60 protein-coding genes and 1 tRNA gene (1 of these 61 running past the window's edge) are annotated in these 54,737 nt (G+C 63.5%); 34 read left to right on the forward strand and 27 right to left on the reverse strand.

The features are described from left to right. Nucleotides 1-200: 200 nt before the first annotated feature. Nucleotides 201-1,394 carry a hypothetical protein gene (locus tag GGR00_RS10770; RefSeq protein WP_055971730.1) on the reverse strand — a complete coding sequence of 398 codons (1,194 nt, stop codon included), beginning with the start codon at nt 1,392-1,394 and terminating at the stop codon, nt 201-203. Between the two features lie 270 nt (nt 1,395-1,664). Between GGR00_RS10770 and parC the strand changes: the two genes are divergently transcribed. Beyond that, the gene (gene parC / locus GGR00_RS10775; protein ID WP_055971518.1) at nt 1,665-3,971 is read left to right on the forward strand and encodes a DNA topoisomerase IV subunit A; all 2,307 of its coding nucleotides are present in this window, start codon (nt 1,665-1,667) and stop codon (nt 3,969-3,971) included. 196 nt (nt 3,972-4,167) lie between these two features. Beyond that, entirely contained in the window at nt 4,168-5,325 is a 1,158-nt protein-coding gene (locus tag GGR00_RS10780; protein ID WP_244487765.1) for an AI-2E family transporter, read from the forward strand. Nucleotides 5,326-5,332: 7 nt separating this feature from the next. On the opposite strand, the gene GGR00_RS10785 is transcribed toward GGR00_RS10780, so the two are convergent. From GGR00_RS10785 to hemB, 6 genes are all read right to left on the reverse strand, one after another. Next, a complete protein-coding gene (locus GGR00_RS10785; protein ID WP_377865043.1) occupies nt 5,333-6,232 on the reverse strand; it encodes a DMT family transporter in 900 nt (299 codons plus the stop codon). 52 nt (nt 6,233-6,284) lie between these two features. Next, nucleotides 6,285-7,040, reverse strand: a complete 756-nt coding sequence (locus tag GGR00_RS10790; RefSeq protein ID WP_055971512.1) for an arginyltransferase — start codon at nt 7,038-7,040, stop codon at nt 6,285-6,287. A gap of 140 nt (nt 7,041-7,180) precedes the next feature. Then, entirely contained in the window at nt 7,181-7,651 is a 471-nt protein-coding gene (locus GGR00_RS10795) for an RDD family protein (protein WP_055971510.1), read from the reverse strand. 65 nt (nt 7,652-7,716) lie between these two features. Continuing rightward, nucleotides 7,717-8,073, reverse strand: coding sequence for a HepT-like ribonuclease domain-containing protein (locus GGR00_RS10800; protein ID WP_055971507.1), 357 nt, complete (start codon nt 8,071-8,073; stop codon nt 7,717-7,719). Beyond that, a complete protein-coding gene (locus tag GGR00_RS10805; RefSeq protein WP_055971504.1) occupies nt 8,073-8,369 on the reverse strand; it encodes a nucleotidyltransferase family protein in 297 nt (98 codons plus the stop codon). Before GGR00_RS10805 ends, GGR00_RS10800 begins: the two co-directional genes overlap by 1 nt. A 50-nt stretch (nt 8,370-8,419) precedes the next feature. After that, on the reverse strand, nt 8,420-9,451 hold the full coding sequence (gene hemB / locus GGR00_RS10810) for a porphobilinogen synthase (protein WP_055971501.1): 1,032 nt from the start codon (nt 9,449-9,451) through the stop codon (nt 8,420-8,422). Between the two features lie 142 nt (nt 9,452-9,593). Here hemB and GGR00_RS10815 point away from each other — a divergent pair, with 142 nt between their 5' ends. The 15 genes from GGR00_RS10815 to GGR00_RS10885 all read left to right on the forward strand — a co-directional run bounded on the left by GGR00_RS10815 (nt 9,594) and on the right by GGR00_RS10885 (nt 23,490). Then, nucleotides 9,594-10,631 carry an enoyl-CoA hydratase/isomerase family protein gene (locus GGR00_RS10815; protein WP_055971718.1) on the forward strand — a complete coding sequence of 346 codons (1,038 nt, stop codon included), beginning with the start codon at nt 9,594-9,596 and terminating at the stop codon, nt 10,629-10,631. 26 nt (nt 10,632-10,657) lie between these two features. After that, on the forward strand, nt 10,658-11,050 hold the full coding sequence (locus tag GGR00_RS10820; RefSeq protein WP_156381126.1) for a DUF6163 family protein: 393 nt from the start codon (nt 10,658-10,660) through the stop codon (nt 11,048-11,050). A gap of 215 nt (nt 11,051-11,265) precedes the next feature. Beyond that, on the forward strand, nt 11,266-11,781 hold the full coding sequence (ldtR, locus tag GGR00_RS10825) for a transcriptional regulator LdtR (protein WP_055971496.1): 516 nt from the start codon (nt 11,266-11,268) through the stop codon (nt 11,779-11,781). Between the two features lie 330 nt (nt 11,782-12,111). Then, complete coding sequence (locus GGR00_RS10830) at nt 12,112-13,365, forward strand: L,D-transpeptidase family protein (protein WP_055971717.1); 1,254 nt, start codon at nt 12,112-12,114, stop codon at nt 13,363-13,365. 177 nt (nt 13,366-13,542) lie between these two features. Continuing rightward, a complete protein-coding gene (glyA, locus tag GGR00_RS10835) occupies nt 13,543-14,844 on the forward strand; it encodes a serine hydroxymethyltransferase (RefSeq protein WP_055971493.1) in 1,302 nt (433 codons plus the stop codon). A 176-nt stretch (nt 14,845-15,020) separates the two neighbouring features. Further along, nucleotides 15,021-15,485, forward strand: a complete 465-nt coding sequence (gene nrdR, locus GGR00_RS10840; protein WP_184699452.1) for a transcriptional regulator NrdR — start codon at nt 15,021-15,023, stop codon at nt 15,483-15,485. Between the two features lie 15 nt (nt 15,486-15,500). Then, entirely contained in the window at nt 15,501-16,616 is a 1,116-nt protein-coding gene (gene ribD, locus GGR00_RS10845; protein ID WP_246441345.1) for a bifunctional diaminohydroxyphosphoribosylaminopyrimidine deaminase/5-amino-6-(5-phosphoribosylamino)uracil reductase RibD, read from the forward strand. Further along, entirely contained in the window at nt 16,616-17,233 is a 618-nt protein-coding gene (locus GGR00_RS10850; RefSeq protein WP_055971483.1) for a riboflavin synthase, read from the forward strand. The genes ribD and GGR00_RS10850 overlap by 1 nt, the downstream gene beginning before the upstream one ends. A 116-nt stretch (nt 17,234-17,349) precedes the next feature. Beyond that, a complete protein-coding gene (locus tag GGR00_RS10855; RefSeq protein ID WP_055971479.1) occupies nt 17,350-17,814 on the forward strand; it encodes a 6,7-dimethyl-8-ribityllumazine synthase in 465 nt (154 codons plus the stop codon). Continuing rightward, nucleotides 17,811-18,311, forward strand: coding sequence for a transcription antitermination factor NusB (nusB, locus tag GGR00_RS10860; protein ID WP_055971476.1), 501 nt, complete (start codon nt 17,811-17,813; stop codon nt 18,309-18,311). Before GGR00_RS10855 ends, nusB begins: the two co-directional genes overlap by 4 nt. After that, entirely contained in the window at nt 18,308-19,510 is a 1,203-nt protein-coding gene (locus tag GGR00_RS10865) for an MFS transporter (protein ID WP_184699454.1), read from the forward strand. Before nusB ends, GGR00_RS10865 begins: the two co-directional genes overlap by 4 nt. A 156-nt stretch (nt 19,511-19,666) precedes the next feature. Next, entirely contained in the window at nt 19,667-20,578 is a 912-nt protein-coding gene (gene osmF / locus GGR00_RS10870; RefSeq protein WP_184699455.1) for a glycine betaine ABC transporter substrate-binding protein OsmF, read from the forward strand. Nucleotides 20,579-20,636: 58 nt separating this feature from the next. Continuing rightward, nucleotides 20,637-21,803 (forward strand): ABC transporter permease subunit, encoded by a 1,167-nt coding sequence (locus GGR00_RS10875; RefSeq protein WP_184699456.1) that lies wholly within the window; start codon nt 20,637-20,639, stop codon nt 21,801-21,803. After that, nucleotides 21,800-22,738: an ABC transporter ATP-binding protein gene (locus GGR00_RS10880; protein ID WP_184699457.1), complete on the forward strand. Its 939-nt coding sequence runs from the start codon at nt 21,800-21,802 to the stop codon at nt 22,736-22,738. Before GGR00_RS10875 ends, GGR00_RS10880 begins: the two co-directional genes overlap by 4 nt. Continuing rightward, complete coding sequence (locus GGR00_RS10885; RefSeq protein ID WP_055971461.1) at nt 22,735-23,490, forward strand: ABC transporter permease; 756 nt, start codon at nt 22,735-22,737, stop codon at nt 23,488-23,490. Before GGR00_RS10880 ends, GGR00_RS10885 begins: the two co-directional genes overlap by 4 nt. Before the next feature lie 2 nt (nt 23,491-23,492). Here GGR00_RS10885 and GGR00_RS28260 read toward each other — a convergent pair whose 3' ends face one another. Next, nucleotides 23,493-23,705, reverse strand: coding sequence for a hypothetical protein (locus GGR00_RS28260; protein ID WP_055971458.1), 213 nt, complete (start codon nt 23,703-23,705; stop codon nt 23,493-23,495). A gap of 85 nt (nt 23,706-23,790) precedes the next feature. Between GGR00_RS28260 and GGR00_RS10895 the strand changes: the two genes are divergently transcribed. Together GGR00_RS10895 and GGR00_RS10900 are read left to right on the forward strand one after the other, a co-directional pair. Continuing rightward, nucleotides 23,791-24,285, forward strand: a complete 495-nt coding sequence (locus GGR00_RS10895) for a DUF2165 family protein (protein ID WP_055971456.1) — start codon at nt 23,791-23,793, stop codon at nt 24,283-24,285. Nucleotides 24,286-24,470: 185 nt separating this feature from the next. After that, complete coding sequence (locus GGR00_RS10900) at nt 24,471-26,612, forward strand: sodium-translocating pyrophosphatase (protein WP_184699458.1); 2,142 nt, start codon at nt 24,471-24,473, stop codon at nt 26,610-26,612. Between the two features lie 169 nt (nt 26,613-26,781). Here GGR00_RS10900 and GGR00_RS10905 read toward each other — a convergent pair whose 3' ends face one another. Continuing rightward, nucleotides 26,782-27,315: an outer membrane protein assembly factor BamE gene (locus tag GGR00_RS10905; RefSeq protein ID WP_055971450.1), complete on the reverse strand. Its 534-nt coding sequence runs from the start codon at nt 27,313-27,315 to the stop codon at nt 26,782-26,784. Between the two features lie 112 nt (nt 27,316-27,427). Here GGR00_RS10905 and GGR00_RS10910 point away from each other — a divergent pair, with 112 nt between their 5' ends. The 7 genes from GGR00_RS10910 to GGR00_RS10940 all read left to right on the forward strand — a co-directional run bounded on the left by GGR00_RS10910 (nt 27,428) and on the right by GGR00_RS10940 (nt 31,993). After that, a complete protein-coding gene (locus GGR00_RS10910; RefSeq protein ID WP_184699459.1) occupies nt 27,428-27,970 on the forward strand; it encodes a ubiquinol-cytochrome C chaperone family protein in 543 nt (180 codons plus the stop codon). 12 nt (nt 27,971-27,982) lie between these two features. Continuing rightward, entirely contained in the window at nt 27,983-28,537 is a 555-nt protein-coding gene (locus tag GGR00_RS10915) for a YceD family protein (protein WP_184699460.1), read from the forward strand. Nucleotides 28,538-28,642: 105 nt separating this feature from the next. Then, complete coding sequence (gene plsX / locus GGR00_RS10920) at nt 28,643-29,710, forward strand: phosphate acyltransferase PlsX (RefSeq protein ID WP_184699461.1); 1,068 nt, start codon at nt 28,643-28,645, stop codon at nt 29,708-29,710. A 12-nt stretch (nt 29,711-29,722) separates the two neighbouring features. After that, nucleotides 29,723-30,694: a beta-ketoacyl-ACP synthase 3 gene (locus GGR00_RS10925; RefSeq protein ID WP_184699462.1), complete on the forward strand. Its 972-nt coding sequence runs from the start codon at nt 29,723-29,725 to the stop codon at nt 30,692-30,694. 120 nt (nt 30,695-30,814) lie between these two features. Beyond that, nucleotides 30,815-31,138, forward strand: a complete 324-nt coding sequence (locus GGR00_RS10930; protein ID WP_055971437.1) for an integration host factor subunit alpha — start codon at nt 30,815-30,817, stop codon at nt 31,136-31,138. 114 nt (nt 31,139-31,252) lie between these two features. Next, on the forward strand, nt 31,253-31,792 hold the full coding sequence (locus GGR00_RS10935) for a MerR family transcriptional regulator (protein ID WP_184699463.1): 540 nt from the start codon (nt 31,253-31,255) through the stop codon (nt 31,790-31,792). Nucleotides 31,793-31,916: 124 nt separating this feature from the next. Further along, a tRNA-Pro gene (locus GGR00_RS10940) sits at nt 31,917-31,993 on the forward strand. A 127-nt stretch (nt 31,994-32,120) separates the two neighbouring features. Here GGR00_RS10940 and GGR00_RS10945 read toward each other — a convergent pair. The 9 genes from GGR00_RS10945 to GGR00_RS10985 all read right to left on the reverse strand — a co-directional run bounded on the left by GGR00_RS10945 (nt 32,121) and on the right by GGR00_RS10985 (nt 39,328). After that, complete coding sequence (locus tag GGR00_RS10945; protein WP_184699464.1) at nt 32,121-32,375, reverse strand: DUF1344 domain-containing protein; 255 nt, start codon at nt 32,373-32,375, stop codon at nt 32,121-32,123. 313 nt (nt 32,376-32,688) lie between these two features. Continuing rightward, nucleotides 32,689-32,925 carry a DUF1344 domain-containing protein gene (locus GGR00_RS10950; protein WP_055971429.1) on the reverse strand — a complete coding sequence of 79 codons (237 nt, stop codon included), beginning with the start codon at nt 32,923-32,925 and terminating at the stop codon, nt 32,689-32,691. A 75-nt stretch (nt 32,926-33,000) separates the two neighbouring features. Next, nucleotides 33,001-33,237: a DUF1344 domain-containing protein gene (locus tag GGR00_RS10955; protein WP_184699465.1), complete on the reverse strand. Its 237-nt coding sequence runs from the start codon at nt 33,235-33,237 to the stop codon at nt 33,001-33,003. 492 nt (nt 33,238-33,729) lie between these two features. Next, nucleotides 33,730-33,966 (reverse strand): DUF1344 domain-containing protein, encoded by a 237-nt coding sequence (locus GGR00_RS10960; RefSeq protein ID WP_055971423.1) that lies wholly within the window; start codon nt 33,964-33,966, stop codon nt 33,730-33,732. 326 nt (nt 33,967-34,292) lie between these two features. After that, entirely contained in the window at nt 34,293-34,529 is a 237-nt protein-coding gene (locus GGR00_RS10965) for a DUF1344 domain-containing protein (RefSeq protein ID WP_184699466.1), read from the reverse strand. A gap of 212 nt (nt 34,530-34,741) precedes the next feature. After that, nucleotides 34,742-35,980: an O-antigen ligase family protein gene (locus GGR00_RS10970; RefSeq protein WP_184699467.1), complete on the reverse strand. Its 1,239-nt coding sequence runs from the start codon at nt 35,978-35,980 to the stop codon at nt 34,742-34,744. Then, nucleotides 35,977-37,512 (reverse strand): undecaprenyl-phosphate glucose phosphotransferase, encoded by a 1,536-nt coding sequence (locus GGR00_RS10975; protein ID WP_055971414.1) that lies wholly within the window; start codon nt 37,510-37,512, stop codon nt 35,977-35,979. The genes GGR00_RS10970 and GGR00_RS10975 overlap by 4 nt, the downstream gene beginning before the upstream one ends. Nucleotides 37,513-37,609: 97 nt before the next feature. Continuing rightward, on the reverse strand, nt 37,610-38,746 hold the full coding sequence (locus GGR00_RS10980) for a glycosyltransferase (RefSeq protein WP_184699574.1): 1,137 nt from the start codon (nt 38,744-38,746) through the stop codon (nt 37,610-37,612). Nucleotides 38,747-38,761: 15 nt separating this feature from the next. Next, on the reverse strand, nt 38,762-39,328 hold the full coding sequence (locus tag GGR00_RS10985) for a polysaccharide biosynthesis/export family protein (protein ID WP_055971411.1): 567 nt from the start codon (nt 39,326-39,328) through the stop codon (nt 38,762-38,764). A 201-nt stretch (nt 39,329-39,529) separates the two neighbouring features. On the opposite strand from GGR00_RS10985, the gene GGR00_RS10990 reads away from it, so the two are divergent. Further along, a complete protein-coding gene (locus tag GGR00_RS10990) occupies nt 39,530-41,731 on the forward strand; it encodes a GumC family protein (RefSeq protein WP_184699468.1) in 2,202 nt (733 codons plus the stop codon). On the opposite strand, the gene GGR00_RS10995 is transcribed toward GGR00_RS10990, so the two are convergent. Beyond that, a complete protein-coding gene (locus GGR00_RS10995) occupies nt 41,728-42,924 on the reverse strand; it encodes a GNAT family N-acetyltransferase (RefSeq protein WP_184699469.1) in 1,197 nt (398 codons plus the stop codon). The two genes, GGR00_RS10990 and GGR00_RS10995, sit on opposite strands and share 4 nt — an antisense overlap. Before the next feature lie 89 nt (nt 42,925-43,013). Here GGR00_RS10995 and GGR00_RS11000 point away from each other — a divergent pair, with 89 nt between their 5' ends. Next, the gene (locus GGR00_RS11000; RefSeq protein WP_184699470.1) at nt 43,014-44,063 is read left to right on the forward strand and encodes a polysaccharide deacetylase family protein; all 1,050 of its coding nucleotides are present in this window, start codon (nt 43,014-43,016) and stop codon (nt 44,061-44,063) included. A 3-nt stretch (nt 44,064-44,066) separates the two neighbouring features. Here GGR00_RS11000 and GGR00_RS11005 read toward each other — a convergent pair whose 3' ends face one another. Continuing rightward, nucleotides 44,067-44,285, reverse strand: a complete 219-nt coding sequence (locus GGR00_RS11005; protein WP_055971400.1) for a DUF2842 domain-containing protein — start codon at nt 44,283-44,285, stop codon at nt 44,067-44,069. A gap of 159 nt (nt 44,286-44,444) precedes the next feature. On the opposite strand from GGR00_RS11005, the gene GGR00_RS11010 reads away from it, so the two are divergent. Beyond that, entirely contained in the window at nt 44,445-45,539 is a 1,095-nt protein-coding gene (locus tag GGR00_RS11010) for a COX15/CtaA family protein (RefSeq protein WP_184699471.1), read from the forward strand. On the opposite strand, the gene GGR00_RS11015 is transcribed toward GGR00_RS11010, so the two are convergent. The 3 genes from GGR00_RS11015 to speB all read right to left on the reverse strand — a co-directional run bounded on the left by GGR00_RS11015 (nt 45,529) and on the right by speB (nt 48,351). Next, nucleotides 45,529-46,368 (reverse strand): aminoglycoside phosphotransferase family protein, encoded by an 840-nt coding sequence (locus GGR00_RS11015; protein ID WP_184699472.1) that lies wholly within the window; start codon nt 46,366-46,368, stop codon nt 45,529-45,531. The genes GGR00_RS11010 and GGR00_RS11015 overlap by 11 nt on opposite strands. A 1-nt stretch (nt 46,369) precedes the next feature. Further along, a complete protein-coding gene (argC, locus tag GGR00_RS11020) occupies nt 46,370-47,308 on the reverse strand; it encodes an N-acetyl-gamma-glutamyl-phosphate reductase (protein ID WP_184699473.1) in 939 nt (312 codons plus the stop codon). Between the two features lie 86 nt (nt 47,309-47,394). Further along, nucleotides 47,395-48,351, reverse strand: a complete 957-nt coding sequence (speB, locus tag GGR00_RS11025; protein WP_055971388.1) for an agmatinase — start codon at nt 48,349-48,351, stop codon at nt 47,395-47,397. A gap of 228 nt (nt 48,352-48,579) precedes the next feature. Here speB and GGR00_RS11030 point away from each other — a divergent pair, with 228 nt between their 5' ends. Further along, nucleotides 48,580-49,644 (forward strand): glycerophosphodiester phosphodiesterase family protein, encoded by a 1,065-nt coding sequence (locus tag GGR00_RS11030; RefSeq protein WP_184699474.1) that lies wholly within the window; start codon nt 48,580-48,582, stop codon nt 49,642-49,644. Nucleotides 49,645-49,674: 30 nt separating this feature from the next. Here the strand turns inward: GGR00_RS11030 and GGR00_RS11035 are convergent, their stop codons facing one another. From GGR00_RS11035 to GGR00_RS11050, 4 genes are all read right to left on the reverse strand, one after another. Then, on the reverse strand, nt 49,675-49,956 hold the full coding sequence (locus GGR00_RS11035) for a hypothetical protein (protein WP_184699475.1): 282 nt from the start codon (nt 49,954-49,956) through the stop codon (nt 49,675-49,677). A 126-nt stretch (nt 49,957-50,082) separates the two neighbouring features. Then, nucleotides 50,083-50,559 carry a 30S ribosomal protein S9 gene (gene rpsI / locus GGR00_RS11040; RefSeq protein ID WP_055971379.1) on the reverse strand — a complete coding sequence of 159 codons (477 nt, stop codon included), beginning with the start codon at nt 50,557-50,559 and terminating at the stop codon, nt 50,083-50,085. 2 nt (nt 50,560-50,561) lie between these two features. Further along, complete coding sequence (gene rplM, locus GGR00_RS11045; RefSeq protein WP_055971376.1) at nt 50,562-51,026, reverse strand: 50S ribosomal protein L13; 465 nt, start codon at nt 51,024-51,026, stop codon at nt 50,562-50,564. Between the two features lie 213 nt (nt 51,027-51,239). Then, nucleotides 51,240-51,704 carry a PaaI family thioesterase gene (locus tag GGR00_RS11050; RefSeq protein ID WP_184699476.1) on the reverse strand — a complete coding sequence of 155 codons (465 nt, stop codon included), beginning with the start codon at nt 51,702-51,704 and terminating at the stop codon, nt 51,240-51,242. Between the two features lie 173 nt (nt 51,705-51,877). Between GGR00_RS11050 and GGR00_RS11055 the strand changes: the two genes are divergently transcribed. From GGR00_RS11055 to GGR00_RS11070, 4 genes are all read left to right on the forward strand, one after another. Beyond that, nucleotides 51,878-52,699 carry an enoyl-CoA hydratase gene (locus tag GGR00_RS11055; protein ID WP_055971371.1) on the forward strand — a complete coding sequence of 274 codons (822 nt, stop codon included), beginning with the start codon at nt 51,878-51,880 and terminating at the stop codon, nt 52,697-52,699. A gap of 2 nt (nt 52,700-52,701) precedes the next feature. Next, on the forward strand, nt 52,702-53,124 hold the full coding sequence (locus tag GGR00_RS11060; protein WP_055971368.1) for a VOC family protein: 423 nt from the start codon (nt 52,702-52,704) through the stop codon (nt 53,122-53,124). A gap of 70 nt (nt 53,125-53,194) precedes the next feature. Then, nucleotides 53,195-53,716, forward strand: coding sequence for a CoA-binding protein (locus GGR00_RS11065; RefSeq protein WP_055971365.1), 522 nt, complete (start codon nt 53,195-53,197; stop codon nt 53,714-53,716). A 145-nt stretch (nt 53,717-53,861) separates the two neighbouring features. Then, nucleotides 53,862-54,737: the 5' portion of an O-acetylhomoserine aminocarboxypropyltransferase gene (locus tag GGR00_RS11070; RefSeq protein ID WP_055971362.1), read on the forward strand. It continues 408 nt past the right edge of the window; only the first 876 of its 1,284 coding nucleotides appear in the window; the start codon lies at nt 53,862-53,864; the stop codon falls past the right edge of the window.

The following is a 54,737-nucleotide window of genomic DNA, read 5'->3' on the forward strand; positions in this document are numbered from 1 at the left end:
AGCGGCTTGCCCATAGCGGTTCTCCTTCGAACCACAATGAATCATCCCCAAACCAAAATGGGAATCCTGAATCACGTCAAACGCAACACGCTCTAGCAAATCCGCGCAAGCGACTCTTTTGACTCAAAAAAATCTGGCGACTCAACAAGAAAAGCCCGGCATCGCTGCCGGGCTTTTTTGTTTCAATATAGCAATCAGGATCAATCCTGATTGGCCGTGACCGTCAGGCCGAGCGTCTTGGGCAGGTCCTTGGGGTTGGACATGCCGCTGGCTGCCAGCAGAGCGAACGGAACCGGCGAGGCGGGCTTGGCTGCGATCTCGATCGACTTGGGGTCGTCGAGATAGGCGGTGACGGCTGCCGTCACCTGCGTTGCCAGTTCCGGATTGTTGAGCTCCATCAGCAGGAACGGCACGATTGCCTTGGCCTGGTTGGCGATGTCCTTGGCCGACATGCCCTGCTGCTTGCCGACATATTCGAGAACCTTGTTGGTCACCGAATCGTCGTCGAAGCGAACGGTCGCGCCGTTGAAAGTGAGTTGCTGCATCAGGCCGAGCATGGCGAGGCCCTGGGCCGAGTTGTCCGTGCCTTCTGGCTGGTCGGCCATCTTCTTCTGCAGGTCCTGGACCGACTTGAGGAAATCGACGGTGTAGCCGCCGAGGTCGAAGGTCATGCCCAGCGTGCCGGCGTCGTCGACGGTGATGTCGTAGCTCGACAGCGCCATGCGGCCGTCCGTCGGCTGCCAGGTGCCTTCCAGTTGGAAGTCGCCGCTGATGTTCTGGTAGCCGAGCGCGTCGATCGCAGCCTTCGACTGCGGATCTTCGACGAGGCTGAGGTCGGCGGTGAACTTCTCGGCCGAACCGGTGAATTCCATGGCGTTTCCATCGGCCGGAGGGGTCACTTCCGCCTGGAAATTGGTCATCTGGAAGGCCTGCTTGTCGCCGATCTTGACGCTGACGTTGTCGAGATTGGCGGTCTCGTACATCAGGAACGACGCCAGCGGATCGGTCGAGCCTTCGGCCGGCAGCGACACGTTGCCGATGGTCAGCGGGCTGACATCGACCTTGGTGGTGCCTTCGGTCAGGCTGTAGGCCTCGGTGCTGACGGTTTCGATCTTGTAGCCGCCATTTTCCTCGGTGATGCCGCCAAGCGTGACCTTGCCGACGGAAACCGGCTTGTCTTCGCCAGCCATCGCGATGCTAGCCCCTTCAAGTACGGTTTCGGAGGCGTCGCCCGAAACGCTGGTCCAGCTCAGCGCCAGGTTCTGGCCTGCGAGGACGGCCTTGAGCCGTTCGGCAACCGCGGTCGCGTCCTGGGCCAGTGCTGCATTGAGCGGAAGCGTGAAGAGAAAGGTCGATAGGGCGAGCTTGCTGAATGCAGAGCGGTATTGCGTCATCATGGTTCCCTGAGACTGTGAGGAATCGTTCACGCCATCTCCTGTCCGTCACGAACTGGACTGGATCAAGGCATTCGCGCCACATTGGCCGCAATTCGGCGCAAAAGGCAATCGCTGCAATGCAACACGCGCAAAAATGGTGAACGGCAGGCTGGTCGCGCGATTGCTACTTTAGCGAGCGCAAAAATTGATCGCATCCGGGCACCGGGTCGGCCTTGCATTTGCCGATAAGGCTTGTCGCGAATCACCCGTTCCGCTAGTCCAAACCCCATGGGAAAAGGGCTTTTGCCGCCTGGAAACGATGGCGGCGACAACATTGAACCGGTCGACCTGAAGAAGGCGCTCGAGGAGCGCTATCTGGCCTATGCGCTGTCGACCATCATGCACCGGGCCTTGCCGGACGTGCGCGACGGACTGAAGCCGGTCCATCGCCGCATCATGCACGCCATGCGGCTGCTGCGGCTCAACCCCGATCAGGGTTTCGCCAAATGCGCACGCATCGTCGGCGAGGTGATGGGCAAGTTCCACCCGCATGGCGACCAGTCGATCTACGACGCGCTGGTGCGTCTGGCGCAGGATTTCTCCGTCCGCTACCCGCTCGTCGACGGCCAGGGCAATTTCGGTAACATCGACGGCGATAGTGCCGCCGCCATGCGCTACACAGAAGCGCGCATGACCGAGGTCTCGGTCTCCTTGCTCGAGGGCATCACCGAAGACGCCGTCGATTATCGCCCGACCTACAACGAGGAAGACGAGGAACCTGTCGTCCTGCCGGGCGCGTTCCCCAATCTGCTCGCCAACGGCTCGTCCGGCATCGCCGTCGGCATGGCGACCTCGATCCCGCCGCACAATGCCGCGGAGCTGTGCAGCGCAGCCCTTCATCTCATCGACAATCCCGACGCTGCGGTCACCGACCTGATGACGTCGCCGGGCGAATGGGACCGCATCAAGGACGACCCCGAGTTGCGCCTCGGCTGCAAGGTGCGCGGCCCCGATTTCCCGACCGGCGGCAGCATCGACGATGACTGGGCTTCCATCGTCAATGCCTATGAAACCGGGCGCGGCGGCTTCCGCGTGCGTGCGATTTGGCAGCAGGAAGACCAGGGCCGTGGCACCTGGAACCTTGTCGTCACGCAGATTCCCTACGGCGTACAGAAGGCGCGCCTGATCGAAAAGATCGCCGAGCTGCTGATCGCCCGCAAGCTGCCGCTGCTCGAAGACATCCGCGACGAAAGCGCCGAAGACATTCGCGTCGTCCTGGTTCCCAAGAGCCGGACCGTCGACCCGGGCCTGTTGATGGAATCGCTGTTCAAGCTCACCGAGCTCGAGAGCCGCTTCCCGCTCAACATGAACGTGCTGTCGCGCGGCAAGGTGCCGAACGTGCTGTCGCTGCGGAGCGTGCTGCGCGAATGGCTGGATCATCGCCGCGAGGTGTTGGTGCGCCGCTCGAAATTCCGCCTGGGCGAAATCGAGAAGCGCCTCGAAATCCTTGGCGGCTACCTCATCGCCTACCTCAACATCGATGAGGTGATCCGCATCATCCGCGAGGAGGATGAGCCCAAGCGGGTGATGATGGCGCGTTGGGACCTGACCGACAATCAGGCCGAAGCCATCCTCAACATGCGCCTGCGGGCCCTGCGCAAGCTCGAGGAATTCGAGATCCGCAAGGAGTTCGACGCCCTCAGCACCGAGAAGAAGCAGATCGAAGCGCTGCTCGCCTCCGATGCCAAGCAGTGGGCGACGATCAAGTGGGAAGTCAGCGAGGTCCGCAAGCACTACGGCCCCGAAACCGAGCTAGGCCGTCGCCGCACAGTCTTTGCCGAAGCCCCTGACCACGACCTCACCGACATCGCCCACGCGATGATCGAGAAGGAGCCGGTCACGGTGGTCGTCTCCGAGAAGGGCTGGCTGCGGGCGATGAAGGGGCATCTCGCCGATTTCGGGCAGCTCACCTTCAAGGAAGGCGACAGCCTCAAGCTCGCTCTCCATGCCCAGACGACCGACAAGATCCTGGTCTTCACCACTGGCGGCAAGTTCTACACCATCGGCGCCGATCGCCTGCCGGGCGGCCGTGGCCACGGCGAGCCCATCCGCATCATCGTCGACATGGACAATGACCAGGACATCGTCACCGCCTTCGTCCACGACCCCAGGCGCAAGCTGCTGCTGGTCTCGCATGAGGGCAACGGCTTCACCGTTCCCGAGGAAGAGGTCGTCGCCAACACCCGCAAGGGCAAGCAGGTGATGAACGTCAAGGCGCCGGATGAAGCCAAGCGCTGCATCCCGCTCCAGGGCGATCACCTCGCCATTGTCGGCGACAACCGCAAGATGCTGGTGTTCCCGCTTGAGCAGATCCCCGAGATGACGCGCGGCAAGGGCGTCAGGCTGCAGAAATACAAGGACGGCGGCGTGCTCGACGTGAAGACCTTCACCATGGAGAGCGGCTTGAGCTGGCTGGATTCTGCGGACCGAACCTTCACCCGGTCACGGGAAGAACTGGTCGAATGGATCGGCACGCGCGCCACCGCCGGACGCATGGTGCCGAAAGGCTTCCCGCGCACCGGCCGCTTCGGCTAGCGTTGAAATGCGGCAGCGCGGCAAAGTTTTCGTGCGCCGCATCGCATTAGCCTCTATGATCTTCCCATCGGCGGCGTGAAGCGCCGCCGGGTGTCCAATCGGGTCCATGCCAGGGCCGAGGAGATCAAGGCCCTTGAACGTGACTGACCCCCGCAAACCGGAGCGAGAGCCGAGGCTGTTCGGCCCGTCCCAGCCGATGCGCGCGGCACTGGTGCCGCCCTTGTCGGCGGCGCGCTGGCTGCTGGTGCTGATCGTTGCCGCTGGCATCTACTTCTTCCACGGCTTCCTGGTTCCGGTCCTGGCCGCGCTTGTGATCGCCTTCGCCAGCTGGCCGCTCTACCGGCGCCTGCTGGTGGCGGTCGATGGCAACAGGACCGTCGGCGCAACTCTGGCGCTGCTGTTCATCGTCGCTTTCCTCGTCGTGCCGATCTCGTTTGCCGCGACCTATGCGGTCAACGAGATACGGGAATGGTTCGGCTGGGCGCTGGACACCAATCGCCATGGCGCGCCGACACCGGTATGGATCGCCAACCTGCCGATCGCCGGCGAATGGCTGAACGAGCAGTGGACGCGACATATCGGCCATCCCGGTTCGATCGGCGAATTGATCCAGCTGGTCAGCGGCGCCAACATCGGCAGCATCTACCGCGGCGTGCTTGCTGCCGGCGGCAGCGCCTTCGGCATCCTGCTGACGTTGCTGTTCATGCTGATCGCCCTGTTCTTCACCTATCGCGACGGCGAATCCTTCGTGGCGCAGCTCGACCGGCTCGGCGAGCGCATCCTGCCGATGCGCTGGGAACGCATCTCACGGGTGGTGCCCAAGACGATCAGCGCAACCGTCATGGGCATGACGTTGATCGCGATAGGCGAGGGCGTCGTTCTCGGCCTTGCCTATTGGGTCGCGGGCGTGCCGTCGCCGGTAACGCTTGGCGTCATCACCGGTTTCATGGCGCTCATTCCCGGCGGTGCGCCCCTGTCGTTCACGCTGGTCTCGATCTACCTGGTCGCCAGCGGCTCGCCGGTCGCCGGCGTCGCGCTGTTTTCCTGGGGATCGATCGAGCTCTTCATCGTCGACAAGACGCTGCGGCCAAGGCTGGTCGGAGGACCGATCAAGCTGCCCTTCCTGCCGACTTTTTTCGGCCTCATCGGCGGCGTCAAGACGATGGGCCTGCTCGGCCTGTTCATCGGCCCGGTGTTGATGGCCCTGCTGGTCGCGATCTGGCGCGAATGGATCCGCGAGATCGAGCTCACGGACGAGGCTGCAGCGATTGCGGCCACCCCGGAAGGGCCACCGCGCACCATCGAAGCTGTCGGGGAGACCTTGCCGCCGGCCAAGCGAAGCCAGGCAGGCTAGGCGTGGTCTAAGCGGCCTGTTGTACGGCCGCGCTTGCCTTGCGTTTGCGGCTTTCCGAGAGCTGCCAGGCCGAATGCGCAACGAGCGTGGCGATCAGGATCGCGCCCCCGATCAGGCTGTTGCGTGTCGGCACCTCGGCGAAGATTATCCAGACCCAGATCGGCGCAAGCACCGTCTCGAGCAGGTAGAACATCGCCACTTCCGGGCCGGACAGGTATTTCGGGCCGTTGGCGAGGCAGAAAAACGAGATCGGCATGATCACCGCGCCGTTGAAGATGATCCACCATGGCGCCTCGACCCGGAAACCCGTCTTGGAGACCATGTAGGCCGCCAGCACGCCCGGGATCAGGACGCCGACAAGCGCTGTGAAGCCCATGTCCTTGCCGCTGGAACGCGAAATGGTGATGGCTGAGGCGATGCAGAAGGCGGAAGACACCGCCATCAGGTCTCCGAACAGGTGGCCGGTGCCGATGGAGCTTCCGACGATGATGAGGACGCCGCCGACCATCGCCAGCATCGCAAGCATGGTCACCGGCCGCGGCCGCTCCCTGAGGAAAATCCACGACAGGACGGCCGCAAACACGGTGTTGAAGGCCAGGATGAATACCAGGTTGGCCGTCGAGGTGTTGTAGACGGCGGTGATGAAGGCGATGGATCCGAGGCCATAGAGGCCGGCGACCACAAGCCCGGCCCGGCCGGGGATGAGCTGCGGCGCGTTGCGGCTGAACGAGCGCCAGACCAGCCAGATGACGATCGCGGCCAGGAACGTCGTTCCGCTGCGCATCAGCAGGATCGACCAGTGATTGCCGTCGGCGAGCTTGATCAGCGGAATGTCGACGGTCAGCGCCATGCCGCCGATTGCGGTCAGCAGCAGGCCCTTGGAATGATTGGAATGAGTGCTTGCCACGATTTTCCCTGCCAGATGGTCGACGGCAGCGTGGAAAACGGGCCGGACGTGCTCAGATGTCGCCCTCGAAGCGTTCCCAGCCCTTCATGCCGAGATGCTCCTGGGGAGTGAAGCGCACCTTATAGTTCATCTTGCGCGAACCGTTGACCCAGTAGCCAAGATAGACGTGGGGCAGGCCCATGGCGCGCGCCCGGGCAATATGGTCGAGGATCATGAAGGTGCCAAGCGACCGTTCGTCCATTTCGGGATTGTAGTAGGAATAGACCATCGACAGGCCGTCGGCCATCTGGTCGGTCAGCGCCACTGCCATCAGTTCGCCCTGGCCCTGGCCGGTAATGAAGGTATCGGGGCCGCGGCGACGATATTCGATCACCTTGGTGTCGACATGGGTGTCCTCGACCATCATCGCATAGTCCAGAACGGTCATGTCGGACATGCCGCCCCTGCGGTGGCGTGCGTCGAGATAAGTGCGGAACAGCGAATATTGCTCGGTCGAGGGCTCTGCGTCATGCATGGCGCCGACGACGTCGGAATTGCGCTCGATCACGCGGCGCATGTTGCGCGTTGCCTTGAATTCCTGGGCCAGGATCCGGACGGAGACGCACGCCCTGCAGGTTTCGCAGGCGGGCCGATAGGCGATGTTCTGCGAACGCCGGAAGCCGCCCTGTGTCAGCAGGTCGTTCATTTCCGGGGCCTTGTCGCCGACCAGATGGGTGAAGACCTTCCGCTCGAATTGCCCTTCAAGATAGGGGCATGGGGAAGGCGCCGTCAGGAAGAATTGCGGGGAATGGGTAGGATGCTGCGTCATCGAGCGTCAGGAAGACTCCCAATCAATGTTCCCTAGCTTGGCGCTACGCGCGAAAAATTCAACATGAATGTGAAGGTAAGTGGACTCTTTGCCTTCACATTTTGGCGTAAATGTCCGTTTTGACTCGGCGAATGGCAATTTTAGCTGTCGCTGCGGCTCACCACGGTGCCAAGCAGCAGGTCGTGCAGCGTGCGCTTGCGGTCGGAAAACAGCGAGACCAGCAGGACGAGCGGCGTCAAAACCACATTGCCGGCCCAGAAAAGCACCGAATGGACGATGGCCAGGAGGCCGTCCACCGGCCTGCCGTCGAGGCGGTCGAGCCGGATGCCCATGATGCGCATGCCAGTGGTCGCCTGGTTGGGACCGCCGAGCGTCGACCAGACATAAGCGATCGCCACCAGCGGAAACAGGATTCCGAACAGCGCCCAGCCCAGGCCCAGCGTGAGGATGCCGAGGAAGAAGATGACGATGGCAAACGGGATCATCAAAAGGCCGACGATCAGATAGTCGATGCAGAAGGCCAGGATCCGCCGCGTCCGCACACCGTCATAGGCGCGCGAGTCCTCGAGCCTGCTGGTGATGATTTCGCCGTCCAGAACGCGTGCGGTCATGATATCCTCGAGAGGCGGGCAAGATTGCCCGCGCGCCTTTCCAAATGGGGAATCGCTAGGCGAATTCAAGATTCGTTGGTTCCGAGATCGGCCAGGAGCCGCTGGACGGCGCTGCGCAGGCCGGGCAGGTGATCGGTAACCACCGCCCAGACGATCGGGTCCGCAATCTTGTGATACTCATGTCTGAGGACGTTTCCGATCCCGCGAACCTGCTTCCACGGTACGTCGGGCGCGCGTTCGAGAAGTTCGTCGGGCAAATGCCGTGCGGCTTCCGAGATGATTTCGATGCCGCGTTGGACGCCGTGTTTCAGCAGCCAGTTGTCCTGGAAGTCCTGAAGCGTCTTGTCGGCGGTTGCCGCCTTGATACCATCCAGTGCATCGAGAATTTCAGCGAGGATGGGGCCGATCTTGCGCTGGCCCATCAGAACACGCGAATGGCGGAGCGTTCGATGTCGTCTTTCAGTTGCGGGTGCAGGCTGTCGCGCGTGGTCACGTCCACTTCGACGGCCATGGACTCCTCCAGCAACTGCTTGATCCCGACCAGATTGATCAGCGAGAAGCGATGACCCGGCGCGTAGTCGATGAAGAGGTCAAGGTCGCTGCCAGACGACTGCTCGTCCCGGGCGGTCGAACCAAACAGGTATAGCGACGTGGCGCCCATGCTGCGAAGTGCATCAGCGTTCTGTTGAAGTTTCCTGACCGCGTCGGACCTGTTCATGGAGGCAAGATATAGGAAATTCAGCGCCTGTTGTAGCCGAGACGTCCGCCTCAGCCCTTCAGCATCTCCGCCACCTCGGGAGCGAAATAGGTCAGGATGCCGTCGCAGCCGGCGCGCTTGAAGGCGAGCAGGCTTTCCAGCATCGCCTTTTCGCCATCGATCCAGCCATTGGCGCCCGCCGCCTTGATCATCGAATATTCGCCCGACACCTGGTAGGCGAAGGTCGGCATGCGGAATTCGTCCTTCAGCCGGCGGATGATGTCGAGATAGGGCAGGCCGGGCTTGACCATCAGCATGTCCGCACCCTCGGCCAGGTCCTGCTCGGCCTCGCGCACGGCTTCATCGGAATTCGCGTGATCGATGTAGTAGGTCTTCTTGTCGCCCTTGAGCAGGCCCTGCGTGCCGATCGCCTCGCGATAGGGGCCGTAGAAGGCGGAGGCGAACTTTGTCGCGTAGGACATGATCGCCACGTCCTGGAAGCCGTTGTCGTCGAGAGCGTCGCGGATGGCGCCGATGCGGCCGTCCATCATGTCGGAGGGTGCGATGATGTCGGAGCCCGCAGCCGCCTGCAGCACCGCAGCCGCAGCCACCTGGGCGACCGTCTCGTCGTTGACGATGACGCCCTCGCGCAGGATGCCGTCATGGCCGTGGCTGGTGAAGGGATCGAGCGCCACGTCGGTGATGATGCCGATTTCCGGCACCGCGGCCTTGATGGCACGGGTGGTGCGGTTGATCAGATTGTCGGGTTCGAGGATGTGCGCGCCAGTCTGGTCGCGCAGCCCGATGTCGACGTTGGGGAAGGTGGCAATGGCCGGGATGCCGAGCTTGGCCGCGCGCTCCGCTTCCTTGACCGCGAGATCGACCGACAGGCGGAACACGCCGGGCATCGCCGGAATGGTCTCGCGCCGGTTTTCGCCGTCGATGATGAAGATCGGCCAGATCAGGTCGTCCACCGTCAGCCTGTTTTCCTGCACCAGGCGGCGCGACCAGTCGGCCTTGCGCATGCGGCGCAGGCGTCGGCTGCCGGTGATCTCGTCGACGCTGCGTGCGCCGGCTGGCTTGGCTGGGGTGAACTTGTTCATCGCTCGTCTCCGGAATTGTGCAGTTTTTAGCATGCCGGTTTGCCCAAGACCAAGCCGCTCGATGAGGCCTGCGGCATTGACGCACCCCTGTACGGCACATTAGCTCTTCGAACCCGACCTTAACTGAGGGAATCTCTTGAACATCGATTTTGGCGGTGGCGATGAAATCCGTTTCGAGCGGACCGGCAGTGCCGGCATCGTTACCCTGACACGGCCGAAGGCCCTCAATGCGGTGACCCACAAGATGGTCGGCGCGCTGTCGCGCGCGCTCGATGCATGGCAGGTCGACCGTGACGTGGCACTTGTCGTCGTCAAGGCCGAGGGCAGGGCGTTCTCGGCAGGGGGCGATATCCTGCACATCTACGAGGCCGGCCGCGCCGGCAGCCCGCCTGTCGACTTCTTTGCCGACGAGTATCGGTTGAACGCCCAGATCGCGCGCTTTCCCAAGCCCTATGTGTCGCTGATCGACGGCATCGTCATGGGCGGCGGCGTCGGCATCTCGTTCCACGGCTCGCATCGGGTGCTCACCGAAAACGCCCAGTTCGCCATGCCCGAGGTCGGCATCGGCTTCTTTCCCGACGTCGGCGGCAGCCATCTGTTGCCCGATCTCGGTGGTTATTTCGGCATGTATCTGGCGCTGACCGGCAATCGAATTCGCTATGGCGATGCGCTTTGGTCGGGCCTTGCCACGCACACCATTGCCGCCGACGGGCAGGCCGGGCTGCTGGAGCGCCTGTGCGAGACGGGCGAGCCGGAGGCGGTTCTGCGCGGATTCTTCCACCCGGCCAAGCGTGAGACCGACCGGGAAACGCTTGAAGCCATAGCCGGGTATTTCTCCAGGCAGACGCTGGCCGAAATCATCGAGAGCCTTGTGGCGGACACCGGTGAGTTCGCGGCAAAGACGCTCGCCACCATTCAGTCTCGCTCTCCCACCAGCCTTGCCGTCACCTTCCGGCAGATACGGGCGGGGCTGACGATGTCGATGGACGACTGCATGCGCATGGAGTTCCGCATCCTGAACCGCATGCTGGCCGGTCGCGACTTCTATGAAGGCATCCGGGCCGTGATCGTCGACAAGGGATCGACACCCGTCTGGCAACCGGCGCGGTTGGCCGAGGTCGATCCGGCGGAAATCGACCGCTATTTCCAGACGCTCGGCGAAAGGGAGCTTGCCCTGTGACCGACAGTGCAGGGCGTCTTCACGAAATGCATCCTTCGGCCACGGAAAACGCCTTCGCCTGGTTCCTGCGCGTTGTTGCTGCCTACTGCCTGCTGTTCGGCATCCTCTATTGGGTTCGTCTGATCGGCGTTTATGACGGCCCGCTCTGGCGCTTCGACCTGATGCCGATCCATTGGCAGATCGCAGCCGTCACGCTTTCCGTCTTTTTTCCCTTCGCCGCCATCGGCCTGTGGATGCTTTCATCCTGGGGGCCGGTCATCTGGTTCATATGCGCGGCCACCGAGGTCGTCATGTATGCCGGCTTCCCCGATCTGTTCGGCTCGCGCCCGCTGATCGTGGCCTCCCACATCGCGGTGGCGCTGATTTACGCCGCTTTCCGCATTGTCTTGCATCTGAAGCGGCGCCGCGCGGCGCAGTAGCCAACGCTTTCAGCGCGTTGCCGGACGTTCCATAAAATACAAGGTTAATTATTCTTACTCGGAAGGGTTTTTGTTAACCCTCTTTCGAAACCAGTGGCTGGTAAGCCCTTGTTAAGCCTGACGTTTAAGTCGAATTTTATGGGTATTCGATAAGTTCGCGATCAAGGTGACATCAAACAAAAAAGTCACCAGGCGACAACAGAGAGGCAAAGACAATGATCAATTCGCGTCAGGTGGCCAAGCCCGCCATGGTTTCCGAGGACCGTAACGAAGCGATCCGTTCGCTTTACATGGAATCGCTGCAGCTTGTTGAAAGACTTCATCGTCGTCTTCTTGACGTCATCAAGGATGAGTTCGATCGCAACGGCCGCAGCGACATCAATGCGATCCAGGCTCTGCTGCTGTTCAACATCGGCAATGCGGAACTGACCGCCGGCGAATTGCGCTCCCGCGGCTACTATCTCGGTTCGAATGTCTCCTACAACCTCAAGAAGCTGGTCGAGCTCGGCTTCATCAACCATCAGCGCTCGCGCATCGACCGTCGCTCGGTCCGCGTCAGCCTGACGCCCAAGGGCCAGGACGTGGCCGAGGTCGTGGCCGGCCTCTATGACCGTCACGTTGGCTCGATCGAGCAGGTCGGCGGCATCAACACCGACGAGTTCAAGCAGATGAACCGCGCCCTGCAGCGCCTCGACCGCTTCTGGAACGACACCATCGCCTATCGCATGTAGGCCCAACGGCTCGCGCGGCGCCGCAAGTCCGCCCAAAAGGAAACGACCTCCAGTCGCAGGGCCGGTTGCAGAAATGCACCGGCTCTTCCTTTTTCGGGTCGCGGCGGCGCGATCAGGGGCGCCCCAGCCATGTTGCCGCCATATTCGGATGACTATCGAAAACCTGTGATGCGCCAGATCTGCCTGTCGGCCGTCAGCAACCCGTGCAATGAAGTCGCGTATTGCGCGCAGTGATGCCGGGTTATGGTTGGCTAATTGTTAAGTATGGTCGTCATATCGTCGCGGGAAATCTCCTGCCGGTTGAGTTGCGCGAATATGTCTGGGATGCCCATGAAAACTAGCCGCCGTTTCTTTCTCACCGGTGCCGGCGCGATCGCCATGGCAGCCATCTCGGGTGCAGCCAGCGCTCAGGACGTGATCGGCGAAGTGCTCGGTTCGTCGCGGCGCGGCAATTGGGACGATGAATTCGACGCGCGCGTCAGCCAGGGCGCCAAGGTCGCCAGCACGCTTCCCGTGTTCTCGCAGCAGACCGTGGCCTACACCCAGCAGGCCATCGGCCAGTACCAGAACATCGCAGCCCAAGGCGGTTGGCCGGTCGTTCCAGCCACCAAGAAGCTCAAGCTCGGCGTCGAGGATCCCGATGTCGAGATCCTGCGTAAGCGCCTGATGGTTTCCGGCGACCTGTCGTCGCGCGCCGGCCTTTCCAGCTCCTTCGACACCTATGTCGACGCCGCGCTGAAGCGCTTCCAGGCCCGCCATGGCCTGCCGGCCGACGGTGTCATGGGCCAGTACACCTACGCGGCGATGAACATCAGCGCCCAGGTTCGCCTTGGCCAGCTCGAGACCAATCTCGGCCGGCTGCAGGCGCAGGCCGGCACGCTGGGCCAGCGCTATGTCAACGTCAACATTCCGGCCGCTCAGGTCGAGGCTGTCGAGGACGACCGCGTCGTCCTGCGTCACACCGCCATCGTCGGCAAGGTCGATCGCCAGTCGCCGATCGTCAACTCGAAGATCAACGAGATCGTCGTCAACCCGTACTGGAATGCGCCGGTGTCGATCGTCCGCAAGGACATCATCCCGCTGATGCGCAAGAATCCCAATTACCTGACGGACAACAAGATCCGCCTCATTGCCCCCGATGGCAGCGAGGTCGATCCGATGACCGTCGACTGGTCGACCGAAGAGGCGGCCAAGTACCTGTTCCGCCAGGATCCGGGCGCCATCAACGCCATGGCGTCGGTGAAGATCAACTTCCCGAGCCCGGACGGCGTCTACATGCATGACACGCCGCAGCAGAGCCTGTTCAACAAGCTCATGCGTTTCGATTCCTCGGGCTGCGTCCGCGTCCAGAACGTCCGCGACCTCGTCACCTGGATCCTGCGCGACACGCCGGGCTGGAGCCGCCAGCATTTCGAGCAGACCATCAAGACGGGCGAAAATACCCCGGTTCCCGTCACCAACCCGGTGCCGGTCTACTTCACCTATGTCTCGGCCTGGTCGACCGGTGATGGCGTCGTTCAGTTCCGCGACGACATCTATGGCCGCGACGGGGTCGACGAGCTGCAGATCACCTCGGCGCTCTGATCCAGCCGCAACGACTTCGAAAAAGCCGTCCTTCGGGGCGGCTTTTTTCATGGTGCCGGCCCTGTGCTCCAATTGCGACAACGAAATTTCGCACGGCACATGGCGACGCTGGGTCAAGTGTGTTAATGGCCCGCCGAACCTCTCCGATGCCCCCTCCGGACCAAAGGATCTTCAGCCATGGCCGCCTCGAAAAACCTCGAATCCTTCTTTGGAACCCCGCTTTCGGAGGCCGATCCCGAAATCTTCGGCTCGATCCGCAGCGAGCTCGGGCGCCAGCGCCATGAGATCGAGCTGATCGCCTCGGAAAACATCGTTTCCCGCGCCGTCCTTGAGGCGCAGGGCTCGATCATGACCAACAAGTATGCCGAGGGTTATCCCGGCAAGCGCTACTATGGTGGCTGCCAGTTCGTCGACGTCGCCGAAGAGCTCGCCATCGAGCGCGCCAAGAAGCTGTTCGATTGCAAGTTCGCCAACGTCCAGCCGAACTCCGGCAGCCAGATGAACCAGGCCGTGTTCCTGGCGCTGCTGCAGCCGGGCGACACCTTCATGGGCCTCGACCTGAATTCGGGCGGCCACCTGACCCACGGTTCGCCGGTCAACATGTCGGGTAAGTGGTTCAAGGTCGTCTCCTATGGCGTGCGCAAGGACGACCACCTGCTCGACATGGACGAAGTCGCGCGGATTGCCCGCGAAACCAAGCCGAAGCTCATCCTGGCCGGCGGCACTGCCTATTCCAGGATCTGGGACTGGAAGCGTTTCCGCGAGATCGCCGACGAAGTCGGTGCCTACCTGATGGTCGACATGGCCCACATTGCTGGCCTGGTTGCCGGCGGCGTGCATCCGTCGCCGCTGCCGCACGCCCATGTCGTCACCACCACCACCCACAAGTCGCTGCGCGGCCCGCGCGGCGGCATGATCCTCACCAATGACGAGGATATCGCCAAGAAGATGAACTCGGCCGTGTTCCCCGGCCTGCAGGGCGGCCCGCTGATGCATGTCATCGCTGCCAAGGCGGTGGCCTTCGGCGAGGCGCTGAAGCCCGAGTTCAAGGCCTACGCGGCAAATGTCGCGGCCAATGCCAAGGCGCTCGCCGCGAGCCTCAAGGACACCGGCCTCGACATCGTTTCGGGCGGCACCGACAACCACCTTATGCTGGTCGACCTGCGTCCCAAGAACGCTACCGGCAAGCGTGCCGAAGCCGCTCTGGGTCGCGCCAACATCACCTGCAACAAGAACGGCATTCCCTTCGATCCGGAAAAGCCCTTCGTCACCTCGGGTGTCCGTCTCGGCACGCCGGCCGGCACGACCCGCGGCTTCGGCGAGGCCGAATTCCGCGAGATCGGCCAGCTCATCGCTGAAGTGCTGGACGGCCTCAAGGCGGCCAATTCCGACGAGGGCAACGCTGCCGTCGAGGCGGCGGTCAAGCGCAAGGTGGTCGACATGACCGAACGCTTCCCGCTCTATCCATATCTCGGCTAGATCGCCGCGCGGGGAGGGCTCTTGGCCCGCCTGTGAGATCTTGGAAGCCCCGTTCCGGCACGTCCGGGACGGGGCTTCTGCTTTTCGGCCGGGTTCGTCGCCAAAAGCGGTTTCCACTTTTCCGGATCATGCTTTAAGCCTTTCCTCGTCGGGGATTCGAATGACAAGGCCGAACCATGCGTTGCCCATATTGCCAGTCTGAAGACACGCAGGTGAAGGACTCCCGTCCGGCGGAGGACGGTGCTGCGATCCGCAGGCGGCGCATCTGCCCGGTCTGCGGCGGCCGCTTCACCACCTTCGAGCGCGTGCAGCTGCGCGACCTCGTGGTGCTCAAGAAGACCGGCCGCAAGGTGCCGTTCGACCGCGACAAGCTGGCCCGCTCGGTCGAGGTCGCGGTGCGCAAGCGCAATGTCGATCCCGAGCGCATCGAGCGCGCTGTGACCGGCATCGTCCGCCAGCTCGAAAGTTCCGGCGAAACGGAAGTTCCCTCGGGCGAGATTGGTCGTCTCGTGATGGAGGCGCTGAAGACGCTCGACGATGTCGCCTATGTGCGCTTCGCTTCGGTCTATCGCAATTTCCGCGAAGCCAAGGACTTCCACGAGGTGCTGGGCGAGTTGAAGGGCGAGGAAGAAGCCAGCTGAGCGATGGCCAGGGACATGAGTGCATCCGAGCAGGACAGGATCGATCAGCGCTACATCGCGGCTGCGCTCAGGCTGTCGCGCAAGCATCTTGGCCTGACCTCCACCAACCCGGCGGTCGGCACCCTCATCGTCCGCGACAGCGGCAGCGGACCGGTCATCGTCGGGCGCGGTGTCACTGCCATCGGCGGCCGTCCGCATGCCGAAGCCGAGGCGCTGGCCGAGGCCGGCGACCTCGCGCGCGGCGCCACTGCCTACGTCACGCTTGAGCCCTGCGCTCATCACGGCCGCACGCCGCCTTGCGCCAATGCGCTGGTCAATGCCGGCATAACCCGCGTCGTCGGCGCAGCCAGCGACCCGGATCCGCGCGTGTCGGGCAAGGGATATGCGATCCTTCGCGGTGCCGGCATCGAGGTCAAGGAAGCCGTGCTTGCCCGCGAGGCCGCCGACCAGCTTGCGGGGTACATGAATCGGTCCGTGAGGAAGCGCCCGGAAGTGATTCTGAAACTTGCGCTTTCCGCCGATGGCATGATCGGCAGGCGAGGCCAGGGCCAGATCGAGATCACCGGGCAGGTCGCCCGCCGCCAGGTTCACGTCATGCGCGCCGAGACCGATGCGATCTTGGTCGGCATCGGCACGGCACTTGCCGACGACCCCGAACTGACCGTGCGTTTGCCCGGGTTCCGCAACCGCTCGCCGGCGCGCATCGTGCTCGACAGGCTCACGCGGTTGCCGGCGACGTCGAAGCTGGCGCGGTCGGCGCATGACGTGCCGGTGCTTGTCGCTGCCTGCCCCGAAGGCGATCCGTCGAACCGGGCCGAGCTCGAGCGCGCCGGCGTCAAGTTTCTGGCGACCGAGACCTATGACGGTCGTGTGGCGCTCCCCGAACTGCTCGAGGACCTTGCCAATCAGGGCATGTCGCGGATCATCGTCGAAGGCGGAGCCGACACCGCAAGGGCCTTCCTCGACGAAGGTCTGGTCGACCGCATCGCGCTGTTTTCCGGTCCGGAAGCGATCGGCCCGGACGGTATTGCAGCTCCCATCGGCCGCGACCATATACCGGCAGGGTTCAGCCTGGTGCGCGAGGCGCGCTTTGGCGAAGACACCTTCGCGGAATGGATAAGGGAAATCTGATGTTCACCGGTATCGTCACCGACGTGGCCACGGTCGCGTCTGCAAAGCCGCTCGACCAGGGCGTCCGCTTGCGCTTCGACACCGTCTACGACCCCCAGACGATCGACATCGGTGCGTCGATTTCCTGCTCGGGCGTCTGTCTGACCGTCGTGGCGCTGCCTGACGCCACCTCCAACGCCCGCTGGTTCGAGGTCGAGGCCTGGGAAGAGGCGCTACGCCTGACCACGGCAAGCGACTGGGCCGCCGGCCGCAAGGTCAATCTCGAACGTGCTCTGAAGATCGGTGACGAGCTCGGCGGTCATATCGTCTCGGGTCATGTCGACGGCATGGCCGAGATCGTGGCGCGCGAGGACGAGGGCGAGGCGGTGCGCTTTCGCCTGGAGGCCCCGCGCGAGCTGGCCAAATTCATAGCTCCCAAGGGCTCCGTCGCCCTCGACGGCACGTCGCTGACGGTCAACAAGGTCGAGGGCACGCGCTTCGACGTGCTGTTGATCCATCATTCGCTGCAGGTGACCACATGGGGCGAGCGCAAGGTCGGCGACCGCGTCAACCTCGAGGTCGACACCATGGCGCGCTATGCGGCACGCCTTGCCGACGCTGCCAGGGAAGGGCTCTGAGCCATGCTGCCGGCCGCCGGTCTACTGGCCAGCGGTTTCCTGCCACAGTGCTTAACACTTCGCTTGCGAACTCATCCGGTTCGGCCTAAGTCAGCCGCTCCTGCCGGAGATTTGACATGGCCAACGACAAGAAACTGAAGCTCCTCATCATCGAGGCGCGCTTTTACGACGACCTCGCGGACGCGCTGCTGGATGGCGCCAAGTCTGCCCTGGCCGCTGCCGGTGCATCCTATGACGTGGTGACCGTTCCCGGCGCGCTTGAAATTCCGGCCGTGATCTCCTTTGCGCTCGACGCTGCCGACGACGAAGGCACGCAGTATGACGGCTATGTCGCGCTCGGCACCGTCATTCGCGGCGAGACCTATCACTTCGACATCGTCGCCAACGAATCCTGCCGCGCCCTGATGGATCTTGCGGTCTCGGAATCGATCTGCGTCGGCAACGGCATCCTGACGGTCGAAAACGACGATCAGGCCTGGGCCCGTGCCCGCCGCAACGAAGGCGACAAGGGCGGCTTTGCCGCGCGTGCCGCGCTGACCATGATCGCCCTTCGCGAAAAACTCGGAGCTGCACGGTCGTGACGTCTTCTGAAGAGAAGGGCCAGCCGCCGGTCCGCCAGGCCAACAAGCGCGGGGCTGCCCGCCTTGCTGCCGTCCAGGCGCTGTACCAGATGGACGTCGCAGGCAGCGGCCTGCTCGAGATCACCGCGGAATACGAGGCTTTCCGCCTCGGCAAGGAAGTCGATGGAGCGCTCTACCGCGAGGCCGATCCCCAGTGGTTCCGTGCCATTCTCGCGGGCGTCGTCGAAAACCAGAAGACAGTCGATCCCGTCATCCGCCAGTCGCTGACTGAGGATTGGCCGCTGTCGCGCCTCGATTCGACGCTGCGCGCCATCCTGCGTGCCGGTGTCTTCGAACTGATGAAGCGCCAGGACGTTCCGGTCGCTGTGATCGTGTCGGAATATGTCGACATCGCCAAGGCCTTCTATGTCGAGGACGAGCCCAAGCTCGTCAACGCCGTGCTCGACCGTGTCTCCCGCAAGCTGCGCGGCGAGGGTAAGGGCAAGGACGCATTATGACCGGTGGCGAACGCGAAGCGCGGCGAACTGCTTATATCCTCGCCGCATCGCAAGCCATCATCGGCTCCGCCGCGCCGATCGCCTTCTCGCTCGGCGGCCTGGCCGGCTTCTACCTCCTCGACAGCGACAAGTCGCTGGCGACCGCCCCGATTACCGGCTTCAGCGTCGGCATGGCACTCGGCGCGCTTCCCGCAGCCGCGATCATTCGCGGCCTGGGCCAGCGCGGCGGTTTCATGTTCGGCACTGCCGTCACTGCTGCCGGCGGCGCCATCGCCACGCTGGCGCTGTTCCGCTCCGAGTTCTGGCTGTTTGTCTTCGGCCTTCTGTTGCTTGGCGTCGGCAGCGCTTTCGTCCAGCAGTTCCGGTTTGCCGCTGCCGACAACGCGCCGCCCGAATTCAAGGCGAATGCGATTTCCTTCGTGCTGGCCGGCGGCATCGTCACCGCCATCCTCGGCCCGCAGATCGTCATCTTCACGCGCGAGATGTTCGCGCCCGTCATGTTCGCCGGCTCCTTTGCCGCGATCATCGGGCTTGCGGCGGTAGGCGCTGTCATCTTGTCGTTCCTGAAGGTCAGGGATGCGGCAGGCGCGCATCAGGACGTTTCCCAGGAAGATGCTCGGCCTCTGCTGGAGATCGTGACCCAGCCGCGCTTTGCCGCGGCGCTCACCTGTGCTGTCGGCACCTATGCCATCATGACCTTCGTCATGACCGGCGCGCCGCTTGCCATGGTCGGCTGCGGGTTTTCGGCGGACGAAGCTACGCTTGGCATTTCCTGGCATGTCATGGCGATGTTCGGCCCGAGCTTCTTCACCGGCCGCCTGATCCAGCGATTTGGAGTAGAGCGCATCGTTGCGCTCGGCGTGTTCCTGCTGATTGCCTGCGCGATCGTCGCACTATCGGGTATCGCGCTGTGGCAATTCTGGACATCGTTGATCCTGCTCGGCCTCGGCTGGAATTTCGGCTTCATCGGCGCGACGGCGATCGTCTCGACTGCCTATCGCCAGTCGGAAAAGGGCAAGGTCCAGGGTTTCCACGACTTTGTCCTGTTCAGCACCGTGGCTCTCGCGTCGCTGATGTCGGGCGCGGTGTACAATGCCTATGGCTGGGACATGCTTGCGTGGATCGTCTTCCCGGTTTGCGTCATATGCCTGGGCGCGCTGGCGACTCTGTCGTTCAACCGCCGGAGCCGGATCGCCTGACAGGAGCATGTCGGCAATCAAGGCCGGCTATACCGACAAAATACAGAATGACATTGCGCAGCCCTTGCGCATTGTGAAACCGTATGCCCCGACGGAAGCTGGATCGCCATGCTCATATGCGGTCACCGAATTCCGGGAACCAGAAGGGGCTTCACCATGCGTCAGACCAGAATCATCGCCGCGGCGGCCATTGCGCTCGGCCTTGCCACCAGCGCCGCCAGCGCGCAGGTGGTGGTGTCTTCCAAGATCGACACCGAGGGCGGCGTGCTCGGCAATATCATCAAGGCCGTGCTCGATGCCAACGACATCGCCACCACCGACCGCATCCAACTCGGTGCCACGCCGGTCGTCCGCAAGGCGATCACCGCCGGCGAGATCGACATCTATCCCGAATACACCGGCAATGCCGGCTTCTTCTTCGAAAAGGCCGACGATCCCGTCTGGAAGGATGCCGCCAAGGGTTTCGAGACCGCCAAGCAGCTCGACTACGACGCCAACAAGATCGTCTGGCTGTCGCCGTCGCCCGCCAACAACACCTGGGCCATCGCACTGCGCAAGGACGTTGCCGACGCCAACAAGCTCGCTACCCTCAGCGACTTCGGCAAATACGTCGCCGGCGGCGGCACCGTGGTGTTGGCCGCATCGTCCGAGTTCGTCAATTCGGCTGCAGCACTTCCCGCCTTCCAGACCACCTATGGCTTCACGCTCAAGCCCGAGCAGCTGATCACGTTGTCGGGCGGCGACACGGCAGCCACCATCGGCGCCGCCGCCAACCAGACCAACGGCGCCAACGCCGCCATGGTCTATGGCACCGACGGCGGAATCGCGCCCTCGGGACTGGTCGTTCTCGATGACGACAAGGGCGTGCAGCCGGTCTACCAGCCGGCCCCGATCATCCGCGAAGCGGTGCTCAAGGAGCATCCCCAGATCGAAACCCTGCTCAAGCCGGTGTTCGAGAAGCTCGACCTCGTCACGCTCCAGGAACTCAACGGCCGCGTCCAGGTCGGCGGCGAGCCGGCCAAGGCCGTCGCCGAAGATTTCCTGAAGAAGAACGGCTTTCTGAAGTAAGCTTTCCCGGCGCATCCCATCAGGGGCGCGCCGACGGAACCGGGGACGCATCGCGACAGTGGGCATCAGGTTCGACAAGCTCGGCGTGGTGATCGCCGCGATCGCCGGCTATGGCGCATTCTTGGCGCCATTTGCCACCTTTCGCGCCAACCGCATCGTCGCCGGTGAGCCGCGTTCGGTTCTCGAGGCCCTGCCGTCTCCGGTGGGGCTCGTGCTGCTGGCCATCCTCGTTGCGGCGGGACTTGTGGCGCTGTTCAGGACGCCGCTGGCCGCGCGTCTTGGCGCCAGCGCCCTGGCGCTTGCTGTTCTTGCGCTGCTGATCGGCAATGCCGGCGCCTACCTGACACCGGAGGGCAATACGTTCGCCCGCGTCTCGCCGGCCTCCGGTTTCTGGCTGCTGATCTTCGCCTTCACGCTGTTGCTCGCCGACGTCCTGACACGGCTGCAGCTTTCGCCGGCCGGACGGGTCGTCCTGCTTGGCATGGCTGCGGCAGCGATCTGGCTCCTGCTCGCCTCGGGTCAGTGGGACAGCCTGTCGATCCTCAAGGAATATGCCAACCGTGCCGACAGTTTCTGGAACGAGGCGACGCGCCATGTCCAACTGGCGCTCGGCTCGCTGGCTGCCGCGGTGCTGGTCGGCATTCCGCTGGGCATCCTGTGCCATCGCGTCGAGGCGCTGCGGGCGGGCGTTCTGAACGTGCTCAACATCGTCCAGACCATCCCGTCCATCGCGCTGTTCGGCATCCTGATCGCACCGCTCGGCTGGGTCGCCGCCAACATCCCCGGTGCCTCGGCGCTCGGCATTCGCGGCATCGGGGCGGCACCGGCTTTCGTCGCGCTGTTTCTCTATTCGCTGCTTCCCGTTGTCGCCAACACCGTCGTCGGGCTCGCAGGCGTTCCCCGGGCGGCCAACGACGCCGCGCGCGGCATGGGCATGACCGGTGCGCAGCGCCTGTGGGGCGTCGAGTTCCCATTGGCCTTTCCCGTCGTCCTCACCGGCATCCGCATCGTGCTGGTCCAGAACATCGGTCTTGCCACCATCGCCGCGCTGATCGGCGGTGGCGGCTTTGGCGTCTTCGTCTTCCAGGGCGTCGGGCAGACGGCAATGGACCTCGTCTTGCTCGGTGCGGTTCCCACCGTGGCGCTGGCCTTCGCCGCCGCCATCATCCTCGACGCCGTGGTGGAACATGTCGCGACCCGCAGATCCACGACGGTGGCCGCATGATCGAAATCGAAAGCATCACCAAGCGCTATGGCGACGTTGCCGTCGTTGACGACGTCTCCATGGTCATCGAGCCGCACACGCTGACGGTGATCGTCGGCACTTCGGGCTCCGGCAAGACGACGCTTTTGCGCATGATCAACCGCCTGGTGGAACCGACGTCGGGCACGATCAGGCTCGACGGTGTCGACAACCGGTCGGTCCCGGGCCACGAACTGCGCCGCAGCATCGGCTACGCCATCCAGGGCAACGGGCTGTTTCCGCATCGCACGGTAGCGCAGAACATAGGCACCGTTCCGCTGCTTCTCGGTTGGGACGCCGCCCGCATCAAGGCCCGGGTCGACGAACTCCTGGCGCTGCTGCAGCTCGACCCCGCCGCCTTCGGCCCACGCTATCCGCACGAACTGTCGGGCGGCCAGCAGCAGCGTGTCGGCGTCGCCCGCGCGCTGGCAGCCGAGCCCAACGTGCTGTTGATGGACGAACCCTTCGGCGCGCTCGATCCGATCATCCGCACCAAGGCGCAAGAGGATCTGCTGGCGATCCAGAAACGCTTCGGCACCACCATCATCCTTGTCACCCACGATATGGAGGAGGCGGTCCATCTTGGCGACCGCATTGCCGTCATGGATGCCGGCAAGCTGATCCAGTACGCATCGCCGACGGAAATCCTGGCAAGGCCGGCCACGGGTTTCGTCGAGACGCTGGTTGGCGCCAGCGACCGTCCCTTCAAGCTCCTGTCGCTCGGCGAGGTGCGCGATGTCGTCGAGCCGGGCAGTGCCGAAGGAGAGGGCATAGCTGCAGGGGCAACCCAGCGCGACGCGCTCGCCGAATTGTTGTGGTCCGGGCGCACAGCCATGCCTGTGACATCCGACGACGGCATGCCGATCGGCCGCGTGACGGTCCAAGGCCTTGTCAAGCGCGCCGCGAGGCCAAAATGAAGGCCTGGGTTCCGTTGCTGTTGCGGCTTGGGCTTCTGGCCCTTCTGGTTGCGTTCCTGAGCAACCCGCTGTGGTTCGAGCCGGTGCTCAGGCCGCTGACGCAGAACGGGGCGCCCGCGATCTACAATCAGGGCAGCCTGTCGTCGCTGGCGTTCCAGCACTTGCGCACGGTCGCCATCGCCACCGCTGCCGCGATCGTCGTCGCGGTGGCGCTGGCAATCCTGGTCACCCGGCCGGCCGGCGCCGAATTCCTGCCCCTGTCACGCAGCCTGGTCAACATCGGCCAGACGTTTCCGCCGGTGGCGGTGCTTGCGCTGGCCGTTCCCGCCGTCGGCTTTGGCGAGAAGCCGACCCTGATCGCGTTGTTTCTCTATGGCCTGCTGCCGATCTTCGAGAACACGTTGACCGGGCTGACCACGACGCCGGCCAACGTTGTCGAGGCGGCGCGCGGCGCGGGCATGACGGGCTGGCAACGCCTGCTCAAGATCGAACTGCCGCTTAGCCTGCCGGTCATTCTCGCCGGCATCAGGCTTTCCGTCGTGATCAGCCTTGCCACGGCGACCATCGGCTCGACGGTCGCCGCCAAGACGCTCGGCGAAGTCATTATTGCCGGGCTGCAGTCCAACAATCTCGCCTTCGTCCTGCAGGGCGGCCTGATCGTGGCGGCCCTGGCCGTGCTCATTTACGACGCGTTGACGGCGCTCGAGCGCATGGCCGCCAGGCGCATGGGACAGGTGCCTGCGGCAGGCTGAAGTCAGCGCACGCGCACAGGATGGTCGAGCGTGATTTCGAGCCGGCTGTTGTCGCCGTCGAGCACCCAGCGCCGTCTTAGGATGTAGAAATCGGCGTCGCCGACTGAAACGATGTCGCCTGCCTGGCAACCGGCTGGGATTCCTGCATCCGCAAGCAATGCGCTCTGCCCATGCCTGTCGGCATAAGTCTTGGCCGAGGCTGTCAGCACAATCATGGCCGACTGGCCTGTTGCACCATTTGCGCGACTCGCCTTTTCATTTGCGGGATGCCCCGATACTTGCTTTTCAGGAGATCTGGCCATGACCTTGCGTCTCTCTAAGATCGTGATGTCCCTCTGCCTTGCGGCATTCGCCTTCCTTGTAGCCTTCGGCAACATCACTGACTACGGCTCCAACTTCGCCTTCGTCCAGCATGTGCTGAGCATGGACACCACGTTTCCGGGCAATGCCCTGATGTACCGCTCGATCACCAATCCGACCTTGTGGACCGTCGGCTACTGGCTGATCATCGTCGGCGAGGGGCTCACCTGCGTGCTGTTCCTGATCGCCGCGTTCAAGCTTTGGCAGGCGCGCAACGGCTCCGGCAAGGAGTTCAACGACGCCAAGGGATTCGTCGTCATTGGCGCGACGATGGGCTTTCTCGTCTGGTTCCTCGGTTTCATGGTCATTGGCGGCGAATGGTTTGCCATGTGGCAGTCCAGCACCTGGAACGGCCAGGAGGCGGCATTCAAATTCTACATGACGATGCTCGCCGTGCTGATCTTCGTCAATCAGCCGGATCATGATCTGGCCTGATCCATAATCTCGACTGACATTGTGAATGGGGCGCCGAAAGCCGAGAAACACCTTGACCATATCTTGACGACCGCTGCCCTGTTTCGGATTGTTCGCCAGGGGCCGGAAACCGCATAGAGGCTACCGGTCTCGTTCACTAGCCCGGGGAGGGGAATTCCGGGCATAATCAGGGAAGAGAATTGGCAATGACAATGCTTTACGTCGTCATCGCCTGCGGCCTGCTATCTGTCCTTTACGCCATCTGGGCGACTCAGTCGGTGCTTGCATCCGACCAGGGCAATGCGCGCATGCAGGAAATCTCCGCCGCCATCCGGGAAGGTGCGCAGGCATATCTGGCGCGCCAATACACAACCATCGCCATCGTCGGCGTCGTCGTGTTCCTGCTCGCCTGGTGGCTGCTTTCCGCATCCGCGGCGATCGGCTTCTTGATTGGTGCAGTGCTTTCGGGGGCAGCCGGTTTCATCGGCATGCATGTCTCGGTTCGCGCAAATGTCCGTACCGCCCAGGCAGCCTCCAACAGCCTCGCCGCCGGCCTCGACATCGCCTTCAAGTCGGGCGCCATCACCGGCATGCTGGTGGCTGGTCTCGCCTTGCTTGGCGTCTCGGTCTACTACCTCATCCTGACCGGCCCGATGGGCTATGGCCCAGCCGATCGCGTCGTCATCGATTCGCTCGTGGCGCTCGGCTTCGGTGCCTCGCTGATCTCCATCTTCGCCCGTCTCGGCGGCGGCATCTTCACCAAGGGAGCCGATGTCGGCGGCGATCTCGTCGGCAAGGTCGAAGCCGGCATCCCGGAGGATGATCCGCGCAATCCGGCCACCATAGCCGACAACGTCGGCGACAATGTCGGCGATTGCGCCGGCATGGCCGCCGACCTGTTCGAGACCTATGCGGTGACCGTGGTCGCCACCATGGTCCTCGGCGCCATCTTCTTCGGCAGCAGCGAAGCGCTCTCCAGCGTCATGCTCTATCCGCTCGCCATCTGCGGTGCCTGCATCATCACCTCGATCATCGGCACGTTCTTCGTCAAGCTCGGTTCCAACGGCTCGATCATGGGCGCGCTGTACAAGGGCCTGATCGTCACCGGCCTGCTGTCGATCGTGGGTCTCGGCGCCGCGACCTCGCTGACCGTTGGCTGGGGCGACATCGGCACTGGCGGCGGGGTCCAGATTTCCGGCCAGAACCTGTTCATCTGCGGCCTGATCGGTCTCGTCGTGACCGGCCTGATCGTCGTCATCACCGAGTACTACACCGGCACCAACAAGCGCCCGGTCAACTCTATCGCCCAGGCGTCGGTTACCGGTCACGGCACCAACGTCATCCAGGGCCTGGCGGTGTCACTCGAATCGACCGCGCTTCCGGCGATTGTCATCGTCGGTGGCATCATCGCCACCTTCCAGCTAGCCGGCCTGTTCGGCACGGCCATTGCCGTCACCACCATGCTCGGCCTTGCCGGCATGATCGTGGCACTCGATGCCTTCGGCCCGGTTACCGACAATGCCGGCGGCATTGCCGAAATGGCCGGCCTGCCCAAGGAAGTGCGTCATTCCACCGACGCGCTCGATGCCGTGGGCAACACCACCAAGGCCGTCACCAAGGGCTACGCCATCGGCTCCGCCGGTCTCGGCGCGCTGGTGCTGTTTGCCGCCTACAGCTACGACCTGCAGTACTTCGCCGCCAACAGCGCGCAGTATCCGTACTTCGCCGATCTCGGCACGGTGTCGTTCGACCTGTCCAACCCATATGTCGTCGCCGGCCTGATCTTCGGCGGTCTCATCCCTTACCTGTTCGGCGGTATCGCCATGACCGCCGTCGGCCGGGCCGCCGGCGCGATCGTCGAGGAGGTGCGCAAGCAGTTCCGCGAAGATCCGGGCATCATGAAGGGCACGTCCAAGCCCAACTACGCCCGCGCGGTCGACCTGCTGACCAAGGCTGCGATCAAGGAAATGATCATCCCGTCGCTGCTGCCGGTGCTGGCGCCGCTGGTCGTCTATTTCGGCGTGCTGTTGATCTCCGGCTCCAAGGCCTCGGCCTTCGCGGCCCTCGGCGCTTCGCTGCTCGGCGTCATCGTCAATGGCCTGTTCGTGGCCATCTCGATGACCTCCGGCGGTGGTGCCTGGGACAACGCCAAGAAGTCGTTCGAAGACGGCTTCACCGACAAGGATGGCGTCAAGCACCTGAAGGGTTCGGAGGCCCACAAGGCGTCGGTGACCGGCGATACCGTCGGCGATCCCTACAAGGACACGGCCGGTCCGGCCGTGAACCCGGCGATCAAGATCACCAACATCGTAGCCCTCCTGCTGCTCGCCGTCCTGGCGCACAGCTGATCGACATCCGGCAGGCGAGTCGCCTGCCGTCGGTGTCTGCTCGACAGAACCCCGTCCGCACACCTTGCGGGCGGGGTTTTTCACGTATCGGCGAGAGAGGGCAAAGAAAAACCCGCGGGATTGCTCCCGCGGGTTCTGTTGCCTGAGATTCTGAAAAGTCTTGTACGGCTTAGCTGCCGCCGAAAATGCTGCTGGCCGCGCTCGAGCCCATCTTGCCCGCGCCTGCAAGCAACTGGCCGAGGAAGTTCTGGTCCTTGCCGCCCGTCGGTGTGGTGCGCGAGATGAAGTCGAACACCTTGCCGTCCTGCATGCCGTAATTGGCAATGTTGGTGACGCGTCCGTCGGCGCCGAAATAGACCGCCAGCACGCGCTGCTCGACGAGCTTGGGCTTGGCGAAGGCGACGGCGCGCTTGCGCGTCTGTGAGATGTAGTAGAACACCTCGTTGTCGAAGGTCGCCGTCGTCGACGGCGTGCCGAGCGCAAGCAGGACCTGCTCGCGGCTGGATCCCACCGGCACTGAATCGATCGACTGCTGGTCGATGACGTAGCCCTGGGTCAGCGTCTCGCTGGGGGTCAGGTCACCGAAGGTCTTCGAGGTGTTGCACGCCGAAAGCGCGGCAGCGGCCGCGATCAGCGAAACAGCGCCAACCGGACGCAACGAAAATGGCATCTTGAATTTCAGCGAGTGCAACAACAACTCCATCCTGTCGTGCCAGAGCCTCTGCTTGCGCGAAGCCGCAAAACCGGTAAACCAGCTTGCGCGCCGATGCAACAAGGCCACTTAGCGAAACGGGTCCCCGGGAGACCGCCCTCAAATGTTCCAGCGTCTGTTTGGCCGTGAACGCCAAGCCAACCGCGCCATCACGGACGCGCTCTATACACGAATCGTGGCGGCGGCGCGGCAGGAGCCATTTTATTCCGCCTGGGACGTGCCCGATACGCCGCTCGGACGTTTCGAGATGCTTTCCCTGCACATGTTCCTGTTCCAGCACCGCCTGCGCGGCGAAACGGGTGCGCCCGCCGAGATTGCGCAGCTGCTCATCGACGAGTTCTTCCTCGATGTCGATCATTCCCTGCGTGAGCTCGGCATCAGCGATGTCGGCGTGCCCAAGCGCATGAAGAAGCTGGCCAAGATGTTTTATGGCCGCACCGAGTCCTACAAGGATGCGCTCGAACGCGACGATCACGCCGCTCTTGCTGCGGCGCTGATGCGCAACGTTCGTCCCGACGCCAGCGAATGGCCGCAGGCCTCCGACCTTGCCGGCTACGTCTTTGTGGCGAATCGGTTCCTGGCGGAACAGCCGTCGCAGGATATATGTGCCGGCAAACTGACCTATCCTGTGCCGCAGGCAGCCTGAAGGAGGCGACCCATGAAACTTGTCGAGACCCGGAGCCCGGTTTCCTTCCCGGTCAATGTCGCCCGGCTGCCGCAGAAGGGCATGGCCGTTGTCGTCGATGCCGATGCGGCCCAGCGCGCCGTCCTTGCCGAAGCTCACGGTCTGGTTTCGGTGGAGCGCTACAAGGCCGACCTTGTGGTCAGCAAGTGGAAGCGCAATGGCGTCAAGGTCAGCGGCCGCGTACAGGCGCGCATCACCCAGTCATGCATCGTCACGCTCGACCCGGTCGAGGCGACCATCGACGAGGATGTTGAAGGCGTCTACCTGCCCGAGGATTCCAAGCTGGCCCGGCAGGGCTTCAATGCCGCTGGCGAAATCCTGCTTGATGCCGACGGTCCCGACAGTCCCGAAACCTTCACCGGCGACACGATCGACGCAGGCGCCCTTGCTGAGGAATTCTTCGGCCTGGCCATCGATCCCTATCCGCGCAAGACCGGCGCTGCGGTCGCCAGTTCCGGCGATGGCGACATCGAGCCGGAAGAGAGCGAATTCCAGAAAAAGCTCCGCCTGATATCCAAGAAACTTTGAAAACGCCCGCCGTTTCGCGTAATCCCGGTTGTGCGGTCGTCCAGAACCGCTATTTTCGCCGGACTTTTGCCTGCCCTGCGACGCCAACAGTGAGATGACCGACGCGTGATCAAGATTTCCATTGATGCCATGGGTGGCGATCACGGCCCCTCCGTGATCATTCCCGCCTTGGCCAAGGTCGCCACCAGGCGCACCGATATTCGCTTCATCATCTACGGCCGTGAGGAAGTGGTTCGTCCCGAATTGGCCAAGCAGCCGCGGCTGGCCGCCGTCAGCGAGTTCGTTCACTGCGAGGTTGCGGTCCGGATGGACGACAAGCCCAGCCAGGCTCTGCGCCAGGGCCGCTGGAAATCCTCGATGTGGAAGGCCATCGAGGCGGTCAAGTCCGACACCGCCGATGCCTGCGTCTCCGCCGGCAACACCGGCGCGCTGATGGCGATGTCGAAGTTCTGCCTGCGCACCATGGCCACCATCGATCGTCCGGCGATCGCCGCCCTGTGGCCGACGACGCGCGGCGAAAGCGTGGTGCTCGATGTCGGCGCCACCATCGGCGCCGACGCGCACCAGCTCATCGATTTTGCCATTCTCGGCACCGGCATGGCGCGCGCGCTGTTCGGCATCGAGCGGCCCACCGTTGGCCTGCTCAATGTCGGCGTCGAAGAGATCAAGGGCCAGGAAGAGGTCAAGGAAGCCGGGCGCATGCTGCGCGAGGCCAACATGGCCTCGATGAGCTACCAGGGCTTTGTCGAGGGCGACGACATCGGCAAGGGCGTCACCGACGTCGTCGTCACCGAAGGCTTCTCCGGAAACATCGCGCTCAAGACTGCCGAAGGCACCGCGCGCCAGATTGGCGGCTATCTGCGCGAGGCGATGAGCCGCACGCTGATGGCCAAGATCGGCTACATCTTCGCCAAGGGCGCATTCGACCGCCTCCGAGAGAAGATGGATGTGCGCCGCGCCAATGGCGGCGTTTTCCTCGGCCTCAACGGCATTGTGGTGAAGAGCCATGGCGGGGCCGATGCGGACGGTTTCGCCGCCGCCATCGAAATGGCCTATGATATGGTCCGGAACCGGCTGCTCGACCGCATCGAGGCCGACCTGGACCTGTTTCATGCACGCAACCCGCATGCCGCGATGGGCCGTCCCACCGCTGCGGTCGAAGATCAGGAATAGGAACTCTTTGAAGTGATCAGATCAGTTGTGCGCGGCATCGGTTCGGCGCTGCCCCGCCGCATCATGAAGAACTCCGATTTCGCAGGCATGGTCGAGACCTCGGACGAGTGGATCGCCCAGCGCACCGGCATCCGCCAGCGCCACATCGCCGCTGACGACGAAACGACGGCCTCGCTCGGCGAGGCGGCAGCCCGCGCCGCCCTCGACAATGCCGGCCTGACGCCTGACGACATCGACTTGATCGTGCTGGCGACGTCGACGCCCAACAACACATTCCCGGCTACCGCCGTCGAGATCCAGAACCGGCTCGGCATGCGCCACGGCTTCGCTTTCGACATGCAGGCGGTGTGCAGCGGCTTCGTCTATGCCGTCACCACCGCCGACCTCTACATCAAGGGCGGTCTCGCCAGGCGCGTGCTGGTCATCGGCTCGGAAACCTTCTCGCGCATCCTCGACTGGACCGACCGCTCGACTTGCGTGCTGTTCGGCGATGGCGCCGGTGCGCTGGTGCTCGAGGCCGAGGAAGGGCAGGGCACCGTCGCCGACCGTGGCGTCCTGGCGGCCAGCCTGCGCTCCGACGGCACCCACAAGGACAAGCTTTATGTCGACGGCGGCCCGTCGACGAGCGGCACCGTCGGCCATCTCAAGATGGAAGGCCGCGAGGTCTTCAAGCATGCCGTCGGCATGATCACCGACGTGATCGAGGACGTTTTTGCTCGGACCGGCGTTTCCGCCGAAACCCTCGACTGGTTCGTGCCGCACCAGGCCAACAAGCGCATCATCGATGCCTCGGCCAAGAAGCTCGGCATCGCCGAAGAGAAGGCCGTGGTGACCGTACATCTCCATGGCAACACGTCGGCCGCCTCTGTGCCGCTCGCGCTCTCCACCGCCGTCGCCGACGGCCGCATCAAGAAGGGCGATCTCGTCATGCTTGAAGCCATGGGCGGTGGCTTTACCTGGGGTGCCGTCCTCATCAGGTGGTGATTCTGGCGCTTCGGCCGCCCCTCCGCAAGGTCAGGGCATCGGTCCTTGACCTTGACGGATCAATTACTTAACCTCCGCCGCGTTTGCTGAATTTCAGATTTTTGAGGATTGGACCGTCGCATGGGGGGAAAGACACTTACGCGTGCCGACCTCGCTGAATCCGTCTACCGGAAAGTCGGCCTTTCGCGCACCGAATCGGCGCAACTGGTCGAAACGGTTCTCGACGAAATCTGCGAAGCGATCGTGCGCGGCGAGACCGTCAAATTGTCGTCTTTTGCCACCTTCCACGTCCGCGACAAGAACGAACGTGTCGGCCGCAACCCCAAGACCGGCGAGGAAGTGCCGATCCTGCCGCGCCGGGTGATGACCTTCAAGGCATCCAACGTGCTCAAGAGCCGCATCCTGCGCGCGCACCAGAACGGCAAGTCGAAAGCCGCCAAGTAGCGAATACTCCGCTCTAAACGGTTGAAAGCCTGGTGTGTGATTCGCACCGGGCTTGAATGTTGTCGCGCAAACCGCTGAAATGAATCACGAATCGTTTTTGCGAAAGTGGCGACCATGGACAAGAGCCCCGACGCCTTCCGCACCATAAGTGAAGTGGCTGAAGATCTCGACCTGCCGCAGCACGTGCTGCGCTTCTGGGAGACGCGTTTCACCCAGATCAAGCCGATGAAACGTGGTGGCGGCCGCCGCTACTACCGGCCGCAGGATGTCGAGCTCATCAAGGGCATCCGCCACATGCTCTATGAGCAGGGCTACACCATCAAGGGCGTGCAGAAGCTGCTGCGCGACAACGGCAACCAGTTCCTGGTCGCCGTCGGCAGCGGTGACATGAAGGCTGTCGAGGCGATCGCCCAGCGCAAGCAGGCCGAGGCCCCGCTGACGCCGGCGGCCCAGCCGCGCGGCACCGACGAGGAGATGCTGGTCGGCGAAGCGCGGGCCAAGCCGAGCCGCCGCTTCTTCGGCCTGGGCAAGGGCGAGGAGGACGGGCCCGTCGCCGCCGACAGCGGCAAGCTGTCCCGCGACAACCGCGCCCTGCTGCAGGAGGCGCTGTTCGACCTTCTCGAGTGCAAGCGGCTGCTCGATCAGGTGCGCTGAAGCGGCCGCACGGCCGTTTTGGCCAGCGGCATCAATATCTTGTCTGGCGATGAAGAAGTTTGGCGGGAAAGCCGCCGAATTGGGTTGACCGGGACGGCAATATCAAGATACATCGCGACCGGTCCGGAGTGTAGCGCAGCCCGGTAGCGCACTTGACTGGGGGTCAAGGGGTCGTCGGTTCGAATCCGGCCACTCCGACCATTTTATCCCTTCCCCTGAATTCCATTTGTATCGCGAGCCGAACGGCTCGCTGCCGCGTTCCGCAGGAACGCCATGGACGCGGGCGCCCATGGCGTAGGTCGAAGCGTGCCGCAGGCGGCACCGGCAGTCACATCATCGACTGCGGGCTGACGAAGACATTGCGCACGACGTCGCCCTCGTCGTTGAGCAGGATCGTCACCTTCTCGCCGACCTTGATCGACGGCAGGGCGACATCGCGCGGAACCGTAAAGCTGCCGCCATGGTCCAGCGTGATGACGCGAGCGCCGGCATTGAACCGGGCGACGATCCCACTGGCGTCGGATGCGAGGGCCGATCCCGAAAAGAGGGCCATCGCGGCGGCGGCAAGAATGAGCTTGTTCATGATCGTAACTCCCATGGTGGTTGTTGAGATCCGGTGCCCCGGGGGCGCCTCGGGTGACATCGACAATTACGACCGGCAGCGCCCGCTTGTTGCGAGCGCGGTGGTAAACTCGGGACACGTTTTGATCACGCGATCTTGCCCTGTGCCCTGAAACCGGAAGGCAAAGCTATCGTTCACGCATGGCATCCGGGGCCGACGGGTCTGCGCTGAAGCCATGGCTCATCGCAGAAAAAGAAAAAAGCCACGGGCGGGGGCCCATGGCTTTTCTCAGTCCGACAGGCCGATGGACATCGGCCTCTCTGTGCGGCCTCATTTAGCGGAGAACCGCCTGGACCTTGTCGCCTTCGTCGTTGAAATGGATCGAGACGGTTTCGCCGGCCTGGATCACGGGCAGGGCGACGTCACGCGGGACGGTGTAGCTCTTGCCGCTCTCCAGCGTAATGACGCGCGTTTCGGGGTTGATGTTGCCGACGACACCGCTTGCAGTCGAGGCAAATGCGGCGCCGGTCATGAGCGAAAGTGCCGATGCGGCGAGGATGATCTTCTTCATTTTCGTAGTCCTTTCATCGTTCCGTAGCGTGGCCGAAATCTCTGTTCGGCTGCGCGGGTATCGGCGTCGCCGCATCTAGCGGAGGACGGCCTGGACCTTGTCGCCTTCATCGTTCAACTGGAGCGAAACGGTGTCGCCAGTCTGGAGCGCAGGCAGGGCAACGTCGCGCGGAATGGTAAAGCTCTTGCCGCTTTCAAGAGTAATGACGCGAGTGTCGGTGTTGATGTTGCCAACAATTCCGCTTGCCGGAGAAGCAATGGCAACGCCGGCGATGATCGAAAGTGCCGACGCGGCGATAATTATCTTCTTCATTTCCGTATTCCTTTCATTTTCCGGTAGCGTGGTCGAAATCTTTATTCGGCCGTTTCGCTTACCATCACCAGATAGGTCCCTATCTCTGCGATTGCTACAGGCCGGTCGGTCACTCTGATTCACAAAGCGGTCACGCCGTGTTGAGCCGGCAAATGGTGCCGGACTGTTCACAAAAGCGGCTTCGGGTGGGCAATGGCCGGCAGTGGACGTGGCACCGGTCGCGGTCCTTGCCCGGGGTGCTGGTGGGGGCGTTGTCGGCCCCAAATCAGTGCCGACGCTCGGTATGGACAGGAAGGCAGGCTATGCAGGGTCGCCGGGCTTTGGGCCTGCCGGCAGGCCCGCGTGGCGGCCAGGGAGCGCGCGCGGGCATGCTCGGCGGCTATCCTGAAGCCCAAACGCAAAGAAAGCCACGGGTGGGAGGGCCCATGGCTTTCTTTCAGAGATAGCTATTTCTTGGTACTGGGCACCAAGTCTTCGCTCAGGCCGTCGTACTTAGCGGAGGACGGCCTGGACCTTGTCGCCTTCGTCATTCAGCTGGATCGAGACGGTGTCGCCAGCCTGGATCGCAGGCAGGGCAACGTCACGCGGAATGGTGAAGCTCTTGCCGCTTTCGAGCGTGATGACGCGGGTATCGGAGTTGATGTTGCCAACAACGCCATTTGCAGACGAAGCAAAAGCAGCGCCGGTCATGATGGAAAATGCCGAGGCGGCGATGATGATCTTCTTCATTTTCGTATTCCTTTCAAGTTTTTTGGCGGTTTTGAACTTCTTGTTCAATTTTCCCGCCGACCACAAACACATAGGTACCTATCTTTGTGATTACTATCAGTCGTTAGGTGGCGAATCGGTGCCGCACTGTTCACAAAAGTAGGTCGATGTGGGTGGGGCTGTTGCTGTGCGTCGTTCGGGTATCGCGCCATCTTTGCGAACTGAATTGGCTGCGTGCAGTTGGCCGGGGCCCGGACGAAAAAAGCCATGGGTGGGAGGGCCCATGGCTTTTAGAATTGACGAATCCTCGATGCGATGATGCGATCATCGAGGTATCCGCAGTCTCCTTAGCGGAGAACGCTCTGGACGCGGTCGCCTTCGTCGTTGAGCTGGATCGAGATCTTTTCGCCGACCTGGATCGCCGGCAGAGCAACGTCGCGCGGAATGGTATAGCTCTGGCCGTTCTCGAGGGTAATAACGCGAACGTCGGAGTTGATCTTGGCAACAACGCCGTCGGCGGATGAAGCAAGAGCTGCACCGGTCATGAGAACGAACGCAGAAGTGGCGAGGATGAACTTGTTCACGACAATATTCCTTTCATTTTTCGGTAGCGAGGCCGAGAGGTTTTGTCGGCCGTTTCGCTTACAGAATGTACATAGGCACCTATCTTTTAGATTGCTACAGGTCGAACGGTAACTCTGTGTCACAAAACGCTCACGGCGATTTGAGCCGGCAAAACGTACCGGGCTGTTCACCAAAGCCGGAGTGATGCGCGCAAGCGCCGAATGTAGCTGCGTCAGTGCGTGTGCAGCGCGAGCGTGCGCTGGTGGCGTGCCTCGAGCGCGATCGCGCCCCAGATCAGGCCGAGCAGCAGGTAGAAATGGCGCCAGTGGTCGGTGTCGATGACGGTGCCGAGGGCGATGTGGCCAAGGAAGACGACATAGGCCGACAGCAGGTAGGGCTGCCACGGTCGGTTGCGCAGCAGGATGCGGAAGCCGTCGGCTACGGTCCACACGATCAGCGTCAGGTAGCTGGCGAAGCCGAGCCAGCCATAATCCATCAGCGCCTTGAGCCAGATGTTGTGCGTGTCCTCGCCATAGATCTGGCCGAAGACCAGCGGACCGATGCCGAGCGGCTTTTCGGTGGCCAGCAGGAAGCCGATGCCGTAGCGCGCGAAGCGGCCGAGGCGCGCGCCGTCATAGTCCTGCACGAGCTGGGCGCGTGTCGTGAACAGTTCGCCGACGCCGGGAATTTGCAGCGCGATGAGCAGGGCCGTGGTCAGCAATGTCACCACGGCCATGCACATGACCACGAGCCTGAGCCGGAAACGGCCGCTGTTGCTCTGCAGGAACAGGAAGCCGGTGAGCAGGATTGCCGAGGTGGCGAACAGGCCCCAGGCACCGCGCGAGAAGGACAGGAAGATGCCGCCGGTGATGATCAGCAACAGCATCGCATCCAGCGCCATCCTGGCGGAACTTCCGGTCAGGACGCGGTAGAGCAGGTAGATGCCCGGTAGCGTGAGGAACGGACCGAAGACGTTGGGGTCCTGGAAGGCGCCGGCGGCGCGATCGAACTTGGTGAACATCTCGGCCCCCGGCACGGCGCCGAAATATCCGGCAATGCCGAGCAGCGAGGTGACCACGGCCGACGTCACCCAGGACAGGAAGATGACCCGGTAGAGCTTCGGGTCGGTCTCTGTCACCGCGGCAAAGAAGATCGCCGTGAACGCCAGGAACAGCGACACCGCCAGATAGAGCGGCGTGTTCATGAGGTTCGGCATCTGGGTCATCGAGATCATGCCGCCGATGTTGAACACCACGAGCAGGACGACGAGCGGCGTGATCGCCCGCGTGATGCGCAGCCCGAACAGCGACCAGACGGCGATCAGCCCGGCCATGTAGAGCTCGTAAGGGGCCGGTTCGCGAATGACGAAGCCCGACAGCAGCACGCCCAGCGCGATCGCACCGGAGGCGACCAGCCCGATCAGCTTGGCATTGATCGCGGCTCGCGGCAGCTCATAGGTGATCGCGCTCAATAGGCGTTTTCCGTGTCGAGCAGGCGGATCGGCGTGAGGAACAGGATCCTCATGTCGAACCAGAGCGACCAGTTCTCGATGTAGTAGAGATCGAATTCGGTGCGCTTGCGGATCTTCTCGTCGGTATCCATCTCGCCGCGCCAGCCATTGATCTGTGCCCAGCCGGTGACGCCGGGCTTGACCTTGTGGCGGGCGAAATAGCCGTCGACCACTTCATTGTAGAGCAGGTTGTGCGATTGGGCCGCCACCGCATGCGGGCGTGGGCCGACCAGCGACAGGCTGCCGAACAGCGAGTTGAAGAACTGCGGCAGCTCGTCGATCGAGGCCTTGCGGATGAAGCGGCCGACACGGGTGACGCGGGGGTCGTTCTTGGTCACGCTCTTGCGCGCCGAAGGGTCGGACTGGTCCGTATACATCGAACGGAACTTGTAGACCTCGATCACCTCGTTGTTGAAGCCGTGGCGCTTCTGCTTGAACAGCACCGGGCCCTTACTGTCGAGCTTGATGGCGACGGCGGTGGCGATCATCACGGGCGAAAAGACGATGATGCCGAGCAGGCTGAACGCGATGTCGAATGCGCGCTTGGCGACCGAATCCCAGTCGTTGATCGGCTTGTCGAAGATATCGAGCATCGGCACGGCGCCGATGTAGGAATACGAGCGCGGCCGGAACTGCAACTGGTTGGAGTGTGCCGACAGGCGGATGTCGACCGGAAGCACCCACAATTTCTTGAGCAGTTGCAGAACCCTGGTCTCCGCCGTCAGCGGCAGCGAGACGATCAGCATGTCGATGCGGGCGATGCGCGCGAACTCCAGCAGTTCCGAAACCGTCCCGAGCTTCGGATAGCCGGCGACGATCGGTGGCGACCGCTTGTCGTCGCGGTCGTCGAAGATGCCGCAGATGCGGATGTCGTTGTAGGGCTGCTGCTCGATCGAGCGGATCAGCACTTCGGCCGCCTTGCCGCCACCGACGATGACGGCGCGCCGCTCCATCCGTCCGTTGCGTGCCCATCTGCGGATGACGCGCGCCATGATCAGGCGCAGGCCGATCAGCAACCACAGGCCAAGCACGAACCAGCTGCCGAACAGCAGGCGGGAATATTCCGCCGAAACCTTCATGAAGAAGGCCGTGACCGCCATCAATGCGAAGGTCGTTGCCCAACCCAGGGCGATCCGCCCGATCGAGGCGCCCGGTCGCAGCATCGACTGCAGCTGGTAGCAATCCATGACCTCGAAGAAGAGGACGGCAGCAAGGGACCCGGCCAGGATGACGAGCGGATATTGCCAGCTGAGATGGCTGAGAAAGCCGACATGGTAGGCAAAAAGCGCCAGTCCAGAGATGACGAGCACGGCGAACTCGGCGAGGCGCAGCCAACCGCTGACCATGACCGGGGACATGGTGTCGCGCCGGTATTGGGCAGCCACCTCCTGGGCGACACTGCTCAGCTTGGCGCTATCGGATTTGGTGCCGTCGCCGCTAGCCGCCTTGACGGCTTCCGCACTGAAGCGGTGCTTTGGGTCGAAATTGCTCATGGTCGTCGATCTGTTGGCCCGTCGCCGGATTGCCAGATGGGCTTAGCAAAGATGAGCTAAGAAACCCTTGAGCGGGTCGGATGCCTTCTAAAGGTCTTCAACTGCGGCTTGGTGCGAGGGCCGAGAAATATGCTTTCTCGATGTCGCTGGCCATCACGCTCACCCCGAAGCGGGACTTCAGTTCGACAGGCCCGGGCATCAGTTTTCCATAGGCAACGGGGTTTTCCAGCGACGAGCGCATCCTCTCGCCGATCTCTTCGGCACTGGGCATGACCAGGGCAGGGGAGTTCGTTCCGAGGATTTCGGGAATGCCGCCCACCGCGGTTGCAATGATGGGTTTGCCCGCGGCCAGGCTCTCGAGCACGATATAGGGCATGGCCTCGGCGCGCGAGGGCACCACGACGCAGGCAGCAAGGGCGAACGCCAGCCGCGCCGGCATGGGCGGCATGAAGCGGACGTCGCCGGCAAGGCCCAGTCTTTCGACCTGCGCACGGTAGTGCGGCAGGTCCTCGCCGTCGCCGACCATCACGGCGGTGACGTTGCGGCCGAGATGTTGCCGCAGCCTGGCCAGAGCATCGATGAACAGGTCCGGCCCCTTCAGGTCGCGCATCATCCCGATGTACAGAAAGTCGGCGCCGCCCACGGGCACCGGCTCGAACTCTTCGTCCCGCAGCCCGTTATAGACCAGGCTGTTCGGCACGCGCGGAGCGCCCACCTTGCGGATGAAGGTCCGGCGTTCGTAGTCGGAGACGAACAACAGGTGGTCGGTGAAGCGTTCCATCAGCCGTTCGAGTCCGAAGAACAGCTTTCCCGTAAGGGTCCTCTCGTCATAGTGCAGACTGCCGCCATGCGGCGAATAGAGGCGGGCCACGCAATACCTTGAAACCCGCAACAGTGAGCCGAACGCACGCGCATAGACGCCACCCTTGGCGCCGTGCCCGTGCAGCACGTCCGGCCGCAATTCCTTGATGATCTTGTAGGTGCGCCAGCCGGCGGCGATGTCGCCGGGCCCGACGTGGCGCTGCATCGTGGTGCGCCAGATCCCGAGCGCCAGCATCGGCTTGATCGCCTCGAACAGCCGCTCTTCGTGATCGCCGCCCGTGGACAGGTCGCAGATGATGCCGACCTGGTGGCCGGCTGCCACCTGTGCCTCTGTCAGGTCGCGCACATGTCTGAAGATGCCGCCGACCGGCGACCTGAAGCAGTGGACGATCCGGAGTTTGCGGGGCGCGATCTGCTGCACGGCGGCTTAGAACAGCCGTTCGCGGACGTAGATCGTATCGCCGGGCAGGAGCGGGTCGCTGGTCAGCACGCGACCGGTCATCACCTTGCCGTTGATGTCGCGGGTGATGTCGACATTGCCCTGGTTGGCGCGGGCGCTGTAGCCGCCGGCCATGGCCACGGCCTTTTGCACGGTCAGCCCGGGGACATAAGAATACTGGCCCGCGGCCCCGACTTCGCCCATGACGAAGATCGGCCGGTAGCGGTCGACTTCGACCGAAACGTCAGGATCGCGCAGATAGCCCTGGCGCAGCTTGGCTGCCAGTGCCTTCTCGACCTCCTGCGCAGTGTAGCCGCGCGCCGGAACGCCGCCGACGAGCGGGAAGGAGATGTAGCCCGACTGGTCGACGCTGTAGGTGTTCGTCAGCCCTTCCTGCTCGAACACGGTGACCCGGATGCGGTCGCCGGCGCCGAGGCGGTATGGCTGGTCGAGGACTTCATGAAAGGCAGCCGGTGCCGGTTTGTAGCTCGAGCAGCCGGTGAGGGCGAGCATGACGGCAACAAGCGCGTGGCTGGCGGCAAGGGAGCTTTTCATTTCGGCAGACACACCTTCGACTGCTTGCCGCCACGCTGCGGGAGATCGGTTGGCGTCCGTTATCGTCTTGTTAGGGTTAATGCCCGGTAAAGGCCTGGGCGGTCTCTGTGGCATGGGCCGTGGGAAGGGGCTGCGGCCGTTAACGCCTGGGTTACCATGTTTGTTTACCGTGCGGCCTGCTTAGCCTCGGAGTAGGAATGCATGTCGGGCGTTCAATCCACTGCCGGTGATGTCGATGTTGATCTCGGCCATCTCTTTGCCAGCCTGGCGAGGAACTGGTTGCGCTTGCTGTTGGTTGCAGTGGCCGTCACCGCGCTCGCCTTCGTGCTGGCGTCGATGGCAACGCCGAAATACCGCGCCGAGACGCGTCTTCTGATCGAAACGCGCGAGTCGGTCTTCACGCGGCCCGACGGCAGCAGCGAGAGCGAGCGTCCCATTCTCGACGAGGAGGGGGTTACCAGTCAGGTCGAGGTCGTCGGCTCGACCGACATTCTCAAGCAGGTCGCCAGGCAGCTCGATTTGGCCAGCCGGCCGGAGTTCGACGCGGCCGCCGACATGTCGACGCTTTCGCGCCTCATGGTCATCGCCGGTCTGAAGAGCGATCCCAACGAATTGCCGCCAGAAGAACGCGTGCTCAAGTCGTTCCGTGAACAGCTGACGGTCTACCGCGTCGAAAAATCCCGCGTCATCGTCATCCAGTTCTCCTCCTCCGACCCAAAACTTGCCGCCGATGTGCCGAACGCCATCGCCGATGCCTATCTGGCCTTCCAGCGCGGCGCGAAGCTTGAATCAAACACCGAGGCGACCGACTGGCTGAAGCCCGAGATCGACGACCTCAACCAGCGCGTCAAGGACGCCGAGGCGCGCGTCGCCAGCTTCCGGGCACAGTCCGACCTGCTTGTCGGTCAGAACAATTCAGTCCTGGCCACCCAGCAATTGTCCGAACTGTCGAGCGAGCTGTCGCGTGTCCGCGCCAGCCGCTCCGCCGCCGAGGCGACGGCCCAGAGCGTACGCCAGGCGCTGCAGCGCGGCGGTTCGATCGATGCCGTGCCGGAAGTGCTCTCGTCGGGCCTCATCCAGCGCCTGCGCGAACGGCAGGTGCAGCTCAAGGCGGACATCGCCGATCTTTCGACGACGCTTTTGCCGAACCATCCCCGCATCAAGGCGCTCAACTCCCAACTCGCCGATCTCGACGTCCAGATCCGCTCCGAGGCCGAGAAGGTGCTCAAGGGGCTGGTCAACGAGGCCGCCAATGCCGACCTCCGTGAAAAGCAGCTCGTCGCCGCGCTCAACACGCAAAAGGCCGAATCGGCCCGGGCGTCGGAAGAAGAAGTCGAACTGCGGGCACTGGAGCGCGAGGCGGCGGCCCAGCGTGCGCTGCTCGAATCCTATCTCACCCGCTACCGCGAGGCCTCCTCGCGCCAGGACCGCAACTATCTGCCGGTCGACGCGCGCGTCTTTTCGCGCGCCATCGTGCCGTCCGAATCCTACTTCCCGAAGATCGTGCCGATCGTCGGCGCAGCCTTCGTCGGTTCGCTGCTGCTGATGGCAATCTTCACGCTGCTGCGTGAACTGTTCTCCGGCCGTGCCATGCGCCCCGCTGCCGGATCCCGCGTAACGCCGGTGACGCAGGTCGCCATGCCGGCGCGCCGCGCGGCAAGCCTGCCCGACGAAGCGGAGCCGCAGTCGTGGGATGACGCCGGCGAGCCGGCCGTCGCCGTCGCCGTCGAATATGAAGACACGCAGCCCGAAATCCAGACGCTTGACGACGAGGAGCCGCTCGTCGCCGCGACGCCGACCCAGCCCCATGCCGGCATCAGCATCGAGACGGCAGCCGAAAGGCTCATCGCCGGCGGTGCCGCACGCGCCATCTTCATTTCGCCCGAGGGGGACGATGCGGCAGCGACGGCCGTCCTGGTGGCCCGCGAAGTGGCCGACACGGGACTGCGCGTGTTGTTGCTGGATCTGACCGCGTCAGGTGCGGCGTCTCGGCCGATGCTCGACGGTGGCCGCTATCCCGGCATCACCAACCTCCTTGCCTCTGAAGCCCAGTTCAGCGACGTCATCCGCGCCGACCACTATTCGGACTGCGATGTCATGCCGGTGGGCACCGCCGATCCGGCGCGCGCGATGCGTGCCGCCGATCGCCTGCCCATCATCATGGAATCGCTGACGACGGCCTATGATCTGGTGGTTGTCGAGTGCGGCCCGGCCGATGCCGACGAGATCAGGCGCCTGGTTGGCGATGGCACCGAGGTGCTGGTCAGCTTCCTTCAGCATGACGATGAGATCGCCGATGTGGCCGACGGCCTGCGCGCCGGTGGCTACGAGGACGTCATCCTGGTGACGCCGGTCGGCCACGACTTGCCGACGACGCCACTGCCGACACGCTCGGCTGCCTAGTCTTCCTCGGCGGGGGCGTCCTTGCCGCGCACGCCTGACCTCAGCCGCTTGAGCACCGCCCAAAGCCTGGCGTTGTTCTTGACCGCGCTCTTGAGCCGCGAGATTGATTTCAGGGCCAGCGCATAGAGCCGGCCCTTCACCGTCAACGGCACCAGAACGTCCGAGTGCTGGATTTCGACGTCGCACCACTGGCGCTTGTACGGCTCGTCGCCGACGCTGAAATCGTAGATGTCGAAGCCCTGGTCGCAGGCTTCGGATATGTTGTCGAAGAACAGGTATTCGCCGGGGCTGGCAAAGGCCAGCTCGTCGTCGGCGATGGCGCCGAACTCGCAGACCAGGCGGTTCCCGGCCCGGCTCGATCCGGTGACGGCACGGTACTTTCCGCCGACCTCCAGTCCGTGCAGGACAAACGGCGGCGGATCTTTCTGCAGCGCATCGGCAAACAGCTTGCGGAAGAACGTGCGGACGCTGGCGTCGGCGAAGACGTCGACGATGCCCATCGCGCCAAAACGCTGCTCCTTCATGGCGAAAAAGGCGTCCAGCATGGTGTTCGCATCCGCTTCGGTGGTGGCAACGATGCGGCGGGCACCACCCACGGTTTCGTATTTCCGTTCCTGGCTGCGATGCCGCTTGCGTTTCCTCTTGCCGCTGGTGCGCGTGAGAACAGCCTCGAAGCCGCCGTCGAGATCGACGGCAAGGGCAACGTTGGGGCTTGGCGTGGAAGCCAGCTTGAGCAGCGGATTTGGCAGCCCGTCGAATTCGGTAATCAGGCGGTCGAACGCGACGATGTCGATATCAGGCCGCGCCCGCCGGATCGAGCCAACGAGCGTTTCGATCGCGGCGGCGCTCGCCGTCGCCGGCCAGGTCCGGTCCACGGCCGGAAAATTGCCGTTCGCGTGCTTGCCGCTGAGAAAGCGTGCGATGCGGAACGGCCCTTCGCGGGTCACTTCCAGGGTTACCGAGAGCACCGGGCGTCCCTTGGCGCTCAATGTGGCAATCAGCGCATCGACGGTGTGTGTCTCGGTCCATGCGGCTACCCATTCGGCGCTCTGCGATGGTCCCGCAACGCTGGCCAGCCTGCCATAGGCCGCCATGGCCTCGGAGGAGGCTGCGACCGCGACTGCACTCATCGCATTGCCGGAAGTCGCGACTTGGCGCGTCAGCATCTCGCGGTCTGCGGCAGCGTCAACCATACTTCAATCCTTGCCGGCTATTCATCGGCATACAGGACGCGTTCCCTGCGTGTTCGATGCAGCCAAGCCTATGCGCCAAAGGTGAAGGAATGATCGACGCAGCCCGTAAGCTGGCTTTCCTGCTGATCGGACATGCCGGCCTGGGCGCCTTGGCCAAGCCTCTTGTGGGCGGCGTTGGCGCAATCCTGATGCTGCACCGTGTCACCGCCTTCTCTGGTCGGCCGGACGGGCCCAACCGCCATCTCAGCATCACGCCCCAGTTCCTCGACGCGCTGATCGGTGAGATGAAGCGCTTGGGTTATGCCTTCGTCTCCATGGACGAGGCCGTTGCGCGCCTGCGTTCGCCGGGCAGGGGCGGCCGGTTTGTGGCATTGACCGCCGACGATGCCTATCGCGACAACCTGACCGAGGCGCTCCCCGTTCTGGAAACCCATGCGGCACCGATGACCATCTACGTCGCCCCGGGCCTGACCGGCGGCGATGCCGATCTCTGGTGGGAAGTGCTCGACGATATCGTCGAGGCGGCAAAGCCGCTCTCTGTGGCCATGCCGGATGGCGAGATGAAGCTCGATTGCTCGACGGCGGAAGGGCGAGCAAACGCTTTCCGGCGCCTGTCGGCCCACATCACCAGCGAAGTGCGCGAGGAAGACCAGCGCACAGTCCTGCGTCGATGGGCTGCCCAAGCCGGCGTCGACGCCGCCGCGCTTAACAGCAAGCTGCTGATGACCTGGGACGAGATCAGGCGATGTGCCGCGCATCCGCTGCTCACCATCGGCGCGCATACGGTGCACCACTACAATCTCAAGCGCCTGAGCAGGGAAGCCGCAGTGCGTGAAATATACCGCTCGCGCAGCATGATCGAGGCTGAGCTGGGCTTTGCACCTCGCCATTTCGCCTATCCCTATGGCTATCCGGCGGCGGCGGGTTTGCGCGAGACCGAACTGGCGCGCGAAGCAGGCTATCTCTCGGCGGTGACGACGCGCCACGGCATCCTGCGGCCCGAGCATGCCGGGAGCCTGCATGCCCTTCCCAGGCTGTCGGTCAATGGCAGGCACCAGGATCTGGCGGCAATGCGGGCGATGCTGTCGGGCGCGACGACGCTTTTGGCAAATCGCGGCCGGCGGGTGGTTACGGTCTGACGGCTAGCGGCCGGCGGCCTTGGACGGCTTGAGCATCCATTTGATGATCCACATTGCCGGCAGGATCCACAGCAGGCCGCTGAAGAAGAAGAAGGCGAGGTGGACGACCGGGCCCGATTGCGACAGCTGCGCGACGGCAACCATCGTCGCCACCAGCGAGTAGACGATCACCAGCAGCACCAGCAGCACGGTGCCGATCAGCTTCTTGACGCGAACGGGCATTTCTTCATCCTTTGTCCAGGCTTCGCATAGTCGCTCTGGCCAGGCGGCGCAACTGCCGAGGCGGCGCGGCGCGACGGCGTGTCGCGTGGGCCGAACTTGCCAGCGGGGCCACTATGGTCCACCAGTCCCGCGGTTTCGAACGAGCCGGGAACGATCGCAATGTCTGCCATGACCAACACTGCCGCACCGCTTGCCGAGCGAAACCGGGAACTGCGCAACCGCGCGCTCGTACGCGGCTGGCTCTACGTCGTGCTCTTGGTCCTGTTCGCTCTCGTCATGGTCGGCGGCGCCACGCGCATGACCGGCTCGGGACTTTCCATCACCGAATGGAAGCCCATCCACGGCGTCATCCCGCCGCTCAACCAGGCCGAATGGCAGGAAGAGTTCGAAAAATACCAGCAGATCCCGCAATACGAGCAGGTCAACAAGGGCATGACCGTTGACGAGTTCAAGGGCATTTTCTGGTGGGAGTGGGCGCATCGCCTGCTTGCCCGCGGCGTCGGGTTCCTGGTGGCGATCCCGCTCGCTTTCTTCTGGCTTTCCGGCCGCCTTGAGCGCCGTCTCAAGCCGCGTCTTGTCGGTCTTCTGGCGCTTGGCGGCTTCCAGGGCTTCATCGGCTGGTGGATGGTTGCCTCGGGGCTTTCGGAGCGCGTTTCGGTCAGCCAGTACCGCCTTGCGATCCACCTGACCTTCGCCTGCATCATCGTCATGGCCGTCGCCTACATCGCGCGCGGGCTGGCAAGCTATTCGGAAAGGCCGGCCGATCGCCGGGTCCAGCGCTTCTCGGGCATCATGGTGCTGCTGGTCATGTTCCAGATCTATCTCGGCGCGCTGGTCGCCGGCCTGCACGCCGGCCTCAGCTACAACACCTGGCCGCTGATGGATGGCGCCATCATCCCCGGCGACCTGCTCGTCATCGAGCCGCTCTGGCGCAATTTCTTCGAAAGCCCCAAGACGGTCCAGTTCGTCCACCGCATGTTTGCCTACACGGTCCTGGTGGTGGCCCTGTGGCACGCGTTTTCGACGATGCGCGTAGCGCCGGCGTCAACGCATGCGCGCCGGGCATGGCTGCTTGCGCTGCTGATCCTGGGGCAGGGCGCGATCGGTGTCGGCACCTTGCTGGCACAGGCGCACATGCATTGGGCGCTGCTGCACCAGGGTTTTGCCCTTGTGGTGCTGATCTTCGCCACCGCCCATTGGCGCGGCACCAAGGGCGCCTATCCCCTGGAAAACGACGTGGAAGTCAGAAGCTAGAGCGCACCTTGCGGATCGCTTCCACGACCGCGAGTTCGCTTTGCTCGTCCTCGGCGTTGTTGTCTTCGGCATGCCAGGACGCCGACAGGCAGCCCCAGGCGATGGCATGGTCGAGGATCGCGTCGGGACGCTGGCCCAGCGTCCTTGCGAACGTCTCGGCCATGTATGCGACCCGTTCGGGGTCGAGGCTGAGGTCGTGCCGGTAGAGCGGATTGTAGAACAGGTTCGCCGCGTCGAAGGCCGGGTCGCCGATCAGGCCCTTGGGATCGATCACCAGCCAGCCGCGCTCGCCAAGCAGGATGTTGTCGTGATGCAGGTCGCCGTGCAGCACGTGCAATTCGTGCGGATTAGACAGCAGGCGCTCGGCAATCGTGGCAGCCTCGACATAGGGGCTTCCCGCAGCGGCGTCGAGATCCGCCTTGGCCTTCTTGAACAGGCTGGCGTAGCGTTCTCTCAATGGCTGCAAATCGGCGGGAGGAGGGGTGTCGGACGGCGACAACAGCCTTGCCATCACCTCGTTGGCGATATCTGTCGCATGGCGGTCGCCATGTTCGTTCAGCTCATCGGTCAGCAGCCGGTCGCCGGCATATTCGAGAAGCATGTCGTGCCCCTCGAAGCCCAGCAGCCGGACTGCTCCCATGCCACCGCGCCACGACAGGTAATGCGCGCCGCGAATCTCGTCGGCGACGTCGTCGAAAGGCTTGAGCGCCTTGACGACGGCTGGAGTGCCGTCTGCCCGCCGCACCTTCCAGATGCGGCTGGAAAACGTCTCGGCGATGAGCTGCGGATCGGTGACGTTCCAGCGCGCCGGAAAGACAGCCTGATCCACCTTAGTGCTTGAGCCCGAGCATCAGGTCCATGTTCTGCACCGCCGCACCCGAGGCACCCTTGCCGAGATTGTCGAGCAGGGCGACGAGATTGACCTGGCCTTCGCCCTCGGTGCCGAAGACGTAGAGCTTCATGCGGTCGCTGTCGGCCAGTTCGGTCGGGTCGAGGCGGGCGAGCTTGGCGCTCGTTGCCAGCGGCACGACTTCAACGATGTCCTGCCCGGCATAGTGCGAAGCGAGCCTGGCGTGGATGTCGCCCATCGACACCGAACCGTTGAGATCGGCGAGGTGCAGCGGCACCTGAACGATCATGCCTTGGGCGAAGCGGCCGACCGACGGCGCAAAGATCGGCCGCCGCTCGAGCAGGCCGTGCTGCTTCATCTCGGCGACGTGCTTGTGCGTCAGTGGCAGCCCGTAGAGGAAATGCGGCGAGGCGATGTGATCCTCCCGGCTCGGGTCTTCCATCTGGGCGATCATCTGCTTGCCGCCGCCGGTATAGCCCGAGACGGCGTTGACGCTGACCGGATAGTCGGCGGGCAGGATGCCTGCCGCGACCAGGGGCCGGACGAGCGAAATGGCGCCGGTGGGATAGCAGCCCGGGTTGGCGACCAGCCGCGCATCGGCGATGCGCTGGCGCTGGGCCGCGTCCATTTCGGCGAAGCCATAGGCCCAGTCGGGATGGGTGCGGTACGCCGTTGACGTGTCGATGACGCGCGTCGAGTTGTTGCCTTCCAGGATGCGCACGGCTTCCTTGGATGCCTCGTCGGGCAGGCACAGGATGGCGACGTCGGCCTCATGCAGACGCTCGGCTCGGAGGTCGACGTTGCGGCGCTCGGCCTCCGGAATGGACAGGACGGCGAGATCGTCGCGCGCAGCGAGCCGCGTGCGGATCTGGAGGCCAGTGGTGCCGTGCTCGCCGTCGATGAAGATTTTCGGTTTCATTGTCTGTCGTTCCGTCGAAAAATAAGCAATGTCAGAGGGTTGTGGCTAAAATCTGACTCAATTCGGCAAGCCGTTGATTCATCGCCTCAGCCGTTGTCTCGTGCCTTCCGTTCAGCCAGCAGGCCGAGATAGTGCATCGCGACCGTCGATCCGGCGATGGCGGTAATATCGGCATGGTCGTAGGCCGGTGCAACCTCCACGATGTCGGCGCCGACAATATCGATCTGTGTCATCTGGCGCAGCACCGAAAGGATCTTGGCCGACGACGGGCCGCCTGCCACCGGCGTGCCGGTGCCGGGCGCGTAGGCCGGGTCGAGGCAGTCGATGTCGAAGGTGACATAGGTCTTCTTGCCGCCGGTGCGCTCGGCGATGGCATAGGCGATGTCGGCGGCGCGCATCTCCTCGACCTCGTGGCCGTAGAGGATCTTGATGCCGAAATCCTCCGGCGCGTGCGTCCGGATGCCGATCTGGATCGAGCGGTCGGGGTCGATGATGCCGTCCTTCACCGCGCGGCCGACGAACGAACCGTGGTCGATGCGCTTGCCGTCGTCAGGCCAGGTGTCCTGGTGGGCGTCGAACTGCACCAGCGCCATCGGGCCGTGGATCGCGGCATGCGCCTTCAGCACCGGCCAGGTGACGTAATGGTCGCCGCCGAGCGTCAGCAGGAAGGCGCCCGATTTCAGGATCTTGGCCGCCTCGCGCTCGATGGCGCCGGGCGTCTTCTGGTGGTTGCCGCTGTCGAGCAGGCAGTCGCCATAGTCGATGACCGACAGATCGTCGAACAGGTCGCGGTTGAACGGATATTGCGGGTCGCAGTCGAAGATCGCCGAAGCGCGGCGGATTGCCTGCGGGCCGAAGCGCGCGCCCGGCCGGTTGGTCACCGCGGCATCGAACGGAATGCCCCAGACGACCGCGTCGGCGCCGTTGACGTTCTTCGAATATTTGCGGCGCATGAAAGACAATGCCCCTGCATAGGTCGGATCACTCGAACGGCCGGTGTTCGTCCGCGCGGTAAAGGCGTGATCGATCGATGAAGCGGGCATGGGCAGTCTCCTCAGTCGGTCTATCGGAATGCGAGGCGCAAGAACTACAGAAGCAGGGCGCAAGATGCCAGCCCTGTCGCGTCCAGCGTATGACAGGCCCGCAACCCGCGCTTTCTCCGGTCATTGCCCGCATTTTCTCCGGTCATTTGAATGGCATCTGCCCTACACGCCCCTGTCACCGCAGCTGGGTAAGTCGTTGCACGCATCCTCTAACGTGGAGCGATTCCAATGCGGACAGTCCTGGCAGGCACAGCCTCGCTACTCCTTGCACTCGGTCTTGCCACCGCGAGCCATGCCGGCTCCCGCGTCGAGCAGATCCTCGGACGCTACGAGAATGCCAATCGTTGGCGCGATCACGTCATGGTCGTTGCCCATCGCGGCGGCGGGCTCGAAGCAGGCAAGTCGCGTTATCCCGAAAATTCCATCGCCTCGATACGCGGCGTCATCGCCTCGGGCGCCGAAATGGTCGAGATCGACATCCGCCGTTCGAAGGACGGCGAGTTGATCGTCATGCATGACAGCTGGCTCGACCGGACTACCAACTGCAAGGGCGAGGTCATTGCCCGCACCATGGACGAGCTCAGGCGCTGCCGGCTCGTGGTCGAAGGCACCGGCGCCGTGACCGGCGAGACGGTGCCGACATTGCGGGAAATGCTTGCGGTCACCAAGGGCAGGATCCTGGTCAATCTCGACAACAAGCTGGAGACGGCCGACCTCGCTGACATGGTAGCGCTGGCGCGCGCCATGGGCATGGAGGAGCAGGTCGTGGTCAAGGCGAATCTCTGGAGCGCCGAACGCCTGGCTTCGGTCAAGGAAACCATGAGCCGGGTCGGCAACGGCTTCCAGTTCATGCCGATCATCGCCGACGACGCGGTGCGCGATGCCGGCTTCATCGCGGCGGCGGGGCGGGCCTTCTCGGCGCGGGCTGTCGAAATGATCACCTGGCGCGGCGACGCCGACAAGATGACGGAAACAGGCGGGCCGCTGTTTTCGGCCAGGGTGAGGGCGGCGTCCATCCGCGATAACTGGCACATCTGGGTCGATACCCACGCCATCGTCAACAAGCCGGGCGGCTTTCTCTCCGGCGGTCGCGGCGACGAACTGGCTGTCGCGGCAGGTTTTCCCAACGAGGTGTTCGGCTTCTGGGCGGAGCGCGGCGCCACCATGATCCAGACCGACGAACCAAGGGCGGCCATCGATTGGCTGGCAGCCAATGGCTATCGCGTGCCCTATGCCGACGCCGACGAATCGGTGGCCGCGGCAACGGGCGATGCCCCGGCGCCAACCAACTGACGGGTGCGATGGCGGTGCGAGCGCTGTCGGCTAGTACTCGCTGGATCTCCGAAGAGCCTTGCGCCGGTCCTTGAGCGAATATTTCGAGCCGCCTTCCTTGAGCATCCTTAGGCCCTGCTTCTTGCAGCGGCTGTCGGCCTTCCTGGCAGCTTTTCTTGCATCGGCGCCTTTTTCCAGCGCCCTGTCATGGGCACGCATCCAGCAGGTATCGAACTGCGACGACCGTTTCAGGAACTTGTTGGTGGCCGCATCCACCGTCGTGGCGGGAGCGGCGAAAGCCACCGCGAGGGCCAATGCGAGCATGCGGACCATCGAGATCTCCCATCCGGGCTGTTCGGCATCTGCGCAAGGATCATACGTCAGCCATGGCCGGACGGCATGCAAAAAGAAAAGGCCGCCCGAAGGCGGCCTTTCCGAAAACTGCAGGTTCCGAGGCGCTTAGCGCTTCGAGAACTGGAAGCTACGACGGGCCTTGGCCTTGCCGTACTTCTTACGCTCGACGGTACGGCTGTCGCGGGTCAGGAAGCCGCCCTTCTTGAGCACGCCGCGCAGCGTCGGCTCGTAGTAGGTCAGCGCCTTGGAGATGCCGTGACGAACGGCACCGGCCTGGCCCGACAGACCGCCGCCGACGACGGTGGCGATGATGTCGTACTGGCCGACGCGGTTTGCCGCGACGATCGGCTGGTTCAGGATCATCTGCAGCACGGGACGGGCGAAGTAGGCCGCGAATTCCTTGCCGTTGACGACGATCTTGCCGGAGCCGGGCTTCACCCAGACGCGGGCGATGGCGTCCTTGCGCTTGCCGGTGGCATAGGCGCGGCCGCTCTTGTCGAGCTTCTGGACGTGGACCGGAGCTGCCGGCTGTGCGGCGGCAGCGACAGTGCCGAGTTCTGCGAGCGAGCTGAGATCAGCCATGATTACGACGCCTTCTTGTTCTTGGCGTTCAGCGCGCCGACGTCGAGCGTCACAGGCTGCTGAGCGACATGCGGATGTTCGGCGCCTGCATAGACGCGAAGGTTCTTCATCTGGCGACGGCCGAGCGGGCCGCGCGGGATCATGCGCTCAACCGCCTTCTCGAGAACGCGCTCGGGGAAACGGCCTTCGAGCAGCTGGCGCGCGGTGCGCTCCTTGATGCCGCCGGGGTGGCCGGTATGCCAGTAATACACCTTGTCGGTGAACTTCTTGCCGGTGAACACGACCTTGTCGGCGTTGATGATGATGACGTTGTCACCGTCGTCGACGTGGGGCGTGAAGGTGGGCTTGTTTTTGCCGCGGAGGATGTTGGCGACGATGGTGGCGAGACGGCCGACGACGAGACCCTCGGCGTCGATCAGCACCCACTTCTTCACCACGTCCGCAGGCTTCTGCGAAAAGGTTGCCATGGTTACATGCTTTCGTTTGGGACCTTCCGGAGAAGGCGTTTCTTGTTGCTTTCATTGGCGAAGGCTGTCCCTGCCGCCAACAACAAAACGGCGACCCGAACGGGGCCGCTGCTTTGGTTGGGCTTATAGGCGAGGGCGGCTGGCCCGTCAAGCGCATCGAAATGGGTGTCAGCTCATTAAAGATAGCAAAAACAATACGATAGTGGTGCGGTATTATTTTACCGCACTGGTTGGTCGCTTCGGCGGGATCGAGTAGGTGCCGGTTGCATGTGCCACGGTCTGCTGGTCGGGCCCTGCGACGATGTCGATATCGAACACCATCAGGCTCCTGCCCAGCTTCAGGATGCGGCAGTGGCCGTCGATCGGACCGGCTTCGGCCTTGCGCATGAAGTTGATGTTGAGGTTGGTCGTCACCGACAGCGCGTCCGGACCGGCGTGGCTGAGCACGCAGACATAGCCGCCAATATCGGCGAGCGTGAAAAGCGATGGCCCCGAAACCGTCCCGCCCGGCCGGAGATGGCGTTCGTCGGCGTTGAGCCGGACCGTGCAGCCCCCGGGGAAGACCTCCGTCACCTGGTAGAAATCATAGTGCTCGTTGAGCTGGGGGTAGACTTCCTTCAGGAGGCGGTTGACCTCCGATGCCGTCATGGTCGGCGTCAATCCGTGCTGCTCAGGCATTGGCTCTTTCCATCGGCTTGCGCGCTCCCGCACCACTTTTCTGCATCTCGTGCGAACCTTTGGATTCGCTGCAGGCACATAGTTGGGAACCAAAACTTGAGTGCAAGCGTATATTCTCCAAATTCGAGGCTGGCGATTCTCCTTTCGCCGCATTGAGTTCACTTGGGGGCATCATGGCCGAAATCGTCGCCATCAAGCGCAGCGTACCGGAAGGTCCGGTGCGTTCGAGTCTGGACAAGGGCGTCCTGCGCCTCGTGCTCGCCAATCCGCCGGCAAATGCCCTTTCGATAGAGACAATGACTGCACTCCAGGCTCAGCTGGACGGCGCCCGCGACGACAAGGCTGTGCGCGTCATCGTGCTCGCGGCCCAGGGCAACGTGTTCTGCGCCGGCCACGATCTCAAGGAGATGACGGCGCACAGGGGCGATGCCGATCGCGGACGTGCCTTTTTCGAGCTGACCATGTCGCGCTGTTCGGCGCTGATGCAGTCGATCGTGCGCCACCCCAAGCCCGTCATCGCCGAAGTCGACGGTCTGGCGACCGCAGCCGGACTGCAACTGGTCGCCAGCTGCGACCTTGCCATCGCCACCGATCAGGCTGCCTTCTGCACGCCGGGCATCAACATCGGCCTGTTCTGCTCGACGCCGATGGTGGCGCTGTCGCGCAACGTCTCGCGCAAGCAGGCGATGGAAATGCTGCTGACCGGCGAGACGATCGACGCCACGACCGCGCGCGACTTCGGCCTGGTCAACCGTGTGGTGCCGCGCGAGTACCTGAATCACATTGTCGGAAAATACGCCCAAACCATTGTTTCCAAATCGCCTTCGACACTGAAGATCGGCAAGGAGGCGTTCTACGCCCAGGCCGAGATGGGGCTCGTCGAGGCTTATGACCATGCCGCCCGGGTGATGGTCGAAAACATGCTGGCAAGCGACGCCGAGGAGGGCATTGGCGCCTTCCTCGCCAAGCGCCAGCCGGAGTGGAAGGGAGAATAGACGTGGAACCGCGGATTTCTCTCGTGACCCTGGGGGTCGACGATCTCGACCGCGCCGCGCGCTTCTATGAGGCGATGGGGCTCAAGCGCAATCAGTCGATCACCGAAGGCGTCGCCTTCTTCCAGATGGGTGGCCTGGTGCTCGGTCTCTGGGGGCGCGAGCACCTGTCGTCCGACGCGGGCATTGCCGGCGGCAAGGGCGGCTTTTCCGGCGTCTCGCTGGCCTACAACACGCGCACCGAAGCCGAAGTGGACGAAATTCTCGCCGCGGCAGAGAAGGCCGGCGGCCACATCGTCAAGCAGGCGCAGCGCGCCTTCTGGGGCGGCTGGTATGGCTATTTTGCCGATACCGAAGGCCATCTCTGGGAAGTCGCCCACAATCCCGACTTCGCGATCGCCGAGGATGGCAGCATCTCGCTGCCGTAAGGCACAGCCTGCCCTGTCGGATTTGCGGCCATTGCCGAAAGGCGGTATCCAGCCTCGAACGAGGACGGCCATGAACCACGACACCTACGACGATGCCTACATCGCCGGAATCCTGAATTCGGTCCGCACCATCGCCGTCGTCGGCGCGTCGGCCAACGACGTCCGTCCGAGCTATTTCGTTACCAAATACCTCATCGCCAAGGGCTACGACGTCTACCCGGTCAATCCGGGCCACGCCGGCAAGGAAATCCTCGGCCGCATGACCTATGCCGGCCTCGCTGACATTCCCGTGGCGATCGACATGGTCGACATCTTCCGGGCGTCGAGCGCCGTGCCTGCCATCATTGACGACGTGCTCAGGCTCGACCCGCTGCCCGCGGTCGTCTGGATGCAACTGACAGTTCGCCATGACGAGGCTGCCGCGCGCGCCGAAGCCGCAGGCATCAAGGTGGTCATGAACCGCTGCCCCAAGATCGAATATGCCCGACTGGCCGGCGAGATTGGCTGGACAGGCGTCAATTCCGGCGTGCTGTCGTCGAAGCGGCCGGTGATGCGGCAAGGCTTCCAGAGTTTCGGCATCCGCGCAAAATAAACAGCGGCAGGCGTTGCTTTCGGGCGGCACGCGGAAATTTCGTCCACGACTACCAGCCAGTCTGAAATTTTCGTCTTTGCATTCCGTCGCGGGCTCCGCCAAAGATGTCAGCCGAATTTGATGGACCTAGTCTTTGGAGAGAACCATGTCCCAGCGTACCCCGGGCTTCAACACGCTTGCCGTCCATGCCGGCGCGAAACCCGATCCGGCCACTGGCGCGCGCGCCACGCCGATCTACCAGACCACGTCCTATGTCTTCGATGACGCCGACCACGCCGCTTCGCTGTTCGGGCTGAAGGCTTTCGGCAACATCTACACCCGCATCATGAACCCGACCCAGGCCGTGCTCGAAGAGCGTATCGCGGCCCTCGAAGGCGGCACGGCAGCGCTCGCTACCGCCTCCGGCCATGCGGCGCAGATGCTGGTGTTCCACAATCTGATGCGCCCGGGCGACAATTTCATCGCAGCCAACAAGCTCTACGGCGGCTCGATCAACCAGTTCGGCCACGCCTTCAAGAACTTCGGCTGGGAGGTCCGCTGGGCCGACACCAACGATCTCGCTGGTTTCGAAAAGCACATCGACGGCAAGACCAAGGCGATCTTCATCGAGAGCCTTGCCAATCCCGGCGGCATCTTCGTCGACATCGAGAAGGTGGCGGACATTGCCCGCAAGCATGGCCTGCCGCTGATCGTCGACAACACGCTGGCGAGCCCGTATCTGATCCGCCCGATCGAGCATGGCGCCGACATCGTCGTGCATTCGCTGACCAAGTTCATCGGCGGCCACGGCAATTCGATCGGCGGCGTCATCGTCGACGGCGGCACCTTCGACTGGTCGAAGTCGGGCAAGTACCCGATGCTGTCGGAGCCGCGCCCCGAATATGGCGGCGTCGTGCTGCACGAAACCTTCGGCAACTTCGCCTTTGCCATCGCCGCGCGCGTGCTCGGCCTGCGCGATCTCGGCCCGGCGATCTCGCCGTTCAACGCGTTCCTGATCCTCACCGGCCTGGAGACGCTGCCG

It is taken from the genome of Aminobacter aganoensis (assembly GCF_014206975.1).
GTDB classification, from domain to species: Bacteria; Pseudomonadota; Alphaproteobacteria; order Rhizobiales; family Rhizobiaceae; genus Aminobacter; species Aminobacter aganoensis.

Excerpts from the sequence above, each read along its gene's own strand:
- GGR00_RS10770 (WP_055971730.1), bottom strand. The coding sequence starts at position 1,394 with ATGACGCAATACCGCTCTGCATTCAGCAAGCTCGCCCTATCGACCTTT.
- parC (WP_055971518.1), top strand. The coding sequence starts at position 1,665 with ATGGGAAAAGGGCTTTTGCCGCCTGGAAACGATGGCGGCGACAACATT.
- GGR00_RS10780 (WP_244487765.1), top strand. The coding sequence starts at position 4,168 with ATGCGCGCGGCACTGGTGCCGCCCTTGTCGGCGGCGCGCTGGCTGCTG.
- GGR00_RS10790 (WP_055971512.1), bottom strand. The coding sequence starts at position 7,040 with ATGACGCAGCATCCTACCCATTCCCCGCAATTCTTCCTGACGGCGCCT.
- GGR00_RS10795 (WP_055971510.1), bottom strand. The coding sequence starts at position 7,651 with ATGACCGCACGCGTTCTGGACGGCGAAATCATCACCAGCAGGCTCGAG.
- GGR00_RS10800 (WP_055971507.1), bottom strand. The coding sequence starts at position 8,073 with ATGGGCCAGCGCAAGATCGGCCCCATCCTCGCTGAAATTCTCGATGCA.
- GGR00_RS10805 (WP_055971504.1), bottom strand. The coding sequence starts at position 8,369 with ATGAACAGGTCCGACGCGGTCAGGAAACTTCAACAGAACGCTGATGCA.
- hemB (WP_055971501.1), bottom strand. The coding sequence starts at position 9,451 with ATGAACAAGTTCACCCCAGCCAAGCCAGCCGGCGCACGCAGCGTCGAC.
- GGR00_RS10820 (WP_156381126.1), top strand. The coding sequence starts at position 10,658 with ATGCATCCTTCGGCCACGGAAAACGCCTTCGCCTGGTTCCTGCGCGTT.
- ldtR (WP_055971496.1), top strand. The coding sequence starts at position 11,266 with ATGATCAATTCGCGTCAGGTGGCCAAGCCCGCCATGGTTTCCGAGGAC.
- GGR00_RS10830 (WP_055971717.1), top strand. The coding sequence starts at position 12,112 with ATGAAAACTAGCCGCCGTTTCTTTCTCACCGGTGCCGGCGCGATCGCC.
- glyA (WP_055971493.1), top strand. The coding sequence starts at position 13,543 with ATGGCCGCCTCGAAAAACCTCGAATCCTTCTTTGGAACCCCGCTTTCG.
- nrdR (WP_184699452.1), top strand. The coding sequence starts at position 15,021 with ATGCGTTGCCCATATTGCCAGTCTGAAGACACGCAGGTGAAGGACTCC.
- ribD (WP_246441345.1), top strand. The coding sequence starts at position 15,501 with ATGAGTGCATCCGAGCAGGACAGGATCGATCAGCGCTACATCGCGGCT.
- GGR00_RS10850 (WP_055971483.1), top strand. The coding sequence starts at position 16,616 with ATGTTCACCGGTATCGTCACCGACGTGGCCACGGTCGCGTCTGCAAAG.
- GGR00_RS10855 (WP_055971479.1), top strand. The coding sequence starts at position 17,350 with ATGGCCAACGACAAGAAACTGAAGCTCCTCATCATCGAGGCGCGCTTT.
- GGR00_RS10865 (WP_184699454.1), top strand. The coding sequence starts at position 18,308 with ATGACCGGTGGCGAACGCGAAGCGCGGCGAACTGCTTATATCCTCGCC.
- osmF (WP_184699455.1), top strand. The coding sequence starts at position 19,667 with ATGCGTCAGACCAGAATCATCGCCGCGGCGGCCATTGCGCTCGGCCTT.
- GGR00_RS10880 (WP_184699457.1), top strand. The coding sequence starts at position 21,800 with ATGATCGAAATCGAAAGCATCACCAAGCGCTATGGCGACGTTGCCGTC.
- GGR00_RS10885 (WP_055971461.1), top strand. The coding sequence starts at position 22,735 with ATGAAGGCCTGGGTTCCGTTGCTGTTGCGGCTTGGGCTTCTGGCCCTT.
- GGR00_RS28260 (WP_055971458.1), bottom strand. The coding sequence starts at position 23,705 with ATGATTGTGCTGACAGCCTCGGCCAAGACTTATGCCGACAGGCATGGG.
- GGR00_RS10895 (WP_055971456.1), top strand. The coding sequence starts at position 23,791 with ATGACCTTGCGTCTCTCTAAGATCGTGATGTCCCTCTGCCTTGCGGCA.
- GGR00_RS10900 (WP_184699458.1), top strand. The coding sequence starts at position 24,471 with ATGACAATGCTTTACGTCGTCATCGCCTGCGGCCTGCTATCTGTCCTT.
- GGR00_RS10905 (WP_055971450.1), bottom strand. The coding sequence starts at position 27,315 with ATGGAGTTGTTGTTGCACTCGCTGAAATTCAAGATGCCATTTTCGTTG.
- GGR00_RS10910 (WP_184699459.1), top strand. The coding sequence starts at position 27,428 with ATGTTCCAGCGTCTGTTTGGCCGTGAACGCCAAGCCAACCGCGCCATC.
- GGR00_RS10915 (WP_184699460.1), top strand. The coding sequence starts at position 27,983 with ATGAAACTTGTCGAGACCCGGAGCCCGGTTTCCTTCCCGGTCAATGTC.
- GGR00_RS10930 (WP_055971437.1), top strand. The coding sequence starts at position 30,815 with ATGGGGGGAAAGACACTTACGCGTGCCGACCTCGCTGAATCCGTCTAC.
- GGR00_RS10935 (WP_184699463.1), top strand. The coding sequence starts at position 31,253 with ATGGACAAGAGCCCCGACGCCTTCCGCACCATAAGTGAAGTGGCTGAA.
- GGR00_RS10945 (WP_184699464.1), bottom strand. The coding sequence starts at position 32,375 with ATGAACAAGCTCATTCTTGCCGCCGCCGCGATGGCCCTCTTTTCGGGA.
- GGR00_RS10950 (WP_055971429.1), bottom strand. The coding sequence starts at position 32,925 with ATGAAGAAGATCATCCTCGCCGCATCGGCACTTTCGCTCATGACCGGC.
- GGR00_RS10955 (WP_184699465.1), bottom strand. The coding sequence starts at position 33,237 with ATGAAGAAGATAATTATCGCCGCGTCGGCACTTTCGATCATCGCCGGC.
- GGR00_RS10960 (WP_055971423.1), bottom strand. The coding sequence starts at position 33,966 with ATGAAGAAGATCATCATCGCCGCCTCGGCATTTTCCATCATGACCGGC.
- GGR00_RS10975 (WP_055971414.1), bottom strand. The coding sequence starts at position 37,512 with ATGAGCAATTTCGACCCAAAGCACCGCTTCAGTGCGGAAGCCGTCAAG.
- GGR00_RS10985 (WP_055971411.1), bottom strand. The coding sequence starts at position 39,328 with ATGAAAAGCTCCCTTGCCGCCAGCCACGCGCTTGTTGCCGTCATGCTC.
- GGR00_RS10990 (WP_184699468.1), top strand. The coding sequence starts at position 39,530 with ATGTCGGGCGTTCAATCCACTGCCGGTGATGTCGATGTTGATCTCGGC.
- GGR00_RS10995 (WP_184699469.1), bottom strand. The coding sequence starts at position 42,924 with ATGGTTGACGCTGCCGCAGACCGCGAGATGCTGACGCGCCAAGTCGCG.
- GGR00_RS11000 (WP_184699470.1), top strand. The coding sequence starts at position 43,014 with ATGATCGACGCAGCCCGTAAGCTGGCTTTCCTGCTGATCGGACATGCC.
- GGR00_RS11005 (WP_055971400.1), bottom strand. The coding sequence starts at position 44,285 with ATGCCCGTTCGCGTCAAGAAGCTGATCGGCACCGTGCTGCTGGTGCTG.
- GGR00_RS11010 (WP_184699471.1), top strand. The coding sequence starts at position 44,445 with ATGTCTGCCATGACCAACACTGCCGCACCGCTTGCCGAGCGAAACCGG.
- argC (WP_184699473.1), bottom strand. The coding sequence starts at position 47,308 with ATGAAACCGAAAATCTTCATCGACGGCGAGCACGGCACCACTGGCCTC.
- speB (WP_055971388.1), bottom strand. The coding sequence starts at position 48,351 with ATGCCCGCTTCATCGATCGATCACGCCTTTACCGCGCGGACGAACACC.
- GGR00_RS11030 (WP_184699474.1), top strand. The coding sequence starts at position 48,580 with ATGCGGACAGTCCTGGCAGGCACAGCCTCGCTACTCCTTGCACTCGGT.
- GGR00_RS11035 (WP_184699475.1), bottom strand. The coding sequence starts at position 49,956 with ATGGTCCGCATGCTCGCATTGGCCCTCGCGGTGGCTTTCGCCGCTCCC.
- rpsI (WP_055971379.1), bottom strand. The coding sequence starts at position 50,559 with ATGGCTGATCTCAGCTCGCTCGCAGAACTCGGCACTGTCGCTGCCGCC.
- rplM (WP_055971376.1), bottom strand. The coding sequence starts at position 51,026 with ATGGCAACCTTTTCGCAGAAGCCTGCGGACGTGGTGAAGAAGTGGGTG.
- GGR00_RS11050 (WP_184699476.1), bottom strand. The coding sequence starts at position 51,704 with ATGCCTGAGCAGCACGGATTGACGCCGACCATGACGGCATCGGAGGTC.
- GGR00_RS11055 (WP_055971371.1), top strand. The coding sequence starts at position 51,878 with ATGGCCGAAATCGTCGCCATCAAGCGCAGCGTACCGGAAGGTCCGGTG.
- GGR00_RS11065 (WP_055971365.1), top strand. The coding sequence starts at position 53,195 with ATGAACCACGACACCTACGACGATGCCTACATCGCCGGAATCCTGAAT.